The sequence below is a fragment of the Alistipes sp. CHKCI003 genome, from assembly GCF_900021155.1.
GTDB classification, from domain to species: Bacteria; Bacteroidota; Bacteroidia; order Bacteroidales; family Rikenellaceae; genus Alistipes; species Alistipes excrementavium.
In genome coordinates, this window is sequence record NZ_FCNT01000052.1 from 57,672 (window position 1) to 114,233 (window position 56,562).

Consider the following 56,562-nt stretch of genomic DNA (forward strand, 5'->3'; position numbering starts at 1 on the left):
GCACCAGATTGTCGAATTTCGTGAGGTCGGGAAAGAAGCCCTGCGACATGTCCATGTGGTTCTGTCCGCCGGTCGAGAGGTAGATGATGCCGAGCAGGATCAGAAGCGCCGCGGGGATGATCGTGCCGATCATGCCGCCCCATTTGCTGATCTTGCCGACCCATCCCAGACCTTTGAGGGCGATGAACGTGGCGATCCAGTAGATGGCCAGCACGACGACGAGCGTGAAGACCTTGTTCGAGGCGAGCGTCATGTCGTGCGCCTCGTTCATGCCGATGAATGCGATCGACACCGCGCCGAAGGTCAGCACCGTCGGATACCAGATCGTCGATTCGATCCATTGCAGCCAGATGGCAAGGAATCCCGTGCGGGCGCCGTAGGCTTCGCCCACCCAGCGGAAGACGCCGCCCTGCTTGTCGGAGAACATCGCCGCCAGCTCCGCGGCCACCATGGCCGTCGGAATGAGGAAGACGATCGCGGCGAACAGGTAGTAGAATGCCGACGAAAGCCCGTAGACGGCCTCGGCGGGCAGCCCTCGCAGACTCACTACGGCGGTAATGTTCATAATCGCCAGCGTCATGACGCTCAATTTGAACCCCGTGCTTGTAGTAACTTTCTTTACATCCATAATAAATGTGTTTGAATTTGGTTTTTTAACGGGACGATGCGTTGCAAGGACCGTGCAAATCCCGCCTCGGGTCCTGATTCTGTGGAGCGGCGCGGTGTTTGCGGACGAAAATGAGTATATTTGCTGCACATAATGCTTTTGCCTATGAAATGTCCTCCGGCGCTGCCGCCGCTCGTGCGGCGGGTGCGGCGGATCGCCTCTCGGGCGGTCCGGCCGGCTGTCGTGGCGCTCGTGCTATGCTGCGTCGTGTCGTGCGGCGGGCGCCGTACCCGGGCGGATGCGCTGTCCGCCGCCGCGCCCGAGCCCGCCGTTTTCCGGTCGGTGCGCCCGCCTGCGGGATGTTCCGGCGAAGAGCGGGCCGCCTACATGCGCACGCATTATTGGGACCGGTTCGACTTCGCCGACACGCTCTTTCTTTCGCGCGCCGATACGCTGGAGATGCTCCGTGCTTTCGCCGCCTATGTGGCGCAGTATGTGCGGCCGGACGATCCCGCGCCGATCGACATGCTGATGCGCCGCGCTTCGGCGTCGCGGCCGATGTTCGAATACTTCTGGATGCTCGCCGAGCGGGTGCTCCGCGACCCCAATTCGCCGCTGCGGAGCGACGAGCTCTACATCCCGGTGCTGCGGGCGGCGCTGGCGAGTCCGTGGCTCGACCGGTGGGAGCGCATCCGGCCCGAGCACGAGCTGCGGCTCGCGCTCCGCAACAGGGTGGGGCAGCCGGCGAGCGACTTCCGCTATAGGCTCGCGTCCGGAGCCGAAGGTACGCTCTACGGCATTCGGGCCGAATATACGCTGCTCTACTTCGCCAATCCCGACTGTCCGATGTGCCGGCGCCTCAGCGGGGAGCTGCTGGCTTCGCCCCTGCTCAACGAGCTTACGGAGCGCGGGACGCTCTGCGTGCTGGCAGTCTATCCCGACGCCGACCTCTCGGCGTGGCGCGCCCGCCGGGACGGGATGCCCGCGGCATGGATCGACGCCTGCGATCCCCGCGGCGTCATCCTCGGCGGCGAGCTGTACGATCTGCGGGCGATTCCGTCGCTCTATCTGCTCGACCGCGAAAAATGCGTGCTGGTGAAGGATTCGGCGAGCGTCCCCGAAATCGAGCGGGCGATCGACCGGCGGTCGTGATGCGGCCGTATAGGTTTTGCTTATCGAAATATAAAAAAATACGATCGTTTTTTTAAGGCCGCTCCGTCGGAAAACGTTATCTTTGTCGCCGGAACAGCATATGACACACACAAACTAAAACAGAAAATTATGGCAACAAAGAAATGGCGTTGTACCGTCTGCGGGTACATCCACGAAGGTCCCGAGGCACCCGAGCAGTGCCCGATGTGCAAAGTGGGCAAGGATAAGTTCGTCGAGGTCGTGGAGCAGAGCGAAGGGCTCGAATTCGTTACGGAGCACGTGATCGGCGACGGCAAGGGCGCCAGCAAGGAGCTGTGGGAAGGCTTGCAGAATCACTTCATGGGCGAGTGCACCGAGGTGGGCATGTATCTGGCTATGAGCCGTCAGGCCGACCGCGAGGGCTATCCCGAGATCGCCGAGGCTTACAAGCGCTATGCGTGGGAGGAAGCCGAGCACGCTTCGAAATTCGCCGAACTGATCGGCGAGGTGGTCTGGGACACCAAGACCAACCTCTACAAGCGCATGAATGCCGAGAGCGGCGCCTGCGAAGACAAGATGCGTCTGGCGCGCATGGCCAAGCAGGAGAACCTCGACGCCGTGCACGATACGGTGCACGAGATGGCCAAGGACGAGGCCCGTCATGGCAAGGGCTTCGAGGGACTCTACAAACGTTATTTCGGCAAATAGGCCGCTGACCGGCACAAGGAGACAGGCCGGATCCTCATGCGAGGATCCGGCCTGTCTCGTCGGTGGGCATGCCCCTTGCGTGCGGACGCTCCGTCTCTTTCAGCGGGAGCGGGCGCCGCCTGTTCGGGGCTGCGGCTTCCCGGCTTTTCGCGGCGGGCGGGCACTCCGTCTCTTTCAGCGGGAGCGGGGTGTTCCGCGAGGGTCCGTCCGCTACTTTTTCAGTACGTCGTAGGCTTGTCTGACGCCGAGCAGCGCTCCAAGCAGCCGGAATTTACCGGCCAGCCAGTCATAGCCCGTGCGTGCGGCGTGCGCCACCTCATAGACGGTTTCGATCCGGTCGCGGATGCAGACGATGGTCCGGCGCAGCCAGATGAGGTAGATGGCCGCGGCCGCCACGATGCAGGCTCCGCTGACGATGAGCATCGCCCGGAGCAGCGATCCCATGACCGTCGCGAGCCAGACGACCGAGGAGGTGATGAGCAGCATGCCTCCCGCCGCCGCGATCAGAACGAAGAAGATCAGCGGAAAGACGAAACTGCTGCGCGAATCGTTGTCGCGGTCCATGTGCGGCGGCGTCTTACTTTTCGATCGCTTCGATCTTTTTCTCGAACCGGTCGCGCATCTCTTCTGCCCGGTTCTTCATCTTGTCCGCTCTGTCCTTGACGGCCGTTTTGATCTGACTGCGCATTTCCCGACCCGTTTTCGGGGTGAAGAGAAGCGCCACTACCGAGCCGATGAGCATGCCGCCGATCAGCGAAGAGATACAAGTACCTGTGTTTTTCATAGTCGTTGAATTTTTTTTTAGTGATTGTTACGATACGATCACTTGCAAACTCTGCGCCAAATGGATTATCTTTGCTCCATGTTTTCCGACCGGACCCGAACCGTCTCTTTCACGGGGCATCGCACCTATTGCGGCGAGGCCGATGCGGCGCTCGCCGAGACGCTCCGGCAGCTTTATGCCGAAGGTTACCGCGTGTTTATCAGCGGCATGGCCGTGGGGTTCGACCTTGCGGCAGCCGAGGCCGTGCTGGCGCTGCGCGAGGCGTATCCGGAGGTGCGGCTGGTCTGTGCCGTCCCGTTCGAAGGGCAGGAGCGCCGCTTCCCGGCCGCCGAGAAGGTGCGGTACGGCCGCGTGAGGGAACGCGCGGACGCGAGCGTCGTCGTGTGCGGCGGATACCGCCCCGACTGCTATGCGCGGCGCAACGACTATCTTGCCGACCGCGCCTCGGTGCTCGTGGCGTGGTACGACGGTTCGGCGGGCGGAACACGCTACACCGTGCGCCGCGCACTGCGCACCGGCCGCGAGGTGCGCAATCTCCATCCGTCGGCTTGCGAGGCGGCGCATCCCGGGCAGGGGACGCTGTTCTGAAGGAGGCGTGAAAAGACGGCCTGACGGGGCGGACCTGTCGTTGCGCTGCCGCCGCTCGGTTTCGGCGCTCCTTCCGCCATGAGTTTCGGCGGGAGACTGCCGGGAGGGAGGTCCTCGGCGGACGCCGCACGGGCCTTGCCGCAGCGGATGCTTCGCTTGTCCGCTTTTACGAATCGGAAGGGGGAGGGCTGTCGTTCCGAGAGTTGCCTGCCCGGCAAAGATCGTGAATAACAGTACGAATAGGAAAGAGGCTGTCCGACAAATCAGGACAGCCTCTTTTAAGATGTGCAGGAACGGGGTGGAAGACAAAGCTTCGAAGTCCGCGGCGAAAGGTGTGTTTCGACGCCGTGAGGTCCGGACCGCGGAGCCGATGACGACGGAGCAGCTTGCCCGTTGCGACACACCGCCGCCAGTCGTCGTTCCGGCCGGGCCTACGCCCAGTTGAGGATCTTGTGGAAGTCGTAGGTCTCGGGGTCGGGCACGTAGGCTTTCGCCGCCTCGTAGTCGGCCGGAGTGATGGCGTTGAGGATGTTCTCGACCACCGAGTCGAACTTGTCCGAGTGGATGTCCACCAGACGGGGCGGGATCTTGCCCGTCTCGGGATCCTGCAGGTCCTTCAGGTAGAGCGGCGAGACGTTGCCCTCGCTGTCCACGTAGACCATGCAGCCCGTTTTGCCTTCGGTGAAGAGTTTGTAGACGCCGATGCCCAGCTCCGAGCAGTAGGTCAGGTCGTAGGCGATCGGAGTCTGGCAGCGGATTTCGTAGCCGATCTCCACCGGGCGGCTCTTGACCTTGAGGTGCAGCTCCTTGAGCTTCTTTTCGATCATTTCGTTGAATATGTGCGCTTTCGATACCTTGCCCAACTCGGGATGGCCGTGTTCGTCGTAGGTGAAGTGCACGCCGCTTTTGCGGATCTCTTCGGCGCTCAGAGCGTGGAACACGCCTTCCGAAATGACGGCCGCACCGTAGTCCATGTGCATGATCTTGCGCTTGAGAATCGACGAGATGACCAGATTCACGATCTTCTCCACGGTGATCTCCGTCTTGTCGAACATCTCGGGGATGACAATCATCGGGTAGTGGCACGCCTCGCCGATGCCGAATGCGAGGTGGCCGGCACTGCGGCCCATGGCTGCCAGCACGAACCAGTTGCCGCTCGTGCGGGCGTCGACATAGACGGCGCGGGCGATGACGGCGCCCTTGTCCTTGGCCGATTCGTAGCCGAACGTCGGCGTGCCTTTCGGCAGCGGCAGGTCGTTGTCGATCGTCTTCGGCACGTGGATGTTGGCGATGGGGTATTTCTTGGCTTCGAGGAACTTGGCGATGCGGTTGGCGGTCGAGGCGGTATCGTCGCCGCCTACCGTTACGAGCAGTTTCACGTTGTTGTCGGTGAAGAACTTGAGGTTGAACCGCTCTTCGAAATCGGCGTCCGTGGGCTTGAAACGGCTCATTTGCAGAAACGATCCTCCCTGATTGAAGATGCCGTCGGCCATCGGATAGCTGATGTCCACCATGCGGGGATCGGGGTTGAACAGCCCCGTGTAGCCTTCGTGGAGGCCGATGACGCGGTAGCCTTTGCGGAGAAACGTTTTGGCGACGCTGCCGACCACGGTGTTCATGCCCGGGGCCGGACCGCCGCCCGTAAGAATAGCAATTGCTTCTTTCATAGCGATCGGAATTGTGTTTGAATTAGCCTAATTAACCTTCTTGTCGGATTCGACCCCCAAAAGTACGACATTTTTCCGAGATGTACAAAAAAATGCGGGAACCGCCCGTGGCAGTCCCCGCTTCGTTCGAAGCTGGTAATTATGGTTTACTCAACTACGGTAACGTTTACGGCCTGTTCGCCTTTCGAGCCGTTGCCGATCTCGAATTCGACCTTCTGATGTTCGTTGAGCGATTTGAAACCCTCGGTCGCAATGCCGGAGAAATGTACGAAAATTTCCTTTCCGCTCTCCTCGGTAATGAATCCGTAGCCTTTTTTGCTATCGAACCATTTTACAGTACCTTTCATAAAAAATGAATTAAATGTGTTAATGTTTTACAAAGTAAAGCAAAAATAGTTGGCTTTCAAAACTTTTTGGCATATATTTTTCATTATCGGAATAAATGTTTATATTTGTCCTGACCTTTTTTCAAGGAAAGACGAAGATTATGGATAAGAAAGTGAAACTCGCGCTGCTGGCGCTGCTCGGTTTTTCGACCGCCTGTTCGACCGTCAGGAGCGGCTCGAAGAGCCGGGAACGGGAGCCTGCGGAGGTTGAGCGACCCACGACGATCGTCATGTACGGCGTGCGTCCGCCCGTTCAGGAAGACAAGGCGGGCGAACTTCGGGAGAAGCCGCTGACGGCCGCTCCGGTTCCGGATTCGGATGCAGCCGCTCCGGTGCTCGACGAGGTGCGTCCCGAGAACGGGAAATAGGCCATGGCTCGCCGCAGTCCGGGCCTGAGAAAGCGGATCGGGCTCGATCTATTTTCGAAGCTCTATGCCGCGGAGGTGGCCGAACATGAGTTGCGTACGCTCTTCTGGGAGTGTACGCTTCGTTGCAATCTCGCCTGCCGCCATTGCGGCAGCGATTGTCGCGTGGACCCGGGCGTCGCGGACATGCCGCTGGAGGATTTCCTGCGCGTGCTCGACGAGGAGGTAACGCCTCATGTCGATCCGCGGCGGGTACTCGTCATCTTCTCGGGCGGCGAAGTGCTCGTGCGCGACGATCTGGAGCGTGCGGGCGCCGAGGTCGCACGCCGCGGCTATCCGTGGGGGATGGTTACCAACGGACTGGCGCTCACGCCCGAACGGTTCCGTGCGCTGCGGGATGCGGGGCTGCGCTCGGTGTCGGTGAGTTTCGACGGATTTCCCGAGGTGCACAATTACATCCGCCGCAATCCGCACAGCTACGACCGGGCGCTCGACGCGATCCGCCTCATCGTGCGTGAGGAGGGGCTGGCCTACGACGTCATCACCTGCGTTACGGGGGCGATGGTGCCGCGTCTCGAAGCGTTCCGCGAGTTGCTGCTCGCCGAGGGGGTGAAACACTGGCGCCTGTTCTCGATCTTCCCCGTAGGGCGCGCCAAGAACGACGGGACGCTCCGCATGAGCGACGCACAGTTCCGCGACATGCTCGAATTCATTCGCCGCAGCCGCCGGCTGGGCGGCATCGAGGTCAGCTATGCCTGCGAAGGTTTTCTGGGGCGTTACGAGACGGAAGTGCGCGATCACTTCTACCAATGCGCCGCGGGTGTCTCCGTGGCTTCGATCCGTGTGGACGGGGCGATCTCCGGCTGCACGTCGATCCGCGCCAATTTCCATCAGGGCAACATCTATCGCGACCGGTTCTGGGAGGTGTGGCAAAACCGTTTCGGACCCTTCCGCGACCGCGAGTGGGCCCGCAAGGGGGAGTGCGCCGACTGCGAAATGTTCCGCTACTGTCTGGGCGGCGGCATGCATCTGCACGACGACGAAGGCAATCTGCTCTACTGTCATTACCATCGGTTGTAGCGGTCGGCGGAGGCGGAGCGTCCGTATCTGCGCTCGTTTACGTATATCTTGCAAAGCCGCGAGGGAGCAGGGGGGAGGATACGGGCGTTTGCGGTATTTTTTCACTCTTCTCCGGGCCGTACTGCATACGTTTTCCGAGGTTTTGTCGGCGAATGTTCCGTCACCGGAGGGGCCGACCGCAATGGGCCGATTTTCTGCGGACATCGTTCTGCCCGCATGCTCTTGCCGGCCGGGCGGGAACGGCTGGCTTTCTGTCCGTTTTCGGCGGTAGTGCGGACAGGTGAGGCGGAGGGCGGTGGATGGAGGGACGTGGCACCCTGTAACGTGGTGCATAGACCGGTTCTCGGAAAGGGGCGCAGATGAGGCGGAGCTGCGGAATCCGTCCGCGAACGAAATCGCCTTTGACGTCGGACGGGGAGGTGTCGGAAGACGTTTTCACCTGCGGTTCTCTTGAACTCGTGCAGGCTGCCTCCCAAGCCGCGTCCCTGCTTTTTCGCCGACGACGGATGATCCTGCACCTGTTTTTGACGCTGCGAATGAAACGGCCCGTCGCTCATGCCGTCGCCCTTCTCGTGCTTTCAGAGGATATGCGGCGAATCGCCGAGGGTGCTTTGCTGCGAGAGGATGGAATGAATCCGTGATCGGACGATCGCATTGCTTATCTTTCGCATATTCCCGATGACCGGTGGCCGGGAAATGACGGTATTGCGGTCGTAACTCCGAATATTTTCATTTATGAAGAAGTCATGGAGCGCATATCGACCGGATCCACGAAAAAGGTACGAAATCATGATCGCTCTGAGGAGTGATATGCGCGGTATCGCCGACGTAGCCCGCCGCATGCAGAAATACCTGACCCAAGGAGATGGCATGAAAACTTACGGCGTGCAGCTGCGCATCGACGGCGGTTATGGTCGTGCGCAGGATAGCTGGGGCGGGGAATATGCGGACAGAGAATCGCAACCGCACGTAAAGATCCGAGCTATGATACAGATTATGAGTGGATACCGCCCCCCCCCTCGCCGGGTAGACGATGCCGTCGTTGGGATCGGTCTGTGCAGTCAGGTTATGTTTGCGGCCGATGAAGAAACGGTACGACCTGTTGAATGTCCGCGAAGATGATCCGCAGGCATCGCTCGATAGCGGTCCGTCGGTTCATGGCGTCGTCAGAAAAGGCGTTATTACCCATACGGAGGCAGGCGATTCGTTTTTCGAAAAGCGCTCCTGAAGCGCAGGGACCGGATCTTCGGAGCTCCGGACTATCGCATGACGGGTCGAGCCGACACCGGATCGCAGCGTCTCATGTCTGTAGGTTGCGGACGGCGCCTTGCGGGCAGAGGACTATGCCGCAGACGATGTGCGGAATTTCGTTCGGGAAGCGGAAAGATTTCAGCACTCGTGCGATATCGAGTGTGCCTGTAATGAGGCGGAGCAGGGGATTTGCCCGATACGTCCCCCCCCCTCCGTGTTGCGCCTTCCGAGAATTGCCTGTTCGGAAAAGAGCTCGTAAAACGAGCGGTATGAATATGAAAAAAGGAGCTATAATTTTTTATAGCCCCCTCTCTCTGTCGGGGAGACTGGATTCGAACCAGCGACCTCCAACTCCCGAAGCTGGCGCGCTAACCGGACTGCGCTACACCCCGAACGATATTTTTCCGACGAGTCGGGGTAGCGGGATTCGAACCCACGACCCCCTGCTCCCAAAGCAGGTGCGCTAACCGGACTGCGCTACACCCCGTCGTTCTCCGCTTTCGGATTCCGGGCCGCACCCTTGGGGCGGAGGCGGCCCTCCGGACGGCGGAGGAAATTCCGATGATTTCGGGATGCAAAGTTAGCGTCTTTTTTATGGATTGCAAATTTTTAGGACAAAAAATAATGAGGTATATCGTTTTTTTGTTCGTCCGCATCCGTCGCGGTCCGCGCCGTTTCGCAGCGCACAGCTCGTCGGATGCCGGGCGGAGGTGCTGCCGAAAGGCATTCGTGCGACACGCGCGAACGGGTCTTTGCGCCGGAGCCCGTTTGATCGCCCTTGGCGTTACGGTTTGCTGTTGCGGCTTTTCCGTCTTTATACCGCCGGCGCCGGGCGGCATGTGCGGGGACCGCCGGACCGTGCCGGACTGCGGCGAAGTGCCGTCCGCTGCATTGCGACGGACCGCGGAGGGTTGCCGGCGCCGGGCGGTGCCGCGTCGGTATCCCCCGACAAGAAATCGACCGTTCGGAATCGTGCCGGACGATGACGGGATCCGCCGCAGGTCCGGGGCGCGAAGCTGTCCGGAGAAATCCCGCCGTCCGCTTTCGCTCCCCCCCCCGGCAATTCGTTTGCGGCTCAGCATGCGCCGAAGAACCGTGGGGCGCAGGCATGAGCGACCGCATTTGCCGCAGTCGTTCCGTTGTCGCTCCGGAGGTCGTCCGCCCTGTCCCTCGGTCGTCGCTCGGCTGCGCGTCAGCCGGGCAGGAGGTCGTCGAACAGATGGCGGAAGTCTTCGCGCGGCGCAGGCATGTAGACGTCGAAGCCCAGATCGCGGGCTGCGTTCACGTTTTTCCGTCCGTCGTCGATGAAAAGCGTCTCGTGCGGAACGAGGCCGCTGTCGGCGATCATCGCCCGGAAGATCTCGGGCGAGGGCTTGAGCAGGTGCATTTCGTAGGAGACGTAGAGTTTGTCGAAATAATCGTTCACGGTGCGTCCGTCGGCCGTGAAGCAGCAGTCGACGATGTAGGGCATCACCAACGGATTGTTGTTCGTGAGCATGTAGAGTTTCAGCCCCCGTTCGCGCAGGCGGGCCAGCATCCGCAGTTTGTAGACGGGTATGCCGACGATGAACGAGCGGTAGGCGTCGGCGATCTGCCGGTCGGTTGCTTCGCTGCGGCCCGAAATGCGCCGTATTTCGTCGCAGGCTTCGTGGGACGTGAGGTCGCCGCGCTCCAGCTTTTCGAAGACTTCGGCCGGGTAGTAGGGGTCGATCAGATCGGCGATCCGGGGCATGCCCAGAGCGCGGAACGAGGCTCGGCAGCGTTCGATGTCGAGGTCGGCCAGTACGCCGCCGAGGTCGAATACGATATTTTGAATGGTAGCGTTCATGTCGTCATTTTTGAAATTTCATGGTATGGCGCCGCAGCGGCCGCAGAGCTCCCGTCGGGAGCAGTTTGCAGAGGGGTATCCAAATCCTGTTCCACCAGTCGGGCACGATGCACCTCCGTCCCCGGAACAGAGCCCGCAGCCCCCGGCGGGCGCAGCTCTCGGCCGAGATCAGCACTCCGAGCCGGAGCCCGATCCGCTGCCAGCGGGGCGGCAGCCCGTAGAGGTCGGTCGCCACCCCGGCGGGGCAGACGGCCGTAACGCGGATGCCGTGTTCGCGCACCTCTCGGGCGAAAGCCACCGAGAAACTGCGCAGATAGGCTTTGCTGGCGCTGTAGAGCGAGAGCCCCGGGAAAGGCATCCACAGCGAGAAGGAGGACATGTTGAGGATGTACCCTCCGCGGCCGCGCCGCACCATGTCGGCTGCAAAGTGCCGGCAGTTGAGCGTGGCGGTGAGGTCGTGCAGCAGGATGATGCGGGCGATCCGCCGGTCGGGCGTTGCGAGCAGGTCGCAGAAGGAGAAGATTCCCGCGTTGTTGATGAGTACGTCGACGCCGATTCCCTGCGACCGCACCCATGCGAAGAGCTCGTCGGATGCCTCCTCGCGTGCGAGGTCGATCGCCAGCGTGCGGATGTCGAGCGAAGGGTGGGAGACGCGCAGTTCATCTGCGGCCCGGACGATGTGCTCCGGCGCGAGCCCCGCGAGGACGAGATTGTAGCCCCGGTCGGCCAATTGTTCGGCATATCGGCGGCCGATACCGGTGCCGGCGCCCGTAATGAGGGCCCATGGCGTGTCCTGCGGCACTTCGCCGCCTCCGGGGTTCGGGCGCTTCGGACGCTTCGGACGGTCGGCCGCATCCCCGCATGCGGCCGGCGTGCGGTTCGCCGTTTCCTGAGCGGAAGTATCCGTCTGTGCTCCGGTCCCTGCCTCCGGCGTGTCGGGGCGGGCGGTCGGTTGCGCGTCCGTCGGTCGGTCTGCCGGTGCGTGCGTCGTGTCGCCGGGCCGTTCGCCGGTCGGCTTGTCGGCATGCGGCGTCATGCTGCCGGGCTGCTTGTCTGCCGGCGTGTGCGTCGTGTCGCCGGGCCGTTCGCCGGTCGGCTTGTCGGCATGCGGCGTCATGCTGCCGGGTTGCTTGTCTGCCGGCGTGTGCGTCGTGTCGCCGGGCCGTTCGCCGGTCGGTCTCGTACCCTTTTCAGACTGCTCCGGCTTGCGGGTGCCGGCGACGCTTCGTTTCGTTTCGGTCGTCTCCATCTCAGGGCAGTTCGGCGAGTTCTTTGCGGATTTTGGCCGGCAGGTCGGGGCAGTGCTTGCAGCACTTCATGTCCACGGAGTACATGCGGGCGATGCAGTAGTTGCGGTGGTCGCACTCGCTGCGCGTCTCGGCGTCGCCTTCGCGGAGTTTGCGCACGAAGGCGGGGTCGTTCACGAGTGCACGGGCCATTTGCACCAGTTCGAATCCGGCGTCCAGCGCACGGTCGATCCCCTTGCGGCTGACCAGTCCGCCCACGTAGACCAGCGGACATTTCAGCTCGGCGCGGAATTTCGCGGCGTCCTCCAGAAAATAGCACTCCTCGAACGGGAACTGCCGGATCATGTAGGGGCCGCACCAGCGGATGAAGCAGCGGAGCCAGAGCGGCGAGTAGTAGCTCATGGTGTAGATCGGGATCAGCCCCCGCATGACCGCCATCGGCGCTTTCGAGACGAAGCCGCCCGAGAGGACGATCCCGTCGACGCCGAAGCGTTCGATCTCCCGGGCGATTTCGAGACTTTCGGGGATCTCGATGCCGCCCCGGAACCCGTCGTACATGTTGTGTTTCACGAGTACGGCCGTGCGCGTCTGCGCTGCGGCCTCCATCACCTCCGTGAGGCACATCCGAAGGAAGCGCATCCGGTTTTCGAGCGATCCGCCGTATTCGTCGCGGCGGCGGTTGGTGTAGGGCGAGAGGAACTGCGAGATCAGATAGCCGTGGCCGGCGTGGACCTCCACGCTGTCGAATCCGGCGTCGTGGGCCGTGCGCACGGCGCGTCCGAAGTCTTTGGCCACGTCGGCGATCTCGCTGCGCCGCATGCCCCGCACGGGGGTGTAGGCATAAAGGTTGAAACCCGTCGAGGCGCCGATCGGGATCTGTCCGGCGGTGGAGTAGTGGGTCATGTTGCCGCAGTGGCCGATCTGGATGCCGGCGGCCGCGCCCTCGGCATGCACGGCGTCGGTGATGTCGCGCAGCGCCGGCACGATCCGGGGCCGGAGCCAGAGTTGTTTGCGGAACGACAGTCCGCTGCGGCTGACGGCGGCATAGGCCAGCGTCGTCATGCCGACGCCGCCGCGCGCCACGCTCACGTGGTAATCCTTGAGCTGCTGCGTGGGGCCGAAATCCTTGCCCATGGATTCGAAAGCCGCCGAACGGATCGTCCGGTTGCGCAGCAGGACGGGGCCGAGCTGATAGGGGGTGAAGAGATTCGACATGGATCAGTATATGAACGGTATGATTCTTTTGCGTTTGAGGACCGTGAATTCCTCGCCGAATTCGGCCGTATAGCGTTTGTAGAGCGAGGCGGAGCGGGGCGCGAGGTTGGCGAAGGTCCACCACACGAACACCGCGCCGGCCCACGACCACGAGGCGACGGCGAAACCCGTCCACTCGGTCAGCTCGCCGAAGTAGTTGGCCGAGCTGACGTAGCGGAACATGCCGCCGCGCGGGATGTAGTGGCGCGTGTCGCCCTCCTTGCGCAGGCCGCGTATGATGGCGTCCGAGCGGCGGTTGACGTACATGCCCGCGAAGAAGATCGCAGCACCGATGTAGATATAAGGCCGGGCGAACCACCCTTCGTAGTAGTCGGCCGGCGAGACGAAGAAGATCCAGCCTCCCTGCATCAGAGCGTTGAGCGTGTTGAAGAGCATGCCCATCGCGACGATTCCGAAGGGCATTTTCGAGCGGCCCCGCAGCCGGAGCGGAAAGATGAAGGCGCGGTAGAGGTAGTGGCTCTGGAACATCAGGAAGAGTACGAGCGGTGCGGCCTGCCACGTGCGGTCCGAGAGGAGCCAGAGGATCGTCATGGCGACGAAGACGGGCGCCTCCATCAGCATCCAGCCGAGCTTGTTGGAGACGGGGAAGCCGTAGCGGCGGTCAAACAGGTAGCCGTAGCCCGCTTCGAAGAAGTGGAGGGCGACGTATACGACCAGTGCGAGCGCCGCCATCGCGATGAGGAAAATATCGAAGGTCTCTGTCATGTTGCGATTGGTGTTCGGTAAAACACACAAAGGTATGAAAAATCGGACGCAAAACGAAATTTATTCGGTTTTGCCGGGACGGAGCATCCGAGTCGGAGCCGAAGATGCGAATGAACCGGGTGCGAAACGCGACCGAATGCGTTTCGCGGGGCGGGTGTTTCCGAAGCGGAAGATCGGCGGATCCTGCAAAACATTGAGGAACGGACGGCGGATGGTTTGCGGCAGGCGTTCGGAAGGTGCGGACCGCTCCGTCCGGAGCGGTCCGTGTCTGTTCCACATTTATCTTTTCTTACCGGATTCAGCCGGTCCTGTTCTGCTTCGTCCGGTCCGGTCCCGTCCGGTGCGGTTGGGGCCGTTCGAGGACCGGCGGTCCGCCGGTTCGTCGCGGGAGGGGAGGCGTCGTCGCGGGAAGACTTTCCGCTTTCCGTGCGGGATGCGGTTTGTCCGGCATCCGCGAAAAGGGGGTGTCCGGCGCGTTTATTCAACTTTACGGGTATGCCTGTTCGGAGAAAAAGATGATGACGGTACGCATAAAAGAGGCTGTCTGCGATTCGCCAGACAGCCTCTTTTCGCTATGGTCCGAAGAACGGTTCAATGGGTGAAGACCCGTCCCAGCTGCTTCTCCTGCTTTTCGTAGGCGATGCGCGACGTGGTGGGGTATTCCAGCTTTTCGAATTCGGCGACGGCGTTGCGGATGTCGCCCAACAGCATGTCGGCCATGTCGCGCGACATGCCCTGACGCACCACGATACGCATGACCACCAGATCCTCGATGTTCTTGGGCATCGTGTAGGCCGGGACCATCCAGCCGCTCTGTTGCAGTTTGGCCTGCAGGTCGTAGAGGGTCCACTTCGCCTTCTTGTCGTAATCGGGCTTCATGTACCAGATGAAGAGCGGGTTGACCAGCTTGTCGGCGTAGTTCTCGAAACAGGGCATCTTGCCGATTTCGTCGTGGCAGTACTGCGCCACGTCCATCGAGTTCTGCTGCACCTCCTTGTAGCCTTCGAATCCCAGCCGGATGAAGTTGTAGTACTGTCCGAGGATCTGCGCGGCGGGACGCGAGAAGTTGAGCCCTACCTGCGTGATGTTGGCGCCGAGGTAGTTGACGCTGAACGACATTTCGTCGGGCAGGTATTTCTTGTCCTTCCATACGACCCATCCCAGACCCGGGTATACGAGACCGTACTTGTGGCCCGACGTGGAGATCGAGAGCACCCATTTGAGGCGGAAGTCCCATTTGACCTCGGGGTTGAGGAACGGGAGGATGAAACCGCCCGATGCGGCGTCCACGTGGATCGGAATTTCATAGCCCGTCTGGGCGTTGTAGGCGTCGAGTTCCTTGTCCAGCGCTTCGATGTCGTCGTTGAGCCCCGTCCACGTAACGCCTGCGATCGGCACGATGCAGATCGTGTTTTCGTCGCACATGTCGAGCGCCTGTTTCGGATCGAGCGTGATTCGGTCGAGCGTCAGAGGCACGGTGCGCAATTCGATCTGCCAGAGCTGGCAGAACTTCTCCCAAACCACCTGAAAACCGGCGCTCATCACCAGATTGGGTTTGTCGATGGGTTTGCCGGCGGCCTGCCGGCGGTGGCGCCAGCGAAGCCATGCGGCCACGCCGCCCAGCATGCAGGCTTCGGACGAGCCGATGCCCAGCGCGCCGGTTTTCCACTCGGCTTTTTCGGGCGTGTTCCACAGGTTGGCCATGATGTTGATGCAGCGGCCGCACATCACGGCGACGCGCGGGTATTCCGTTTCGTCGATGTAGTTGACGTCGATGGCTTCGTTCATCAGGCGCGTGGCATAGTCGTCCATGTAGGTCGTTACGAACGTGGCGAGATTCAGCCGCGGCTGGGTCTGGGCATAGGTTTCGTCCTTGACCAGCTGGTAGGCGATCTCGGGTGCGGTCTTGTTTTTCGGGATGAACTCCGTCGGTGCGGGAGTGAGCATCTTTTTCGAGCCGAAGATAGCGGTCGTAACGTTCTCTCTGGTGTCGTTTTTTTGATCCATAACGAAAAAATAATTAAAGTTTACATCCTCTGTCGAATCCATAAACTGTGCCAGCGGACGGCATGCGGCGGAGAGCCCGGTCCGTGGAAAAATCGGAACGGAGCGTGGGAAAGTCCGAAAAAATTTTCTATATTTGTAATATCATTGTGATATTACTTAAAAAACTGAACGACATGGAAAACAGGAATTTCGTTTACGACGGATGGAAAACCGGCGGATTCGTCGCCCTGCCGCTGATCCTCGCGGGGCTCGCCGCCGGCATCGTGCTGATCGCATCGGGGGCGGGCGTCTTGTCCGAACTCTCCGGCGGGCTGGGGACGCTCGCGGTCGTCGCGGGGGTGCTGTGGTTCGTTGCGATGATCGTCTGCCTCAAGGGATTCATGCTGCTCGAACCGAACGAGGCCCGTGTGATGGTCTTTTTCGGCAAGTACCGGGGAACATTTTACGACACGGGCTTCTGGTGGGTCAATCCGCTGATGTCGGCCAAGAATATTTCGGTCCGCGCCCGCAACCTCAATGTCGAGCCCATCAAGGTGAACGACAAGACGGGGAATCCGATTCTCATCGGTTTGGTGCTGGTGTGGAAGATCAAGCGCGACGACATTTACAAGGCTGTTTTCGAGATCGACGCTCCGACCGGTGCGGGACAGGCGGCCGTCTCGGCCAGCGCACGCATGAACATACTCGAAAATTTCGTCGGCGTGCAGAGCGACGCCGCCCTCAGGCAGGTAGCCGGATGCTATGCCTACGACAACAGCGGTGTGGCGGACGACGAGCTGACGCTCCGCTCGAACAGTGCGGAGATCAACGAGCAGCTCGAAAGCAAGCTCGACGAACGTCTGGCGATGGCCGGCATCGAGGTGGTCGAAGCCCGGATCAACTATCTGGCCTACGCTCCGGAGATCGCGGCCGTGATGCTGCGCCGCCAGCAGGCCGACGCGATCATCGCGGCGCGTGAAAAGATCGTCGAAGGGGCGGTTACGATGGTGCGGATGGCACTCGACAGGCTGTCCGACGAACGGATCGTGGAGCTCGACGAGGAACGCAAGGCCGCGATGGTGAGCAATCTGCTGGTCGTGTTGTGTGCCGACGAGGCCGCGCAGCCCGTCGTCAATGCGGGAACGTTGCATCATTGACGGTCATGGCGAAACGGGACCGGACGAAGAGTTTCGTGCTCCGTGTGGATGCCGCGACGATGGAGGCGCTCGAAGCGTGGGCCGCCGACGAGTTCCGCAGCATCAACGGTCAGCTGCAATGGCTCATAGCCGACGCCCTGCGCCGCAGCGGAAGAATGAAGAAAGTAACGGAAAATACGAATGAAACCGCAAGACAAAACTCCGGGCCGGAAGATCCGGCTGGGGAAATATGATATGGGAGTGCTGCGCGGTGCGGGCTGGATGGCCCTGTTCACTGCGCGGTTCTGGCGCGAGCTCGTTTTCAACCGGCTGTGGCTCGGTCTGGTGCCGGTCGGGGCGGCGGCGTTCGTCGTGATGTTCCTGCTGAACCGGTATGCGGCCGGTTTTTCGGTGCCGACGGCGATGGGCAAGGCGTTCGTCTACTGTCTCTGGAGTGCTTTTTGTTATGCGATCGGAATCTGGAGCGTGGTTTGCCGCAGGCTCGGTATCGGCGAGGACGGCGAAGAGGACGGCGAAGAGGGTGAAGACAGCGACGGCGGCGGACGCTTTGCCGGACGATGGGCCGCCTGTCTGCTCCTCGGCGCGCTGGCTCTTCTGTTCGTCGGCTGGGTCTGCTGGCCGGCGATCGGTTACTGGCTGTGGGGGCGGGGCGACTGGATCGCAGCCGTTACGGGGCCTGTGTTCAAGATCGTACTCGTGGCGTCGTTCTTCTGCCCCGTGATTTGGAATCACTCTCTTGAGAAATAGTCGGGATATGAAAAGAATCGTAGTTTTCACCGGGGCGGGCATGAGCGCCGACAGCGGTCTGGCCACGTTCCGCGATGCGGACGGCCTGTGGGCCAACTACCGGATCGAGGAGGTCTGCACGCCCGAAGCGTTGGCGCGCGACCGCCGCAAGGTGGTGGAATTTTACAACATGCGCCGCCGCGAAATGCTCGAAAAGGAGCCGAATGCGGGCCACCGCGCCATCGCCGGGCTCGAAAAACGGTTCGACGTGGAGGTGCTGACGCAGAATGTGGACGATCTGCACGAACGGGCCGGATCGTCCCGCGTTACGCATCTGCACGGAGAACTCGCGAAACTCCGCTCGTCGCGCGATCCGGAGCTCGTCGTGCCGATCGAAGGGTGGGAGCAGCGGCTCGACGCCACGGCTCCCGACGGCGCGCTGCTGCGGCCGCATATCGTCTTTTTCGGCGAGGCGGTACCGATGTTCGATGCGGCGGCGCGGATCGCCTCGACGGCCGACGTGCTCGTCGTGGTGGGCACTTCGCTGGCGGTCTATCCGGCGGCGGCGCTCGTGCGCTGCGTGCGTCCCGAGGTGCCGGTTTACCTCGTGGATCCCGGGTCGCCCGATACGACGATGATCCGCAATCCGCTGACCCACATTCGTGCACGGGCCGCAGTCGGAATGCCGGAGCTGGCTGCGCGGCTCGTCGCGGAGTACGGCGAACGTTGATCTCCGGTCTCTTTTCCGCGATGTCGCGTCGTGCGAAATCTTCGGCAGCCGCTCTGCGCCGGGGCGGGGCGTTTCCCGCGTTTCGGAGCGATTGCGGAGCGGTCTCGGCATCGTTCGGTGCGATTCCGGAAGGTTCGGGTTCCGTTCCTCCGCAGCAGGTCCGGCCGAGGCCGGCAGTCGGTCGCAAAGAGAGGCGTGGCGGGCCGCCCCTCCCCCGGGACAACGGCCTGTCCTGCGGCCGGGGCCCGATCGCGAATCCTCTCGAATCCGGCTCGCTTTGGTTTTACCGGGTGTTTTAGGAGACACGGATCCTCCGTTCGGTCCGGTGCCGCCGGCGGATCTACGCCCTCTGTCCGGCGGGGATGTGGGGCGCGAACGGGCTGACAGCTCCGTTCTGACGATCCGAGGGTGTCCGACAAGTCGCAGACACCCTCTTTCGAAGCATTCCTGTCCGGACCCGATTCCGGAATATGCGGTTCTCGGAGAAGCGGAAAAACTTGCCCGACATTCCCATTCCCGGATTCGGGGCACGCCGGACAACCGCCGTCTCCGCCTTGTGCGGACAAGCGCTCTGCGCGAGCGGAGGAGGTTTTGCGCCCGGCGGCCGCTATTTGTAGGAGATCGTGTAGGTGTTGATCGTCGCTCCGGTGTCGTCTTTCTCGGTGATGCGGGTGATGCGGTCCGCGTCGTCCGTCTCGTAGGTGTAGCGGTATTCGACTTCCTGTGCGGAATCCTCCGTCCTGCGCATCTTCGGCAGATCGGAGTCCCGTTTGCCGCCCCAGCCGTAGAGCATCGGGAAGGTATTGTCGCCGTGCGACTCCTGCGCGATCAGATAGGAGAGGTTGAGGTTGGCGTCGTTAGCGAGGTCGCCGTACTCGAAAATCGTCGTCGAAAGCAGTTTCGGAACGACGGAGCTTTGGCCCGGTCCGTATTTTTTTATCATGGCCAGATTGCAGCGGTCGCCGGCGAGCAGGTATTGGTAATCGCTCCACCGGCCTTCGGTCTGCTCCGGTTCGTAGTAGTAGCCGTTGGCGTTGTAATGATAGGAGGCCAGTGTCCGGTCGCCGGAGACGAGTTCCCGCGCATAGCCCTCTTCGTCGAGCAGGAGCGTGAGCGGTTCGCCGTTGTCCGTGCCGATGTCGATCCGTCCGTTGCCGTAGACGAATTCCCGGACGGAACTGCTCACCTGCGTATCCGTGTCGACGAGGGTCGTGATCTGCTGTTTCACACGTTGCTGTTCGTCGTAGAAAAAGGTCGTGATGGCGACATCGCCCGAGCGTTGCTCCGTTCGGATCTGGCTGATCAGCTCGGACACGGGTTCCGGCTGGCTGATGGTGCTCTCCTTGACGGAGCATCCTGTGAGTACGGCGCATGCCAGCGCCGCGATGGGAAGATAGAAAGTGCTTTTCATGGGTCGGGTGTTCTATCGTTTAGCGGATTTATCTTCGAAATAGAGGTCCAGCAGCTCTTTGGCCGCGATGAACGAACTGAGACGGGCGTCGAGCACGCGCTGTTCGTAATCGCCGATCCGTTTCTCGACTTGGGGATCGTGGTAGAAACTGTTGCGCAGCGCTTCGTTGATGCTCTCGTACATCCAATATTTGTTCTGCCGGTTGCGGTTGTGCTGGAAATAGCCGTTGGATTCGGTGTGCGCGAGAAACTCCTCGACGCCTTTCCAGACCTCTTCCAGACCGGTCCGGGCGACCGCCGAGCAGGTGTAGACCTTGGGCCGCCATCCCGATTCGGGCATGGGAAAGAGCCGCAAGGCTCCTTGGAACTGGGTCTTGGCCAGTTCGGCCTTGTGGATGTTCTCGCCGTCGGCCTTGGTGATGACCATGATGTCGGCCATCTCCATGATGCCGCGTTTGATGCCTTGCAGTTCGTCGCCCGCGCCGGAGATTTGCAGCAGCATGAACATGTCCACCATCGAGTGCACGGCCGTCTCGGACTGTCCGACGCCCACGGTCTCGATGAAGATCACGTCGAATCCGGCCGCTTCGCACAGCACGATTGTTTCGCGCGTCTTGCGGGCGACGCCGCCCAGCGAGCCCGCCGAAGGCGAGGGGCGGATGAAGACATCGGGATTGGACGAGATGCTCTCCATGCGGGTCTTGTCGCCGAGGATCGAGCCGCCGCTCCGCTCCGACGAGGGGTCGATGGCCAGCACGGCGAGCTTGTGCCGCAGCGACGTAACCATGTTGCCGACGGCTTCGATGAAGGTCGATTTGCCCGCGCCCGGGACGCCCGTGATGCCGATGCGGACCGATCGGCCCGCATGGGGCAGACAGCGTTCGATGATCTCCTGCGCCTGTTGATAGTGGTCGGGATTGCTGCTCTCGACGAGCGTGATGGCCTGCGAGAGAACGGTGATGTCGCCCCGGAGGATGCCGGCGACATACTCCTCGGTGGAGAGACGGCGTCTTTTCGGTCTGCGGAAGTGAGGATTGACGATGGGTTGGTCGGCGACGCCTTCGGTTACGTTGAGCGCGCTGTCGTGATGGGCGTCGATATACTCTTTTTCGTAGTGGTCGATTTTGGTGAAAGACATGGTTATTCAGCGATTTTTTCGATAAAAGCAGGGGTCAGTTGCAGGGAGTTTCCCATCCATAAGGCACGGTTTTTGGCATCGGTCAGCACGCCGAACGGCAGGTAGGCGACACCGAAGTTCGCGAAGCTTCTGCCCGAAGCGTCGAATCCCACTCCGATCCGCTGCGAAACGTAGGGGCGCAGGATGGCTGCGACCTTCTCTTCGCTCTCTTGTGCGACGACCACGATCCGCAGTCGTCCGCCGAGTTCGTCGGCTGCGGCTTTCAGCCGGTCGAGCGAACGGATGCCCTCCTTGTTCGACGAGTGGTAGAATTCGATGTAGGTCAGCGGTGCCGCTTCGGGCTGGCGGCCTTCGAGCCAGCCCGAGATTTTCAGCTCGGGTACGCGCTCGCCCAGCGCGATGCGCTGCGCCTGTGCGCCGCACGCTCCCGAGAGCACGAAGAGAAAGATAAGGAGTACGTTTTTCATGGTACGACTTATTTTCAGCGAAGATACGAAATATTTGCCACAATGACGAACAACTTCTGCTTTTTGTTATGAAAATAGGCTTCGATTCCGTTCCGGAGGCCCTCCCCGGAACCTACTGCGGACGACTCGTCGAAATTCTCTCCGAATATGCTCCGGAACATGAATATGTCGTTGGAGGAGAGCCGGACGACGAGGCGGATGTCTACCACAGCTCCGCCTCTCCGCTCGCACAGGGAGTGCGTCTGCGGGGCGCGCGCCGGGTGGTTACGGTCCGCGACCTCAATTTCCTGCGCTACCCGCGGATGTACACGTTCTTCGACCGGATGGTCCGCCTCAGGCTTTACAGACGTTCGTGCCGTTCGGCGGCGTGCGTGATCGCCCTGAGCCGCGGGGCCAAGGAGGAACTCGCCGAGAGGCTCGGCATCGACCCGCGGAAGATCGAGGTGCTGCTGCCGCTGGGAGTGCATCCGCCGGCGGCGCCGGCCGGCGAGGCCGAGTGCGAGGCCGTGCGCCGCAAGTACGGGCTGCCCGGACGCTACGTGCTCGCCGTCGGCGTGCCCGAGGTGAGGCTCCGTCTCGTCGAAATCTTCGATGCGGTGCGCGACTCGGACGCCGGCTGCGCGCTGGTCGTGTGCGGCCGGCGGACGGGTTATTCCGATTTCCTGTCGGAATATGCCCGCGCCACGGGCGGCGCCGGGCGGATCGAGTTCGTCTACGAATCCGCGCCGGCCGATCTGCCGGCCCTGATGCGGATGGCCGAGGCTTATGTCTCGATGTCCGATCCCGAGGTCGGGACTTCGCTGCGGCCGCTCGTCGAGGCGATGCGTTCGGGCGTGCCTGCGGTGTTGAGCGATACGCCGCTCCACCGCGAGACGGCGGCCGATGCGGCCGTGTATGCGGCCTCCGGCGACGAAGCCGCGCTCTGCGGCGCTCTGCGGAGCGTGCTGTGCGACAAGGAGTTCCGCGCGTGTCTCGCCGGGCGCGGACGGGTCCGCTCCGAAATCTTCTCCGAGCGGGCCGTGGCCCGGCGTCTGTCCGAGATTTACGGCTCGTTGCAGGCTTGTCCGGAACGGCCGGAATAGGTCTGAAAACGGTTGAAAAAATATGTGTGAAATCTGTTTTTATTTCCGAAATAGATTTCTATCTTTGTGTGCGCAAAAGAAAACGTACGAAACGAATACATACTAATCTTAATTTTTTCAACCATGAAAGTATCTCACATCGAGCATCTTGGCATTGCAGTGAAGAGCCTTGATGAGGCAATCCCCTATTGGGAAAACGTGATCGGTCTGAAATGTTATGCGATCGAGGAAGTGCCCGACCAGAAGGTCCGCACGGCGTTCTTCATGCTGGGCCAGACCAAAATCGAACTGCTCGAACCCACTTCGGAGGAGTCGACCATCGCCAAGTTCATCGAAAACCGCGGCATCGGCATCCACCACATGGCTCTGGCCTGCGAGAACATCGAGGAGCAGCTCGCCGACGCCGAGGCGCACGGCATCCGTCTGATCGACAAGACCCCGCGCAAGGGCGCCGAGGGCATGACGATCGCTTTCCTGCACCCCAAGTCGACGCAGGGCATCCTCACCGAGCTGTGCGAGAACAAGAACAAATAATCCAAACGAGACAGTTATGAGCGAAATTCAAAGCAAGATCAACAAGCTGATCGAGAACCGCGAGACCGCGCGCATGGGCGGCGGTCAGAAGGCGATCGACAAGCAGCACGAGAAAGGCAAATACACGGCTCGCGAGCGCATTCAGATGCTCCTCGACGAGGGCAGTTTCGAAGAGTTCGACATGTTCGTAACCCATCGCTGCTACGATTTCGGCATGGAGAAGAAACACACCTTCGGCGACGGCGTGGTAACCGGTTACGGTACGGTCGGGGGCCGTCTGGTCTATGTCTTCGCGCAGGACTTCACCGTAACGGCGGGTTCGCTGTCGCTCTCGATGTCCGACAAGATCTGCAAGGTGATGGACATGGCCATGCGCAACGGCGCGCCCTGCATCGGCATAAACGACTCGGGCGGCGCCCGTATTCAGGAGGGCGTGAACGCGCTGGCGGGCTATGCCAACATCTTCCAGCGCAACGTGATGGCCTCGGGCGTCATTCCGCAGATCTCGGCCATCTTCGGTCCCTGCGCCGGCGGCGCCGTCTACTCTCCGGCGCTGACGGACTTCATCATCATGAAGAAGGAGACCTCCAATATGTTCCTCACGGGGCCGAAAGTCGTGAAGACCGTTACGGGCGAGGACGTTACGCAGGAGCAGCTCGGCGGGGCGATGATGCACACCACCAAGTCGGGCGTGGCGCAGTTCGCCGTCGATACGGAGGACGAGGGCATCGAGTTGATCCGCAAGCTCCTCTCCTACATGCCGCAGAACAATATGGAGGATGCTCCGCTCGCGGTCTGCACCGACTCGATCACCCGTCTGGAGGATTCGCTCAACGAGATCATTCCCGACAACGCCAACAAACCCTACGACATGGCCGAGGTCATCCGTGCCATCGTGGACAACGGCGAGTATCTGGAGTCGGCCGCAGGTTACGCCAAGAACATCATCACGTGCTTCGCCCGTTTCAACGGCCAGTCGGTCGGCATCATCGCCAACCAGCCCAAGTTCATGGCCGGCGTGCTGGATATCAATGCGAGCCGCAAGGCGGCGCGCTTCGTGCGTTTCTGCGATGCGTTCAACATTCCGCTCGTAACGCTCGTCGACGTGCCGGGCTTCCTTCCGGGGACGACGCAGGAGTACGGCGGCGTGATCACCCACGGCGCTAAGCTGCTCTTCGCCTACTGCGAGGCGACGGTGCCGAAAGTAACCGTTACGCTGCGCAAAGCCTACGGCGGCGCCTACATCGTGATGTCCTCGAAGCACATCCGCGGCGACATCAACTACGCATGGCCGACGGCCGAGATCGCCGTGATGGGCGCCAGCGGCGCCGTCGAAGTGTTGCAGGCCAAGGAGCTCGCCGCTTTCACCGATCCCGAGGCGAAGGCCAAGTTCGTGGCCGAGAAGGAGCAGGAGTACAACGACAAGTTCTCCAATCCCTACAATGCGGCCCGCTACGGTTATATCGACGATGTGATCGAGCCGCGCAACACGCGCTTCCGCATCATCCGCGCGTTGCAGTCATTGGCGACCAAGCGCTTGCAGAATCCGCCCAAGAAACACTCCAATATTCCTTTGTAATAAGTTCGTACGACGATGAACATGTTAATCGCAAAAGGAATGGACTGGGGCTGGTCCGAGATGCTGTGGACGGCGCTCATCAGCATTTGCCTCGTCTTCTTCATGTTGGTGCTGCTGGTGCTGATCATGCAGGGATTCGGCTACGTCGTCTCCCGCCGCAACGCCGTTGCTCCCCCCTCGGCGGCCACGAAGGCTCAGACGCAGCTCCACGAGGAGGAGATCGCCGCCATCGCCACGGCGCTCAAGATGTATCGCGGCGATCTGCACGACAGAGAGTCGGAAGTGCTGACGATCATGAGCATCAAACGCGCTTACTCGCCGTGGAACTCGAAGATTCACGGTTTAACCCAGATGCCTGACAGAAAATAGATTTTAAGAACATGAAAGATTACTCACTGAAAATCAACGGACATAACTACGATGTGCAGATCGACGACGTGAACGAGAATTCGGCTCTGGCGCGCGTGATCGTCAACGGCACACCCTATGAAGTAGAGATCGAGGGGGCGAAGACCGCCGTCTCGAAGCCGCAGGTGGCTCCTGCGCCCAAAACGGCGAACAGCGCCATGATTACCCCTTCGGGCGCCGCTCCTTCGCCGCGCATCGCGGCTGCGGCCCCCTCGTCGGGCTATGCGGTCAAGTGCCCGCTGCCGGGTACGGTGCTTTCGATCAAGGTCGCCGTCGGCGACCGGGTGTCGACCGGCCAGACGCTCGTGGTGCTCGAAGCTATGAAGATGGAGAACAACATCGACGCGGACCGCGCCGGCGTGGTGAAACAGATCTTCGTGCAGCAGGGCGCGACGGTCATGGAGGGCGATAACTTAATCGTGATCGAGTAGCGCTATGTGGACACTGCTGAATTCCGGTTCCGGTTTCGTCTGGGACAGCCTGCGGGATTTCGCCGGCTCGACGGGCATCGCCGGTCTCTTCGCCTCGATGGGGTGGGGCAATGTGGCGATGATCTGCGTGGCGTTCCTGCTGCTCTATCTGGCCATCAAGCATAAGTTCGAGCCGCTGCTGCTGCTGACCATCGCGTTCGGTATGCTGCTCACGAACCTGCCCGATGCGAACCTCTACCACACGTCGCTCTTCGAGGGCGGACATGTGCATTGGGACATCTTCGTAGCGAATGCCGGCCTGCTCGACTACCTCTATCTGGGCGTCAAGCTCGGCATCTATCCCTGTCTGATCTTCGTGGGCGTCGGCGCCATGACCGACTTCGGTCCGCTGATCGCCAACCCCAAGAGTTTCCTGCTGGGGGCCGCCGCTCAGATCGGTATCTTCGTTACGTTCCTCGGTGCCTTCGCGCTGGGTTTTACTCCCAATGAGGCCGGCAGTATCGGCATCATCGGCGGTGCGGACGGCCCTACGGCCATCTATCTCACGTCGATGCTCGCTCCCGAGCTGCTGGGTCCGATCGCCGTGGCCGCCTACTCCTACATGGCCCTCGTGCCGGTGATCCAGCCGCCGATCATGCGTGCGCTCACCTCCAAGAAGGAGCGTGCCATCCGCATGCGCACGCTGCGCCCGGTGTCGAAGCTCGAACGCATCCTCTTTCCGATTATGATTACTGTAATCATCGCTCTGCTGCTGCCGAGCGCAACTCCGCTCGTGGGCTGCCTCATGCTGGGCAACCTGATGAAGGAGTGCGGCGTGGTCGACCGTCTGAGCAAGACGGTGCAGAACGAGCTGATGAACATCGTGGTGATCTTCCTCGGACTGACGGTCGGCGCTACGGCGACGGCCGAGGCGTTCCTGAATTTCCGCACGCTGGGTATTCTGTTGTTGGGTGTGATCGCGTTCGCCATGGGTACGGCCGGCGGCGTGCTGCTCGCCAAGCTGATGAATCTCTTCTCCAAGGAGGGCAGCAAGATCAATCCGCTGATCGGCTCGGCCGGCGTCTCCGCCGTGCCGATGGCAGCCCGTGTGTCGCAGATCGAAGGCCAGAAGGAAGATCCGGGCAACTATCTGCTCATGCATGCGATGGGGCCCAACGTAGCCGGTGTCGTCGGTTCGGCCGTTGCTGCGGGTATTCTGCTTTCGTTCCTCGGATAATCCGGGCGGACGATCGTAGCGTGAGGCTGTCCGGCGATAAGAGTTATCCGGGCTCCTTTTTTAAGTCGAATTATTTTCGCGCAGCGCATTTGTAGTCGGCGTTCTGTAATAAGGCCGGGAAAAATCCTTTGCGGCTTGCGCACTCTGTGGAACTGTCTAACAAATCTGATTCCAACGATTTCACCCCTGTCGGAATGAATTCCGACAGGGGTGATTTCCGATTCTCGGGACTTGTTAGACAGCTCTTTTTTTTCATGGGGCTTGTCCGGCGCGGTGCGAACCGAGGGTCGGACGGCCCGCTCATGCCGCGGAAACGGTGCCGCCGGGCACGACTTCCGTCGTTCGGAGAAATACGATCCCGAAAGACGGGACGACGGAACGGGCGCCCGCCCGTGCGCGCGCCGACGGACCGGACGGAACGGAGTGTGAAGGTCGCGGCGGACGGCGATGGAGCGGCTCCGCCCCTCGGTCCGAATGCCGTAGACGGTCCCTGCTCTGCGGGATTGTCTGCCTTGGCCGTTTGCCGCGAAGCTGCCGGGTCGGCCCGTGTGTTGCGGAACCGTCAGTTTTGTCCGTTCATCGCAGCATAGCCGGACCTGACTGTTCGTTGTAGAGCTGCCGGGTCGGCCCGTTCGCTGCGGAACTGTCGAAGTTCGGACTGGCGGACCGCACGGCGTTCGCCGCTTCGGCGGAACGATGCGGATGATGCACGGCCGGAGGCGATCGTCCCGAGGGCTTTTCTCGTGCCGGTGCTGCGTTTTATCCGCCGATGGCGTAAAATGCGAGGCGATTTGGCCGTTGTGCAGGGAAACGTTATCTTTGATAAATTCCAAGCGCCTATGAAAATTCGCCTCACACTGATTGGGGCGCTGCTTTCGGCTGCCGTTTTGTATCCGGCGCCGAATGTCCGGACGAAAAAACGGTCCGGGCGCAAAGCGCAGTCTGCGCACGGACCGTAAATTCCGATGAAATTGTGCCGCCCTTTCGGGGCGGCGATGCCGGACGCTTCCGCGAATGGCCGATGAAGCATTTGGAGTATCCGTCCGAGATCGCCTGTGCGACCGGGTCCGAAACAGTGATCGTCGGATTCGTCGTCGAATGCGACGGTTCGGTTACGGCGTCCGAAATGAAGGGCGGCAAGCATCCCGCATTGAAGCGGGCGCTTTGGCGAACGATCTTGAAATGCACCCGTTGGACACCCGGCATAAGGCGCGATTCGGCGAGGGGCGTCATGCGGACGGTGTCCGTGCGTTTCAGCATGCCGGTGATATTCCATGCGCCGCGGATCCGCCTTGTCCTGTTGCGGAACCGGTAGCGGCAGCTCGGAGGACCGTCCGTTTCCTGCCGCAGATGATTCGGACCGGGCCGTTTCGGCCGGTTGTACGATGCGGGGGAGCCGTGCTACCGGAATGGTTTTCCGAGCCGGCCGGTCCGGCATGGACGGACCCGGCCGCGGCGTTCGTGCGGGGGGGGCGTTATGCGCCGGATCGGGGGGGCGCGGCCGGCCCGGCGGTGTTGCTCCCGAACGCGGCGAACGCGATGATAAAGTGATATTTTTAAATCCTTTCCGTTTATTTTTTCGGGAGTTGCATTGCGTTCTGAGAAATAATTCGTACCTTTGCGCACCCGTAAAGTGCGGGGATTGGATTACAAACAAGTTAAACTAAACGTAAACAAAGTGGATTCATTAAGCTACAAGACTATCTCGGCCAACGCCGCGACCACAACCAAAGAGTGGGTGGTGATCGACGCGACGAACGAGGTATTGGGACGTCTTGCATCGCAGGTCGCGAAGATCCTCCGAGGCAAGCACAAGCCCTGCTACACGCCCCACGTCGATTGCGGTGATTATGTCATCGTCGTCAACGCGGACAAGGTGAAGCTCACGGGCAACAAGATGACCGACAAGGTCTACACGCGCCACACCGGTTTCCCGGGAGGCCAGCGTTTCGCTACGCCCGCCGACTATCTGGCGAAGAAACCGGCGTTCGTGATCGAAAAAGCGGTTAAAGGTATGCTTCCCAAGACCCGTCTGGGCGAAGCTATCTTCAAGAATCTGAAGGTCTATGCCGGTGCGGAGCATCCGCATGCCGCGCAGAACCCCAAGACAATTAAGTTGAACGAGATTAAGTAAGAGTTATGGAAGTTGTAAACACCGTAGGTCGTCGTAAGGCCGCTGTGGCTCGCGTATTCGTGAAGCCGGGCAAGGGTCAGATTACAATCAACCGCAAGGATCTCGCCGTTTATTTCCCCCTCGATATTCTTCAGTATCAGGTGAAGCAACCGCTGCTGGCCACCGACACGCTGGAGAACTACGACATCGCCATCAACCTCGACGGCGGCGGTATCAAGGGGCAGGCCGAGGCCGCTCGTCTGGGTATCGCACGCGCTCTGTGCGAGATCGACGCCGAGTTCCGCCCCGTGCTCAAGAAGAACGGATTCCTGACGCGCGATCCCCGCGAGGTTGAGCGTAAGAAGCCCGGTCAGCCCGGAGCACGCCGCAAGTTCCAGTTCAGCAAGCGTTAATCGCACGACCGGATTTTCGGCAAGCACGGCGAGGGTTCGCAAATCGGGAAGACTGCCTATATATTCATATATCGTATTACCTGCCGGTTGCCCCGCCGCGGAAAATCGTCCGGACCGCTCCCTGTCGGAGCGCTACCTTGGACGGTTGATGAAAAGAGAATTAAAATTAAACAGAACGAATTGAAATGTCACGTACAGATTTTAATACATTGTTGGAGGCCGGCGCCCATTTCGGGCACCTGAAGCGTAAGTGGAACCCCAAAATGGCTCCCTACATCTTCATGGAGAAGAACGGCATCCATATCATCGACCTGCACAAAACGGTGCTCAAGATCGATGAGGCCGCAGCAGCCCTCAAGCAGATCGCCAAGAGCGGTCGCCGCGTGCTGTTCGTAGCCACCAAGAAACAAGCGAAAGACGTAGTTGCCGAAAAGGTGGCTGCCGTCGGAATGCCCTATGTAACGGAGCGCTGGGCCGGCGGCATGCTGACGAACTTCCCCACCATACGCAAAGCCGTCAAGAAAATGGCCACCATCGACAAGATGACCAACGACGGCACATTCGATAATTTCTCCAAGCGCGAGAAGCTCCAGATCGAGCGTCAGCGCGCCAAGCTCGAAAAGAACCTCGGCTCCATCGCCGACCTTACGCGCCTGCCGGCCGCTCTGTTCGTCGTCGACGTGCAGAAGGAGGCCAATGCCGTGAAGGAGGCCAAGCGCCTGAGCATTCCCGTCTTTGCAATGGTCGATACTTGTTGTGATCCAACCGACATTGATTACGTGATTCCTGCAAACGACGATGCCACGAATTCGATCGCCGTGGTCGTGAATGCGATGTGTGCCGCTATCGCCGAGGGCTCCGAAGAGCGCCGTCTCGAAAAGGAGAAGGAGGCTCAGGAGGCCGCAACCGCCGAGGGCGCGGCTCCCCGCAGGGAGGGCAAACCCCGCATCAAGAAAGCCGTGAAGGCTTCCATCGACGCCGAGGAGGCTGCTTTGGCCGAGGTCGTAGCCGCTACGGAGGCTGCGCCTGCCGCCGAGGCGGTCGTTGCCGAGACTGTCGTCGAGGAGGCACCCGCTGCCGAGCAGAAGGCCGAGTAGTTCGGGCGGATCCTATTTACAGTCCGTTTTCCGTCGGAATAACGGCAGACGCCGGCGATCCGGCGTCTGCCCCTTCCCGTTCCGGGGAAAACTTTTTGAAGTCGAATAATAAATTGAGAGAATACTATGGAAATCAAAGCTGCTGATGTGATGAAGCTCCGCAAAATGACCGGTGCCGGTATGATGGACTGCAAGAATGCCCTCACCGAAGCCGAAGGTGATTTTGCACGTGCTCAGGACATTATCCGCGAGAAAGGCAAGCTCGTGGTGGCCAAGCGTGCGGACCGCACCGCCACCGAGGGTGTCGTGATGACGAAGATCGTCGGACAGAAAGCCTATCTGCTTTGCCTTGCGTGCGAGACCGACTTCGTGGCTCAGAATGCGGAATACGCCGCATCGGTGCAGGCCATGATGGAGATCGCCGTACAGAACGACGCCGCCGACCGCGATGCGCTGCTGGCTGCGAAAAATGCCGAAGGCCGCACCGTCGAGGAGATGGTAACCGAGAAGTCGGGCCAGACGGGCGAGAAGATCGAGCTGGCATACTATGCCCGTATCGAAGCTCCGTTCTGCGCCGCTTACGTACATTTCAACAAGAAATTGGGTACGATCCTCGGTTTCAACAAGCCCGTGCCCGAAGAGGTGGCTCATACGATCGCCATGCAGGCTACGGCGATGGCGCCCGTGTCGATCTCGGAGGCCGATTGTCCGGCCGAGGTGATCGAGCACGAACGCAAAATCGCCGTCGAGGCCATGAAGCAGGATCCTAAGAACGCCAACAAACCGGAGGCTATTCTGGAGAAGATCGCCGAGGGTAAGATGCGCAAATTCTTCGAGGAGAACACGCTGCTCAACCAGACGCTCGTGGGCGAGAAGGAGACGATCGCCGAGTACATCCGCAAGGCCGATAACGAGGCTACGGTGATCGCCTACAAGCGTTTCGCACTGGGCGACTGATACGGTGCGGCGGTGGGGGAGGACGGCTGTGCTGCCTTTCCGCCGTATCCCGTTCGATAATGAAAGAATTCCGTCCCTGCCGCAAGATTTTACGGCAGGGGCGGAATTCTTTATAGCGGAGCGACGGCCGCAACTATATTCCGAGAGCGGTTACCGCAATGCGGGAAGGCGTTTCACGATACATGCCCGGCGGAGAGTACGATCGTGAGGGGCTCGATGCGGTAGTGCCATTGTCCCGTCCCGGAATGCGGCCCCGTCGATCCCGGGCGAAGCGAGGCTCGTAGCGGTTGCCGGAAGGAACAGAACCGATAACGCCGCCGGAACTTTGCTTTTTCCGCCCGTTCCTTTTTGTACGATTCCGAGATACGGGTTACGATGCTTCGCCACGTGGAGTGCGGCGGCTGCGAGAAACGCAAGATTCGTCAGAATATGGAATGCGGCCCGTCGTGTCATGTGCTGCGGTCGTTGCCGTGTTCGGCGAGGTGCAATTCTGTCGCCGGACATGCGGATAAGAGGAGTGCTGCGGCCGGGTTTCGATGGAGGATAAAATTTCTTTATCATTCGTTTTTGTTCGTGCGGTGCGAATATCGTCGTTTCGGCGAAAAGAAACGATAACGAATATGATGAATCGGGATACCGGTGAGGAAAAGCCGGACGATGGGGCCGTCGGCAGCAGGGGTACGGACGAGAGCGGCGTCTGTCTCTGATTCGGGATAATGAGACGACCGGGAATGCCGGGGTAGGATGTGGGGGTGCGGAACTCCCCGTGTGAGGCCGGGATACTCTTCCGACTGCTCTTCGTAGCATCGTCGGGGGCCGATGCGGGACAGAAACCGGCCGTCGATGATCGCGGAACCGCTCTATGGTTTTTCTTCGCATGCTTTCCGCTGCGATGGCGACCGTTCGACGGGGTGTAAGATTCGTCTTTTTTATAGCCGCACCTTCGCCGGATCGACGTTTTCGAATAAAAATGCTCGGCTGCCGTTCGTACGGGCTCTCGAACGAGGCGGCGAAGATCTCCCTCGGAGAAGAATCCGGAAAGTCATCTTCCTTCTTTGCAGGCAAAGGGACGCAAGCACCCTTTGCGAACGAGGGAGAACTTGCCGGCGCGATCCGGCCTTTTTGCAGTAGAAGCGTTTTTGAGGAAGGATGAACAGCTGTCCTGCGGCCGTGCGGGCCGCCAGTCGGTCGTTTAAGCGGCCGGTTTCGGTCATAGGACGGTGAGTGGGTATTCGGATGATTCCATATGAAGATGCTTCCGCACAGCGGCGCATGCGGTGCGAAACCCTGCGGGGCTGCGCCGCCGCGAACCATCTCTGAATCCATGTTCCGCCGCAGTTCCGTGCTTGTCGCGGGGTTTCCTTTCTCTCTGTAGCTGCGAGGACAGAACCGCTCCCTAACCGATGCGCCGCAGTTCCGTGTCTGTCGCGGGGCGTAGGCCGTGCGGCGTCGGCTTTTCCGTTTGCAGACGGGAACTCCTGCGCTGTCGCATTTTTCCCGTACGGCGTTCCTCTTTCGTCGTTGTGTAGGCGCAACCCGTCGTGTCGTACGTCCTGTGGCGCGTCTCTTCGCGGCATCCTTCCCGCGTTGCGATTGAAGATGCTCCGGGGTCGTGTCGTCAGTTCCATCCGAGCCGGAAGAGCAGTCCCAGCGCATAGCGCCGCACGAGCGGCGGCCACAGGAGCCACAGGCGGGACAGAAGCCGCCATTCGAGCGAACGGCAACCTATTTCGCGTCCGTTGCTGCGTATGATGCGGCATGCGACGGCCGCGACATCGCCGGTCGTGCAATGTTCCGTCTGGCGGTAGTTGCCGTCGCCCGCGAGGGTCAACCGTTCGCCGTCGATCCGCACGATGCGATGGAGGATATGCCGCCCGCGGTAGCGGAACAGCACGATCTCCCCGCACCGGAGCGGCTGACCGGGCCGGCGGGGTGCGAGCACCACGACATCGCGTTCGTTGCGCAGCAGAGGCCGCATGCTGGAGCCTTTGACGCGGAGCTGCACTTCGCTGCCCGAGGCGAGCACCTCCTCGACCTGCGCGAAAAAGAGCCGGTTGGAGAGTTGCATGGTTACATCCCCCCCCCTTCGAATACGGTCCGATACGAGAGCCGTGCCGCCGCCTCGTCGGGCAGACATTCGAGGTGGTAGACCGGCACGCGGGCGATCACCGCGGAGAGCGTCGCACAGATGCGGTCTTGCAACGCCGCGTCGTAGGCGAAGGCCGGCGGGCACGACGGCAGCAATGCCCCGATGGCACCCAGCGTCGGCAGCCGGTAGATCCGGTTGTGCGGAGCCTGACTGAGCCGCACGATCGCACGAATGGGGTAGCTCTCGTTCTTGTAGCAGGGAGTCTTGCCGCTCCACGGCGATCCGTAGACGGTCGGCAGACCCTCCTCGATGCCGACGATCGGGCTGTCGTCGTTGAGCAGTTCGGCACCGGCGATGTGTTCGCGCCACAGGCGGGTATGGGTGCTTTTGCCGGTGCCCGACTCGCCGAGGAACAGTACGGCGCCGGCACCGCAGCGGATCACCGACGAGTGGATGGCGATCCGTTGCAGAGGCGTTACGGCCAGACCGTACATCATCCACAGCCCGAAGCGGTACATGGAGACGTCGTGTCCGACGTTGCTCCGCACGACCGATCGTCCGTCGGGAAACTCGTAAAGGGTCGGCGCGCCGCCTGCGCGCGGCGTCATGTAGAAGAGGTAGCCGCCGTCGTAGCGTCCGAAGTGGCAGTCGGCATCGGCATCGTCGAATGCGAATGCGTCGAGTTCGCGGTAATCGTACTCCTGCAAATCGAGCGGACAGCCCGTCAGCAGCGTGAGCACGGGCACTCCGGTCTCGTTTTCCGACACGCGGAAAGGGCGTAGCGCCTTTGCGAAGGCGTTGCCGGAGCCTTCTCCCGTGAGGCGTATTCTGTGGCCTGCGATGATGTAATCCATAGGTGTGCGTAAGTCGTTATGTTCCTATCGTGATGACGCGGTCGCAGTAGTCCAGCGAACTGTCGCGGTGCGCGATCACGATGATGGTCAGTTCCTTGTTTTCGTCCGACAGTTCGGCGATCGAGCGGTTCACCTCCTCCTCGGTGCGGCTGTCGAGCGACGAGGTGGCTTCGTCGAAGAAGAGCACGTCGGCCTGCTTGTAGAGCGCCCGTGCGATGCCTATGCGCTGGCGCTGACCGCCCGAGAGGCGGCAGCCGCATTCGCCGATCGGCGTGTCCATGCCGCGGGGCAGCCCGTCGACGAACTCCTTGAGGCGGGCGGCTTCGAGCGCCCGTGCGGCCCGCTCGCGGTCGATCTCCGCTTCGGGACATCCCAGCGCTACGTTGGCCAGAAACGTGCTGTCGGCGATGAAGACGCTCTGCGAGACATAGCCGACGGTGTTCTGCCAGCGGCGGCGGTTGGCGGCCGTGAGGGGCTCGCCGTCGACGGCGATCTGGCCCGATGTGGGGGCGTAGAATCCCAGCAGCAGGTTGAAAAGGGTCGTTTTGCCGGCGCCCGATGCGCCGCGGATCCCGATGCGTTCGCCCTTGCGGATCGTGAGCGAGAAGTCGTGCAGGGTCTCTTCCGCCGCGTCTTCGAAGCGGAACGAGAGGCGGCGCACGGCGATTTCGCGGCGCAGCGGCATCCGCGCCGTGTCGGCGTCGACCGTCGGGTCGGCGTGTTCGAGGTCGGCCTCGCGCAGGATGTCGATCGTGTAGCGGTTGTATTTGAGCGATGTCCACGCCGACATCACGTTGCGCACGGAGGGCATCAGTCGGAGGGCGGCCACGGCGAAGACGCCGAACAGCAGCCGCATCTGTCCGCCCTCGGACCCGAGGCTCGCCACGACGAGCACCGCCATGCCCGCGCACAGCCCCACCTCGGTGAACATCTGGGGCAGTAGCCCGATGGTCGCCTGCTTCGACCGGGTGCGCACCACGTCGTCCATCGCGCGGTCGAAGCTGCGGAGCATCTGCGGAAAGGCGTTGTTGATCTCGATGTCGGGATAGCCGCGAAAGGTCTCGATCACCGTGCGGGCTTTCTCGCGGTGGGCGCGGTTCTCGATCTCGCCGTAGCGGTCGAGCCGGTTGCGGACGAGCGCATAGTAGCTCCATGCTGCGGGCAGGAAGATCACGAGGATCAGCCCCGCGGCCGCGGCGTTGTAGAGGGCCAGCCCGCTGAAGAGCAGCAGGAAGAGCGTCGCCTCGCTGGCGATCGTGGCCAGCGGCATGAGAATGCCCGTTACGAAGGTGAGGCAGACGACGTTGACGTTGCGGGCCAGTACGGCCGAGTTGGAGCCCTTGATGAACGTGAGGCCGCGGTTGCGGTACTCCACGTAGAGACGGTGCGACATGTAGGCGTAGAGGTCGTAGATGTAGTTGCGTTCGGCTTTGTAGAGAGCCAGTCCGAGCAGCGACTTGAGGACCACGACGGCCACCACCGTGCCGCACACGGCCAGCGCGAACGACCGCTGGTCCGCGAAGCCGCCCCACTCGTAGGCTGCGGCCAGATAGCGGTTGGTGCGGATGCTTTCCGTGTCGAGGATCAGCACCAGCACGGGCAGCAGCAGTGCGAGCCCGAGGAAGTTGAGCAGCGCCCGCGCGAAGATCGTGAGCGAGACCCGGCAGGTGCGCCGCCGGAACGGACGCGGGATGATGTCGAGCAGCGAATGATCCATCGTTCTTCTATACCACTTTTTCGATCGTACCCAGTTTGACATACCACAAGTAGCCTTCCGTCCGGTCGTACCCCATGCCTCGCAGCAGGTCGGCGTATTCGCGCAGCTGGCGGCGGTAGCGCTCGGGGTCGCGCCGGCCGAACTTGTAGTCCACGACCACGGCCCGTCGTCCGCGCGTCATCACGCGGTCGGGGCGCCGCAGACGGCTGTCGCGGGGCACGACGATCTCCCGCTCGTTGTGTACGGCGTCCCATCCGCCGCCGAACCACTCGCGGACCCGCTCGTCTTCGAGCGCCCGGCCTACGGCGTCGCGCAGCGCCGCGGCCTCCGCCTGCGAGAGCTGGGCGTTGGCCTGCATCTCTCCGATCGCGCCGAGTATCTCCGCCTCGGTCGCGGCGTTCTCGAAGGCTTTGTGCAGCAGGATGCCGAGGTTGCGCGGCGCGAGCAGAGACGTCTCCTCCTCTTCGAAGTAGCGCTGCGAGGGAAGCCGCAGCCGCAGTGCGGGCTGCGCCGTGGCATAATCCTCCAGCACGAGGTGTCCGGTCTTCGGCGCTTCGGTGCGTTGCGGCGCCGGCCCCTCGGCCCGGCCGAATTCGTAGACGACGCCCGCCTCGGCGGGGGTGCAGCGTCCCCGCATGCCGTCCAGCTCGCATGCGCCGCCGTCCGCCGCGATGCAGCCCGCGACGAGGCTGCCCACGTGGTTGCGGTTGCGGGCTTCGTTGGGGATGTAGATGTGAAGCTCCTCCTCGGCACGTGTGAGCGCCACGTACAGGAGGTTGATGTTGTCCACGTTCGTGTAGACCAGTTCGCGGTAGTATTCGGCCGAGAAGTGCGAGTCGGCCATGCCGCGTTTGTATTTGACCGGAAAGCGCCCCAGCCCCTCCGCGGCCTCGGTCCGGGCCTCGCCCCAGACGACGGGCTGCTTCGACGGGTCGGGGTCGAGCGGCCACGAGCAGTAGGGGAGGATCACCGCTTTGTTCTGCAAGCCTTTGGCCTTGTGTACGGTCATGATCCCCACGGTCGTCTCGCTCTGTTCGACGCTCAGCGACTGCCCGCTGCCCGTCTCGTCCCACCAGCGCAGGAAGAGCGGGATGTCGGCTGTCTTGCGGGCGCTGAAGCGTATGATCGCCTCGTGGATGGCTTGGAGATAGGCGTTCTCGGACCGGCGTTCGTGCAGCCGGTGCCGCATCACGATCCGTTCGAACGCCTCCTCGGGCGCCAGCAGGCGGATCTCGCGGCAGAAAGAGAGCTCCTCCTCCGGCAGCGGCGTGTCGTAGGGGCGCCCCAGATAGCCGTTGTAGACCGCTTCCGACATCGGGTCGGCGGGCTTGACGGCCAGCCGCAAGGCCGCCGCCACGAAGGCGCACACCGGAGCGCGCCCCACGAGAAGCGCCTCCTGCGTCATCACGTCGAAGCGGTAGCGGGGATCGTCGTTCGTGCGCTTGAACGCCAGCAGCGTCTCGGCCACCCGGGCCCCTTCGCTGTTCGAGCGCACGAGGATCAAAATGTCTTTGGGGCGGAAACCGCGGTCCAGCAGTTCCCGGATGCACTCCACCACGGGCGGCGCTCCGTCGAACGGGGCGATGCGCACGTAGCCCGGGCGGTCGCTCCGGCGCGCGGCGGTCTGCGTATGGCCGTCGTAGGCATCGGCCAGCGTGTCCGTCAGCGCCGCCTTGTCCGCCGCGGACAGACGGCCCGATTCGGCCGCAGCGAGCAGTTCGGCGTTCAGCCTCGCGTTGTCCGCGGCGACGACGCCCCCGACGATCCGGTTGTTGAACTCCACCACAGCGGGCAGACTGCGGTAATTCTCTTTGAGTCGCACCACCTCCGTCTCTCCGGCGCCGAGCGCTTCGCGGGCCGCCGTGTGCAGGATGCGCCAGTCGCCGCCCCGCCAGCGGTAGATCGACTGCTTGATGTCGCCCACCAGCAGCACGGAGGTCTCCTCCGACTGCGCCATGGCGTTCAGCAGCAGCGGCAGGAAGTTCTCCCACTCGCGTGCCGAGGTGTCTTGGAACTCGTCGATCATGAAGCGATCGAACCGCGTGCCGGCCTTTTCGTAGATGAAGGGTGCGTCGTTGCGGCCGATGAACTCCGAGAGGATGTATTTGGTTTCGGAGAGGAGCATCATGTTCTCCTCGTTGCAGAGTGTCTGCACTTTGGCATAGAGGTCGGCCAGCAGGGCGAAACTGCGGTAGTTTTCGCGCAGCAGGGCCGTCGTGTTCCAGAAGCGGACGTTGCGGTCGTAGAGGGCGCACAAAGCCTGCAATGCGGGTTGCAGCTCGGCACGGAGGGCCTGTACGGGCGATCCGGCCTTGCCCCATGCGCTCTCCTTCGTGCAGGCGTCCCGAACACGGGCGCCGTAGGGCTCGAATACCTCCCGCGCCGTCTTGTAGAAGTAGGCCGCGAAGCCCGAACTCTTGTAGGGAAAGTCCGCGAGCCCGAGCCCCGCCCGGTCGATCCGCCCGACGGCTTCGGCGGCGATCCGCCGCATCTCGGCCTGCGACTGCCGCGTCCGGGCCGTCGCACGGGCCACGATGCGGTCCAGCTCCGCCTTGGAGCAGCCTGCGCCGAGCGCCGGACGGTTCCGTTCCTTGAACAGCTCGCCGCTCAGCGCCAGCACCCCTTCGCGGATGTCCCAGCGGCGCCCCTCCTCGATGCGCTCCTGCACGAAGGCCATCAGCCACCGGCGCAGCTCGGCGTCGACGGCGATCTCGTCCACCAGCAGATCGGCGCTGCGCCCCACGACGGCGTCGGTTTCGATCTCGGTGTTGTAGTCGGGGGCGATGCCCAGCTCGCGGATGAAGGCGCGGAGGATGCGCTGGAAGAATTTGTCGATCGTCAGGACCGTGAAGTGGGAGTAGTCGTGCAGGATGGCCGACCGCACGGCCTGCGCCCGCGAGCGGACCGTGCCGGCGTCGAGCGACAGTTCGCGGCACAGCGCTTCGAGATAGGGGCTCGCAGCCCCCGAGGCGAGCTCGTGGATGCGTTCGAGGATGCGCGTCTTCATCTCCTCCGTGGCCTTGTTCGTGAAGGTTACGGCGAGGATATGACGATAGCGCCCGGGCTCTCCGATCACGTCGCGCACGTATTTGTACGCCAGCTGATAGGTCTTGCCCGAGCCTGCACCCGCATTGAGGATTCTGGCTCTCACTTCTGTCCGGTTCGGTTTGCGACCGTTCCGGGCCGGGGCCCGTGCGGCGGCATTCGCGCCGCTCTTCCGCTGTTTCCGGGCTCCCGCCGCCGGAAAACGTCGTCTAAAAGCGACTAAAGATAGTCATAAATGGCGAATAAATGTGCGGCCGGCGGATTTTTTCGTATCTTAGCCCTGCGAATTCAAACGGATATTTTATATGAAAAAACTGATTCTGAGCTTCGTGCTGCTTCTGGCGGGCCTTTCGGTCTCGGCGCAGGACGGCGGCACGAGCGAGTGGCTGACGGAATTCTCGGAGGTCAGCCTCAGCGGCCCCTTCGCCGTTACGTTCGTGCAGGTGCCCGAGACGGAGGCTCCCCGTATCGTCTACGACACCAAAGGCTCCTACACTTCGAAATTCAAGGCCGAGGTGCGGAACGGCGTGCTGACCGTTACGGAGAAGACCGAAGCCCGCCGCACGACCACGACCGAAGTGAAAGTCTGCTTCCATGCGATCCGCCGGATCCGCGTCTCGGGCGCCACGGTCTCCTTCCCGGGGCCTTTCAAAGCCGCGATGCTCGACGTCGGCGTGAACGGCGGGGCGACGTTCGACGGGATGTTCGACGTTACGGACCTCGCCGTGGAGCTTTCGGGCCGCAGCCGGGCGATCCTCTCGGGCGAGGTCCGCTACCTGACGCTGACGGCCGCCACGGGTAAGGTGGATGCCGCACGGCTGAGGGCCATGTCCGTGCGGGCCGAAGCCTCGAACAGTGCCGAAGTCTCGGTTTGCGCCACGGAGCGTCTCGAAGCGAAAACCTCGACCGACGCCCGCATCTCCTACACGGGCGACCCCGCCGTGCTGCGCGGCGGCGCGGGCTTTACGGGCGGCGAGGTCGTCGAACTCGACTGAGGCATCCATGCGGGGCTTTCTGGAGGAGGTGGCGGCCGATCTCTACGGCCGCTTCGGTCGGGGAGTATCCGAACTGACGGTGCTCTTTCCGTCGCGGCGGGCACGCCTCTTTTTCACCGATGCGCTCTCCCGCATCGCTGCGGAGCCGCTCTGGCAGCCCCGCTGGCAGACGGTCGACGAGCTGACGACCGAAATTTCGGGCCTGCGCTCCGGCGACCGCATCCGCCTCATCACCGAGCTCTACCGGATCTATTCCGAGTTCCACACCGAGCCCTTCGACCGTTTCTATGCGTGGGGCGATCTGCTGCTCAACGACTTCGATACGATCGACAAATACATGATCGACGCCGGCCGGCTGTTCCGCAACATCTCCGACCTCAAGGAACTGGAGGCCGACGTCTCCTACCTTACCCCCGCCCAGCTCGGCATTCTGCGTTCGTTTTGGGCGAGTCTGGCGGGCGAGGGCGATCTTTCGGAGGAGAAGCGCCGTTTTCTGGCGGTTTGGCGGACGCTCGCGGAGGTCTACCGCCGCTACAAGGCCCGGCTCGCCGAACTCGGCATCGCCTATACGGGCATGATCCAGCGCGAGGCGGCCGAGCGGATCGCAGCGGGCCGCGCCGCACTCCCCGGGGGCGGCGGCCGCTATGTCGTGGCGGGATTCAACGCCCTCTCCGAGTGCGAAAAGCGGTTGTTCGGATTTCTTGCGACGCGGGCCGAGACCGATTTCTATTGGGATTACGACGACTACTACGTCTCCGACCTGCGGCAGGAGGCGGGCCTTTTCGTGCGTGAGAATCTGCGGCGTTTTCCGCCCCGCAGCGATCTGTCGCACGACTGCATGCGCCGCCCGAAGCGGATCGAGGCCGTGGCCGCTTCGTCCGACGCCGTGCAGTGCAAATACGCGGCCCGCATCCTCCGCGAGCTGGCCGCGCAGAACGGCGGCCGCCCGCTGGGCAAGGAGACGGCCGTCGTGCTCACCGACGAAAACCTGCTGATGCCGCTGCTCTATGCGCTTCCGCCCGAGGCGGGCGAGGCGAACGTAACGATGGGCTACCCCCTGCGGCAGACGTTGGCCTCGACTTTCGTCGAGCGGTTGCTCGACTTGCAGCGCCACCGCCGGACGAAAGGAGGCCGGACGCACTTCTACCATGCGGATGTTACGGGCCTGCTGTCTCACCCCTACGTCGCCGCCTCCGCTCCGGATGCGGTCGCTGCGCTGCAGGCGGAGATCGTCGAGCACCGCCGGCTCACCGTGGAGGCCGGGAGCCTCGGCCGCGGCGAACTGCTGCGGCTCGTCTTCTCGGCCGCCGACGGGTGGCGCGGAATGTCGCGCTATCTGTCCGGGGTGTTGTCGGCCGCCGCACGCCTGCGCTACGAGGGCGACGACGCCCGCCGCCGCGTGGAGTTCCTCGCGGTCATCGCCGAGCACGTCGCCAAGATCGGCAACTCGCTCGAAGCGTGCGGGATGGATATCCCCGACGAGGTCTATGTCTCGCTCGTGCGCCGCACGCTCCGCCAGCTCCGCATCCCCTTCGAGGGCGAGCCGCTCGAAGGGTTGCAGGTGATGGGTATTCTGGAGACCCGCAACCTCGATTTCGAACACGTCATCATCCTCTCGATGAACGACGACAACTTCCCGGGCAACCTGCTGACGCAATCCTCGTTCATCCCCTACAACCTGCGCATGGCCTACGGACTGCCTACGCCCGAACACCACGAGGGGGTCTATGCCTACTATTTCTACCGTCTGCTCCAGCGGGCCGGCGACGTGCGGATGATCTACTGCTCGCGTGCCGACGACAAGTCGACGGGCGAGCCGAGCCGCTATATCTGTCAGCTCGATTACGAGAGCGGTTTCCCGCTCCGCAAGCTGGAGGTCGGGGTCGATGTGAACCTCGCGCCCGCCGAGCCGATCGAGATCCCGAAGGATGCCGCCGTGATGCGGCATCTCGAACGATTTCTGGTCGGGCGGGCGGGGATGCGCTCGGAGGATGGCGCGCCGGTCGCATCGGCGGGTGCTGCTATTGACGGACCCGACGCTTCGCCGGAGCCGGCCGCGGAGGAGGGCGCCGTGCGTGATTCTCGGCCCGGCAGCTTCTCGGGAGGTGCTTCCGTGCAGCGGGAGGCGGGGGCCGGAACTTCTGCCGGATACGTGCCGGCGCTCTCGCCGACCGCCTTTTCGCGTTACGTAACCTGTCCGCTGAAGTTTTATTTCTACTCCGTGGCGCGCATCAAACCCGAGGAGGAGCTGACCGAAGAGGTGGATAATCCGCTTTTCGGCACGATCCTGCACGATGCGGCCCAGCAGCTCTACGAGCGGGTGCGGGGCGAACAGCATCCCGCCGGGACGCTGCGGGCGATGGTCGGGGCGGGCGAGGTGGAGCGTGCCGTGTGCAGTTCGATCGATCGCAACTGCCTGCACGACGCCGAGGCGACCGAGGCGGACTATACGGGCAATCTGCTGATCGTGAAGGATATTATTGCGAAATACCTGCGCGGAGGCGTTGTCCGTTACGATGCGGCGCACGATGCGTTCGCCGTGCGCGGACTGGAGGAGGAGGTCGCCTACGAGTTTCCGTTCGAAGCGGCGGGCGGGACGCTGATCCTGCGTTTCGCAGGCCGTGCCGACCGCATCGACTCGCTCGACGACGGGGCGCTGCGCGTGGTGGACTACAAGACCGGAACGCCTCATCTCGACTTCGACGGCGTGGAGGCCCTGTTTCGCGGCAAGGGCCGGCAGCGTCTTCCGAATATTCTGCAAACGATGCTCTATGCGATGATGCTCCGCCGCACGGAGGGGCGCGACGTGGAGCCGGCGCTCTACTATGTGCGCGAGATGCACCGCGAGGAGTACGATCCCCGGCCCGTGGACCGCACGGGAGGCGTCGGGGCTCGCTATGCGTCGTTCGGCGCCGCATTCGAGGAGGAGGTGCGGCGCACGCTGGCCGAACTCTACGATCCGACGGTTCCGTTCCGCCAGTGTGAGGATGCGGACTCCTGCCGCTACTGCGATTTCCGGGAGATATGCCGACGGTAATGGGCGTGCGGGATGCGGTCCCGTTTGCGGTTCGGAGCGTCGTCGCAACCGGATAGCCGGTGCGTACTCCCGGTTTTTCCCGCGATTTTCCATGCTTTGGGATGGAGGGGGCCGAAGTCAGGCAGAGGGTTGGGATAGAAGGATCGCTTGTTTGTCAGTAAGCTGCGGCATGGTTCCCCTGATTCGGGGAATTGCGGACGATAGGCGATTCCGTTCGAACGTGATTCGGGCATGAGACCCTGCCCGAACGGGGAGGCTCGGACCGAAAATGCGACAACGGTCGAAAGAGGCTTTGAAGGAGTTTCGGAAATAGCCTGCAATCCGTCTGGGAATCCCGAATCTTCAGCACGACGGAAATCCGTCATACTCCGTTCGAACCGCGTCCGGTGCGGGGGTGTCCGCCGAGCTTCCGCCGCTGCTCGGGAGCCGTTCGAATCCCTCTGGGGCAGCCGCGATTCCGGCCGGACGATCGGGAGCGTCGGAGCCTTTCGGATTTTAGACGTGCATTGAGCCGGCTGTTTCCGAATAGCCGTAAAACGGAGCGTTCGTACATCGAGGGCCGTTTTAGGCCGTTTGCAGCGGGATTCGCAAAGTGGATGCGCAGGAGGCGCAAGGAAGGGAGCCGCAGGGGGGGGATCGGAGGCTCGGACCGAAAATCGACGGATGCGCAGGGCGGGGCACTGCCGCGGCGGGACATCCAATATCATTATTTTCTCGGTAATTTCCTCCTTTCCCGGGTACGTGCAGTCGGGGACGCCGTGTTTGCATGAACGGTCGAACGGCGGCGGTATCCGTGAGCGTCATCCCCGTTTTTCGCTTTGTCTTTTGTCGCTTTGCGCTTCCCGTCTCGTCTTTATGCTTTGTCCTTTCTTGCTCTGTTCCCTCGGCCGGGTGCTCTCTGCCTTGTTTTTCCGCTTGGTCCCTCCTCGCTCTTTGCCGCCCGTTTCGTGCTCCCGGCCTCGGCCCGGTCGTTCCTTTTGCCGATCCGGGGCCTGCGGTCGGGCGGAAACAGGCCGGGGTATGACCGGGTGCTTCGTGTATAACGGTTGCGATCCGGGAGTTGCGGTTTTTCGGGAAGAGCCGTCTGTTTGCGGCAGCGGTTCGCGGAACGGGCGGTCCGTTGCGTCGGTTCGGCTGAAAACGGCGCAGTTTCGAGGCGCGGAGCGCAGCTCCGTACATATCCGGCCGCGGTTCGGCTGCGAGCCCTGCGTGCTTTGTCCGCCGTGCTGCACGCTGTTCGGGTGAAGGGCTCTTGTGCCCGTATTCCGACACGGCCTTTTCCCGATCTTCGCATGAATGCACGCTGACGAATGCCTGCGTCTTGTCGCGCTTGTGCGGGGACGGGCGGCTTATCGTATTGATTGCCGTGCATGGCGCTTGTCGAAACGGGACGAAGGGATGCGGACCGGGGAGGCGGGACGTTGCGGTGCGTGCGCAGAATGCCTGACCGCACGGGACGCTGCGTCCGGCCGTCGTTTCCGGAGCGAATCTCTTCCGCTTGCGTCGCCGGTGTTCGGCTGCCGTGCATGCGGTTGGCGGGTCGGAACGAGAGCCCGGAGAGCCGCTGCCCGGACGGGACGTTTCGGACGTAGACGCCGTATTTTCGGGAGGGGACAGGCGGCCTGAGGGCCTCAGAATTTCACGGCGATGCAGGGCGCACCGCTTCTGCGGGCGGCTTCGAGCCCCACGGCCGAGTCTTCGAAAATCAGCGTCTCGTGCGGTGCGGCCCCTTCGGCGGCCATAGCCCGCAGAAAGGAGTCGGGCGCGGGTTTGCTGCGGGCGACGTCTTCGCCCGTGAGCATGCCGTCGATGCCGCCGGCGATTCCCAGATGACGCATGGCATTCCGGATGTTGTCGCGGCTGCCCGTCGAGACGATCCACACTCGTCCGCCTGCGGCGCGGAACGCCTGCGCGAACGCCCACAGCGGACGGTTGAGCCGCAGCGTGTCGAAACAGGAGGGGTAAAGCGCGATTTTGCGCAGCCGCAGCCGTTCGCGCACAGCGGGATCGCCGAACCCGATCCGTTCCAGAAATTCGCGGCTCCGCATCCCGAAGTAGGTGCTCAGATAGGCTTCGCGCGTCAGTTCGATGCCCGCCTCGGCCAGCGTGCGGGCATAGGCGCGGTAGTTGGCCTCGCGCGTGTCGGCCAGCGTACCGTCGAAGTCGAGCAGCACGAGGCGCAGCCGTTGCATGTCTGCCCGGTCGAGCGGAATCGCGTGCGAGACGCTGCCGTCGGGAAGTATGAAAAGCGGCCCCTCCTCCGCCGGGCGGCGGATCGCACCGACCGACGGGGCCGATGCCGCCGCCGGAACCGCCGCATCCGGAGCAGCGCCGGCCCTCGTTGTCCGAAGCCCGTTTTCGCCCGGGGGGCCGGACGCATCGTCCGGACCCGTTGCGCGTAACGGGCCTTTCGCCGCATCCGAAAGAGCCGGGGCGTGTCCCGTACTTCCGGCCGGCGCTTGCGTGTCGCCGGAAGCGGCGGTCGGGGAGGTGCCGGCAGCCGTGTTTTCCGCATGCGGTGCGCAGATCCGGCCGGTCGTCTTCGCATGACGGGCAGCGGACGCATCGCTTCGGTTCGCACCGCCGCCCGCTTCGTCTGCCGCGAAGGCTCTGTTTCGGTCTTTGCGCATGGTCGGATCAGTCGAACGACTGCATCCCCGACTGCGCGATGCGGATCATGCGCTGGTAGTCGGCGGGCGACAGTTCCATGAAGAAGTAGTGGATCGGATCGACCCGCATCCCGTTGTGGCGCACCTCGTAGTGGAGGTGCGGCGCGAGCGAGAGACCCGTGTTGCCCGAGAGGGCGATGATGTCGCCCCGCCGCACGCGCTGTCCGCGCACGACATTGACTTTGCTCAGGTGGGCGTAGGTCGTCTCGTAGCCGTTGCCGTGGTCGATCACCACGGTGCGGCCCGACGTCGAGTTGCGCTGCGCCACGTCCTTCACCACGCCGTCGGCCGTGGCGAAGACGCGCGACCCTTCGGGCAGGGTGTAGTCCACCCCCTGATGCGGCTGGAGGGTCTTGTAGAAGGGGTGGATGCGCATGCCGTAGGAGGCCGTGAGCAGCGTCAGCTGTTTGTTGATGACGGGCTGGATCGAGGGGATGTTGTTGCGGGCGTCGCCCGCCGAGTCGACGGCCGCCTGCAGCGTGAGGTAGGTGCCGTTCAGTGCGGCCAGACGCCCTTCGGCCGCCGAAAGCCGGTCGCGGAACTCGCTGCGGAGCTTCCGGAAGGGTTTGCCGAGCATCTCTTCGTAGCGCTCCGAGCGTTTGCGCTCGTACTCCGAGTCGAAATCGTAGGGGTCGGATTCGAAGAGGGTGCGGAAGACGCTGCGGTCGCGTTCCACGACATTGGCGAGCACCGTTTGCAGGGAGTCGTAACGCGCCGTGAGCGTTTCGTATTCGCTGCGCAGACGGTCGGTCGAGTGGCGGAGCTTGTACTCCACGGGCGTGTCGAAGAAGAGCGAGAAGGCGATGTAGTAGAGCACCGCGGCGCCCGTCCAGACGAAGGCGCCCACCGTCGTGCGGACGACGATCTGCTTGCGCCGGCGTTTGCGGCGGAGCCGCTCCAAGTCCTTTTTTCCTGCCATCGTGCGGTTACATTTCGAAGTTCGTGTCGCGCATCTCCTCCATCAGGCGGTCGTACTCTTCGGCCGTCATGTTGCGGTTGAAGTAGTTGACCGGGTTGACGGGCGTACCCTTGTGGATCACCTCGTAATGGAGGTGCGGAGCCGTCGAACGTCCCGTGCTGCCCGCTTCGCCGATCTTCTGGCCGCGCACCACGCGGTCGCCGACTTTGACCAGCACCTTGTTCAGGTGGGCGTAGCGGGTCTTGTAGCCGAATTCGTGGTCGAGCAGGATTTGACGGCCGAAGCCGCCGTTCTCGCCCGTGGCGGCGGCGATCTCCACCACGGCGTCGCCCGTAGCATAGACGGGCGTTCCGCGGTCGCAGCCGAAATCCACGCCGTTGTGGGGCGCGATGCGGTGCAGGATGGGGTGCAGGCGCCGCGGGTTGAAAGCGCCGATGTGGTTGTTGTGGAGCTTCGAGCGGTCGATGGGCCAGATGGCCGGAATGGCCGCCGACATCCGCTCCTTGTTGAAGGCCAGCGCTTGCAATTCGTCGAACGAGACCGACTCGCGGTAGATGCCGCGGGCCAGCGCGTCGAGCTGTTTCCACGTTCCGATCATCAGCGGCGCATAGGTGTCGTCGGCCAGCGCGGCGTATTTCGAATCGGGATAGGAGTCGAAGCCTGCGCCGCCCGGCGGGTCGGCCGAGAAGAGCGAGCGGTAGACGTTCTCGTCGCGGTGGGCGATCTCCTCCACCTTGCTCTGCGCCGCACGGACGCGGTCCTGTAAAATACGGTATTTGAGGACCATGTCGCGGTTCGAACGGATGATGCGGTACATCTTGGGCGTATAGAAGAAATAGGAGAAGAGCACGTTGGCGACCGATACGAAGATGAAGCCCAGCAGGATCTTGCGCAGCAGGCGGTAGGTCTTCAGCCGGAACGAGACCTTCGCCACCTCCGTTACGACCTCCTGCGTCAGCGTTTGCGCTTCGTGCGTGAGCGCGTCGAATGTTCCCTCTTTTTGCGTCATTCCCTGAAATTTCTCCGGCTATGGATGCAAAATTAGCTTAAATTATGTAATTTTGCAACCCGTATCGGATAACGTTGGGAATAGATAAAACAGTATACATGGAATCGAACAAAATCCGTCAGGCTTTCCTCGACTTTTTCGAGAGCCGGCAGCACACGATCGTGCCTTCGGCCCCGATGGTGGTGAAGAACGACCCCACCTTGATGTTCACCAATGCGGGCATGAATCAATTCAAGGATATTTTCCTCGGCAACGCTCCGCGCAAATACCCCCGTGCGGCCGACACGCAGAAGTGTCTGCGCGTCTCGGGCAAGCACAACGACCTCGAAGAGGTGGGCCACGACACGTATCACCACACCATGTTCGAAATGCTCGGCAACTGGTCCTACGGCGATTACTTCAAGAAGGAGGCGATCCAGTGGGCGTGGGAGCTGCTGCACGGTGTCTACGGACTGCCCGCCGAACGGATGTATGCCACGGTGTACGAAGGCTCCGGGGAGGACGGCGTGCCGTTCGACGAGGAGGCTTACGGCTATTGGCGGCAATACCTGCCCGAAGACCACGTACTTCGCGGCAACAAACACGACAACTTCTGGGAGATGGGCGAGACGGGCCCCTGCGGTCCCTGTTCGGAGATCCATTTCGACCTGCGCGACGAGGCGGAGATCGCCGCGAAGCCGGGCCGCGAGCTGGTCAATGCCGGCCATCCGCACGTGATCGAGATCTGGAATCTGGTCTTCATGCAGTTCAACCGCAAGGCCAACGGCTCGCTCGAACCGCTGCCTGCGCGCAACGTCGACACGGGCATGGGCTTCGAACGTCTTTGCATGATCCTGCAAGGCAAGAAGTCCAATTACGACACCGACGTCTTTCAGCCCACGATCGGGCGCATCGCCGCCATGTCGGGCAAGCGCTACGGCGAGGACGGGAAGGCCGACGTGGCCATGCGCGTGGTCGCCGATCACCTGCGGGCCATCGCCTTTTCGATCGCCGACGGCCAGTTGCCGTCGAACGTCAAGGCGGGCTACGTGATCCGCCGCATCCTGCGCCGTGCCGTGCGCTACGGCTACACCTACCTCGGTTTCAACGAGCCCTTCATCTGCAAACTCGTCCCGGGGCTCGTGGAGCAGATGGGCGGACAGTTCCCCGAACTCAGGGCGCAGCAGACGCTCATCGAACGTGTGATCGAGGAGGAGGAGGCGTCGTTTCTGCGGACGCTGGCCACGGGCATCAACCTGCTCGACGGCGTCGTCGAGCGCACGCGCCGCGAGGGCGGCCGGCTCATCTCGGGCAGGGATGCCTTCGAGCTGTACGATACGTTCGGATTTCCGATCGATCTCACGGAGCTCATCGCCCGCGAGCAGGGCGTCGAGGTGGACCTCGCGGCGTTCGAGAAGGAGTTGCAGGCGCAGAAGGAGCGCTCGCGCCACGCCGCCGCGGTCGATACCGACGACTGGGCGGAGCTCGTTCCGATCCGCGAAAGCCTTTTCACGGGGTACGATACGCTGACCGAGCGGGTGCGCATCGCGCGCTACCGCCGCGTTACTTCGAAAAACAAGACGACGTACCAGCTGGTCTTCGACCGCACGCCGTTCTACGGCAATTCGGGCGGTCAGATCGGCGACATCGGCTATATAGAGAACGCCGACGAGCGGATTTCCATCGTGGCGACCGAGAAGGAGAACGGACTGATCGTCCATATCGCCGAGCGTCTGCCCGAGAATCCCGGGGCGGAGTTCACGGCGGTGGTCGATCCCGAGAAACGGCAGGCTGCGGCCAACAACCACACGGCGACCCACCTGATGCACGAGGCGCTGCGCAAGGTGCTCGGCAAGCACGTCGAACAGAAAGGTTCGCTCGTAACGCCCGAGGCGCTGCGCTTCGACTTCTCGCATTTCCGGAAAGTTACGCCCGAGGAGTTGCGCGAAGTGGAGATGCTCGTGAACCGCGCCGTGCGGGCCGACTATCCGCTCGTCGAGAACCGCGAGGCGACGAAGGAGGAGGCCGAGCGGTGCGGCGCGATGATGCTCTTCGGCGAGAAGTACGGCGACAGGGTGCGCATGGTGCGCTTCGGCACGTCGGTCGAACTGTGCGGCGGTACGCACACGAGCGCCACGGGCACCATCGGATTTTTCAAGATTCTGAACGAAAGCGCCGTTTCGGCGGGCGTGCGCCGTATCGAAGCCGTTACGGGCGCTCAGGCCGAACGGGTCGTCTATGCCGCCGAAGATACGTTGCGCAACGTGGGCGAATACCTCAATAATCCGCAGGTCGTGCAGGCCGTGAAGAAGATGATCGAGAGCAACGAGGCTCTTTCGAAGGAGGTGGAGGCCATGCGCAGGGAACAGGTCGCGGAGTGGGCCGAGAAGATCATCGCTTCGACGCCCGAGCGTAATGGCGTGCAGCTGCTCGCCGCGCAGACCGACCGCAGGCCCGATTTCATTCGGGACCTCGCCTATAACCTGCGCGCGCGTGCGCCGAAGCTCGTCTTCGTGCAGGGGTCGAACCACGGAGGCAAACCTTCGCTCACGATCATGCTGGGCGACGAGATCGTGGCGCGCGGCGCCGATGCCGGCGCCGTGGTCCGCGAGGCGGCGAAGCTCATGCAGGGCGGCGGCGGCGGACAGGCATTCTTCGCCACGGCAGGCGGCAAGAACGCCGACGGTTTGCAGGCCGCGATCGACAGGGCGGTGGACCTGATTATGGAGAAGTTGAAATAAAACATGCGGTTTTCGGCCGGCAGGGGGCGATCGGGGGAGGCCGCCCGGAGACCGCCGCGGTGCGAAGGGTTCGAATCGGAATTATGTTCCTGTCCTTCGGCCGGCAGCGCCGGTTTTGCTGCGAAGCGGCGCTAAGCTCCCGTCGGGAGCGGAACGTGTCGGATTTCTTTCGGCCGTTTTCCGGCTGGGCGGAGCCCGGCTGCGTCGGGCTCCGCATCGGACTTTGCGAAGATGCCGTCGCAGCAGTTGCGACCCGGCGTAGACCGACCCCTGTGCCGTCGACTGCCGGCGGAGAGCGGGGAGGAGCCGCCAACCGGAGCCGCAGGCGGCGCGCATGACGGCCGGCCGGACTGTGCGACGACGGTGCAGAATGATATAAAGCTGAAAAATAGTTAAGGTTATGAGTGCAAACAAAGTATTGCTGATGATTCTCGACGGCTGGGGAGACGGCCGCCACGATCGTTCGGATGCGATCTATACGACGCATCCCGCCTATATCGAGGCCATGACGGCCCGCTACCCCCATGCCGAACTGCGCACCGACGGCGAGAACGTCGGCCTGCCCGAGGGCCAGATGGGCAACTCGGAGGTGGGGCACCTCAATATCGGCGCGGGCCGCGTGGTCTATCAGGACCTCGTGAAGATCAACCGCGCGGCGAAGGACGGTTCGATCCGTCGGAACCCCGAGATCGTCGGCGCGTTCGAGTATGCGAAGCAGCGGGGCGTGAACGTGCATTTCATGGGGCTCGTGTCGGACGGTGGCGTGCATTCGTCGCTCGACCACCTCTTCACGCTGTGCGACATCGCAGCCGGATACGGGATCGAAAACACCTTCGTCCACTGCTTCATGGACGGCCGCGACACCGACCCCCGCAGCGGCAAGGGGTTCATCGAGCGGCTGGAGAAGCATCTGGCGGCGACGACCGGCCGGATCGCCACGGTCGTGGGCCGCTACTACGCCATGGACCGCGACAAGCGCTGGGAGCGCGTGAAGATCGCCTACGACGCACTGGTCGGCGGCATCGGCGAGCATTCGTCGGACATGGCCGAAGCGGTCCAGAAATCCTACGACGAAGGGGTAACGGACGAGTTCATCAAACCCTATGTGCGCATCGACGAGAACGGACGGCCCGTCGGGCAGATCCGTCCGAACGACGTGGTGATCTTTTTCAACTACCGCAACGACCGTGCGAAGGAGCTGACGATCGCGCTCACGCAGAAGGACATGCCTGCCGAGGGGATGCACACGCTGCCGCTCTACTACTGCTGCATGACCCCCTACGATGCGACGTTCACGGGGCTGCACATCCTCTTCGACAAGGAGAACGTGCCCGATACCATCGGCGAGTGGGTCTCGAAACAGGGGCTTTCGCAGCTCCGCATCGCCGAGACCGAGAAATATGCCCACGTAACGTTCTTCCTCAACGGCGGGCGCGAGGAGAAATTCGCGGGCGAGGAGCGTATCCTCGTGCCGTCGCCCAAGGTGGCTACCTACGACTTGCAGCCCGAGATGAGCGCCTATGAGGTGAAGGACAAGCTCGTCGAAGCGCTCGGCGGTCGGAAGTTCGATTTCATCTGTCTGAACTTCGCCAACGGCGACATGGTGGGCCATACGGGCGTGTACGAAGCGATCCGGCAGGCCGTGAAGGCCGTGGACGCATGCGTGGCCGAGGTGGTCGAGGCGGCGAAACGCAACGGCTACGAGGTGGTGATGATCGCCGACCACGGCAATGCCGACAATGCGCTCAATCCGGACGGTACGCCCAATACGGCGCATTCGCTCAATCCGGTGCCCATCGTCGTGGTCTCGGATCGCGTGCGGAGCGTCCGCAACGGCATTCTGGCCGATGTGGCGCCCACGGTGCTGAAACTGATGGGGCTTCCGCAGCCTTCGGAGATGACGGGCCGGCCGCTCGTGGAGATGAAGTAGCCGAATCGTTCGGGAGAGACGGCAGGAGGGATTGTCCGAACGGACTGTTCCGTCCGGCGGCGGAGCTGCCCGACCCGAAAGCCGTGCGAATCGGAAGAGGTCGTCCGACAAGTCTCCAATAATGAAAATCACCCCTGTCAGAGATTGTTCTGACGGGGGTGAATCGTAAGAATCGGACTTGTCGGACAACCTCTTGTTTTGAGTTTGCCCGTCTTTCACGCTCCCCTCCCCGGTATCCGAGGTTTATCGACAACGACGGGCATCTTGCGCCGTCAGGTCTCCCGAACCCCCGGATGCCGGGCCGCACGCCGTATTGCGTTTCGGTCCTAATACCTCCGTCCGGTATGCCTTGCCGCCGTTCGTTCGCCCGCGTCCCGTGCACCGTCTCACGTATCGTGCTGAATGCCTCCGGTCGGTATGCCTTCCGCTGTCGGTTCTCCCGAGGCCCCGGGCGTCGGGCCGCACGCCGTATTGCGTTTCGGTCCGAATACCTCCGTCCGGTATGCCTTGCCGCCGTTCGTTCGCCCGCGTCCCGTGCACCGTTTCACGTATCGTGCTGAATGCCTCCGGCCGGTATGCCTTCCGGTGTCGGTTCTCCCGAGGCCCCGGGCGTCGGGCCGCACGCCGTATTGCGTTTCGGTCCGAATTCCTCCGTCCGGTATGCCTTGCCGCAGTTCGTTCGCCCGTGTCCCGTGCACCGTCTCACATATCGTGCTGAATGCCTTCGGCCGGTATGCCTTCCGGTGTCGGTTCTCCCGAGGCCCCGGATGCCGGGCCGCACGCCGTATTGCGTTTCGGTCCGAATTCCTCCGTTCGGTATGCCTTGCCGCCGTTCGTTCGCCCGCGTCCCGTGCACCGTCTCACGTATCGTGCTGAATTCCTCCGTCCGGTATGCCTTCCGGTGTCGGTTCTCCCGAGGCCCCGGGCGTCGGGCCGTATGCCGCTCTCTATGCCGAAGATACGCTCCGCCGTTGGCGCGGGCTTCGCAGTATCCGGCAAGTGCGAAAGAGGCTGTCCGACAAGTCGCAGACAGCCTCTTTTCCATTCGAACTTTTTACGAATATGCGATCCGCCGGAAGTCGAAAATCTTGACGGACAGCCTCTCCGCCCCGGGAGCTTCGCGTTTGCGAATATGCCCGCACGGACGCATCCGCCCTTCGTTTCCGCGGAATCCGCGGGCCGTGTCCAGCCGTTTTTTGCGCGCGCGGCGACGGCGGAGCGGTATTCCCGGGCCGAAACGCGATACGGTCGGACCGGTCCCGGGATGCGGCCGTCGTGCGCGGTCAGTCGAGCCGGGCCGTGAATTCGTCGATCCAGCCCGGAAGGAGTCGGAGCGCATGGCGCATCTGGAAGAGCGTGTTCGCGCTATTGTCGGAAATGAACTCCATGGAGACGGTGAAGATGTTCTGTTCGTCGTCCGAGTAGGCCGAGCATTTGCAGAGGTATTTGTTCCGATTGAAGTCGTTCGAGATCGCCAAGAGCTTCGCGAGAGGGGTGTCCGTACTGAAGCTGGCCTTCATTTCGACGTAGGACGAGTTCTCGCTGGAGAGATCCTGCACGATGACGTAATAGCTGATCCCCTGTATCTTGACGGAGATGTCGCCGTCTTGGTCGTAGCTCGGTACGTAGCCTTCGACTCCGAGAAAGGCGAAGATGTCGCTTTTGACGGTCGATTGGGCCGAAAGGGTGCCGATCGCGCCCAGCAGAAAAAGCAGGGTAAAGGTGAGTTTTTTCATAGGTCGGTATATTTTGATAGTTTGAAACAAAGATACGCATTTTTCCGGCTCGTTGTACCTGTTTCCGGGTTCTGTCGTCTGTCTTCCGGTCGTTTCCCGCATTCGGCGGAGGGTGGAGAGAATCGTGCCGCCCGAATCGCTTCATGCGAAACGATTCGGGCGGCGCGTCTGTGGACTTCGCGGCGGAGGAGCCGTCTAATACAGGTCGAGCAGTTCGTAGCTGCACCCTACGGCCGCGAGGTAGCGCATGAACTCTTCGCGCCGGATCACTACCGTCGCACGGTTGTCGTTGGGGTGGAACGAGTAGGCGTCGCAGCGCTCCAGTGTCCGGTCGAGAAAGAGGTGTACGCCGCGGTCCGTGTCGTTGATGAGCCCGAAGGGCGAGACCGATCCGGGCCGCAGGCCGAGCAGCCGCTCCATGCGCTGTTCCGAAGCGAAAGTCAACTTGCCCTGTCCGAGCCGCTGTTCGAGGGCGCGGATAGGGAGGCTCCGCTCGCAGTCGAACGAGACGAGGTAGTGGCGGTCGCCCTTGTGGTTGCGGAAGAAGAGGTTCTTGCAGTGCTTCGATCCGTCGTCGCGCCAGTAGCGGCGGGCGATCTCGATGGTCGGCGCCGCGGGGTGCTCGTAGTGCGTGTAACGGATGCCGTGGCGGTCGAGGAAGTCGTACACCGCTTGCCGGCGGTCGGGGCTCTCCTCGGCGGATGCTGCCGGCGGATCAGTTGCCATGGGCGAGATACTCTGCGATGTTGTCGGCGATCCGCTCCACGAGCACCTTCACCGCCTCTTGGGGCGACCATGCGTTGTGGGGCGAGAGCAGCAGTTTGTAGGGGTCCTTGACGCGCAGCAGGGGATTGTCGGCCCCGATCGGCTCGCGCGAGAAGACGTCGAGCGCCGCGCCGGCCAGAGTGCCGCGGTCGAGGGCTTCGGCCAGTGCCGCTTCGTTGACGATGCCGCCGCGCGCGACGTTGATAAGCAGGGCCGAGGACTTCATGATGGCCAGCTCCGGAGCGTCGACGAGGTTGCGCGTGCGGTCGTTGAGAGGACAGTGTATCGACACCACGTCGGCCCATGCCAGCAGTTCGCACAGGGTCATGGCGGGGTAGGGTTCCTCGCGCACGACGCCCGACGTGGAGGCGTAGCGCACCTCGCAGCCCAGCGCCGTGGCGATCCGGGCCACCTCGCGGCCGATTTCGCCCAGCCCTACGATGCCCCAGTGCGAGCCGTGGAGCTGATGCGTCGGGCGGCCGAAGTGATATTGCAGCGGCGAGTCGGCGTATCGGGTTTTGACGTAATGGTCGTAGTAGAGGATCTGGCGGCGGAGCGCGATGGCGCCGCCGATGGTGGTCTCGGCGACCGAGTGGGTCGAGTAGCCCGCGGCGTTCCGGACGGCGATGCCCAACTCGGCGGCCGCTTCGAGGTCCACGTGGTTCATGCCCGTGGCGGCGATGCAGACGAGCTTGAGATCGGGCAGCGCTCGGAGCGTTTCGCGTTTGAGGGGCACTTTGTTCGTGATTACGATTTCGGCGCCGGCGCAGTGTGCGGCGATCTCGTCGCGTTCGGTCGTGGCGTGGCCCGTGTAGTTGCCCAGCGCGCGGATGGCGCCGAGGTCGGCGCCGCCGAGCGAGTATTCGTCCAGAAAGACGATGTTCGGTAGATTGTTCATAGCTTTATGTGATTTATTTGGGGTTCGTTGCCGGGGCGGGGTCGAGTTCGTGCAGCAGACCGCGTACGACGACCGAGGCGCAGCCGATGCCGAACAGAGCGGGAAGGTACGAGATCGTCCCGACGTTCGATTTCTTGTTGGGCTCGTCGCACGCGATCATCGCCCCTTCGCGGATCGGCTCGGACGAGAATACGGCCCGGAAACCGCTCCGTATGCCCAGCTTGTGCAGCCGTTTGCGGAGCATGTGGGCCAGCGGGCAGTGGTGGGTCTTCGAGATGTCGGCGATTTCGAGCCGCACGGGATCGGTTTTGGCGCCGGCGCCCATCGAGCTGACCAGCGGCATGTTCCGCCCGAGCGCGCCGGCGATCAGGGCCAGCTTGGGCGAAAGGGTGTCGATGGCGTCCACCACGTAGTCGAAACGGGCCGAGTCCAGCAGGCGGTCGGTTTCGTCGTCCCGGATGTATTTGTTCACCACGGTCAGCCCGATGCCGGGCGATATGTCCCGCAGACGTTCCGCGAGCACTTCGGCTTTCGGACGGCCCACGGTCGAGTGCAGCGCCACGAGCTGACGGTTGATGTTCGAGAGGCTCACCGTATCGGCGTCGGCCACGGTCATGCGCCCCACGCCCGCACGGGCGATCATCTCGGCGGCGTAGGCTCCCACGCCGCCCAGCCCCACGACGAGCACGTGCGCCCTGCGCAGGATGCCGAGTTTCTCGGCGCCGAGCAGCAGCTCGGTGCGTTCCAGCCAGCTATCGGTCATGACGTTCGAAGATCAGTCGGTAGTTGTCCCAAAGGGCCTCGGCCAGCGTCTCTGCGTCGATGCCTTTCGCTTCGGCCGTGCGGCGGTAGATCTCGCCGATGGGCGTGTCGCTCTCGTCCGTCTCGCAGAAGATGCGGTCGAGCGGCGTGCGGCGCAGCGCTTCGAGCGTCTTCGGCGAACGGAACGTCCGCTCGCCGAACGAGAGGTAGCAACCCCGTTCCACGGCCCGCCGGGCCTCCTGTGGCGAGCCGATGAAGCCGTGGAAAAGGACGGCTCGCAAGCGGCGGCCGCGCAGCTCAGTCATCAGCGGGTCGAATGCCCGCACGCAGTGCAGCACCACGGGCAGCCCC

General features: G+C 62.5%; 49 protein-coding genes and 2 tRNA genes (2 of these 51 running past the window's edge). 24 read left to right on the forward strand and 27 right to left on the reverse strand.

Going from position 1 to position 56,562, the window contains the following annotated elements; all coding sequences use genetic code 11:
• On the reverse strand, nt 1-628 hold the 5' end (the start) of the coding sequence (gene gadC, locus BN3659_RS06565) for a putative glutamine/gamma-aminobutyrate antiporter GadC (RefSeq protein ID WP_091535487.1). It extends 926 nt beyond the left edge of the window; the window shows 628 of its 1,554 coding nt (coding positions 1-628); its start codon is at nt 626-628; the stop codon falls past the left edge of the window.
• A gap of 144 nt (nt 629-772) precedes the next feature.
• Between gadC and BN3659_RS06570 the strand changes: the two genes are divergently transcribed.
• Together BN3659_RS06570 and BN3659_RS06575 are read left to right on the forward strand one after the other, a co-directional pair.
• Nucleotides 773-1,759, forward strand: coding sequence for a DUF5106 domain-containing protein (locus BN3659_RS06570; protein ID WP_091535488.1), 987 nt, complete (start codon nt 773-775; stop codon nt 1,757-1,759).
• Between the two features lie 129 nt (nt 1,760-1,888).
• Nucleotides 1,889-2,446, forward strand: a complete 558-nt coding sequence (locus tag BN3659_RS06575; RefSeq protein ID WP_091535490.1) for an NADH peroxidase — start codon at nt 1,889-1,891, stop codon at nt 2,444-2,446.
• A 210-nt stretch (nt 2,447-2,656) separates the two neighbouring features.
• Here the strand turns inward: BN3659_RS06575 and BN3659_RS06580 are convergent, their stop codons facing one another.
• Together BN3659_RS06580 and BN3659_RS06585 are read right to left on the reverse strand one after the other, a co-directional pair.
• Nucleotides 2,657-3,010, reverse strand: a complete 354-nt coding sequence (locus BN3659_RS06580) for a hypothetical protein (protein WP_091535491.1) — start codon at nt 3,008-3,010, stop codon at nt 2,657-2,659.
• 13 nt (nt 3,011-3,023) lie between these two features.
• The gene (locus BN3659_RS06585; protein WP_091535493.1) at nt 3,024-3,230 is read right to left on the reverse strand and encodes a YtxH domain-containing protein; all 207 of its coding nucleotides are present in this window, start codon (nt 3,228-3,230) and stop codon (nt 3,024-3,026) included.
• A 60-nt stretch (nt 3,231-3,290) separates the two neighbouring features.
• On the opposite strand from BN3659_RS06585, the gene BN3659_RS06590 reads away from it, so the two are divergent.
• A complete protein-coding gene (locus BN3659_RS06590) occupies nt 3,291-3,818 on the forward strand; it encodes an SLOG family protein (RefSeq protein WP_224757857.1) in 528 nt (175 codons plus the stop codon).
• Nucleotides 3,819-4,249: 431 nt separating this feature from the next.
• Here the strand turns inward: BN3659_RS06590 and BN3659_RS06595 are convergent, their stop codons facing one another.
• The gene (locus BN3659_RS06595; protein WP_091535499.1) at nt 4,250-5,485 is read right to left on the reverse strand and encodes a 6-phosphofructokinase; all 1,236 of its coding nucleotides are present in this window, start codon (nt 5,483-5,485) and stop codon (nt 4,250-4,252) included.
• 146 nt (nt 5,486-5,631) lie between these two features.
• Complete coding sequence (locus BN3659_RS06600; RefSeq protein ID WP_091535504.1) at nt 5,632-5,832, reverse strand: cold-shock protein; 201 nt, start codon at nt 5,830-5,832, stop codon at nt 5,632-5,634.
• A 140-nt stretch (nt 5,833-5,972) separates the two neighbouring features.
• Between BN3659_RS06600 and BN3659_RS06605 the strand changes: the two genes are divergently transcribed.
• The 3 genes from BN3659_RS06605 to BN3659_RS06620 all read left to right on the forward strand — a co-directional run bounded on the left by BN3659_RS06605 (nt 5,973) and on the right by BN3659_RS06620 (nt 8,438).
• Nucleotides 5,973-6,239, forward strand: coding sequence for a hypothetical protein (locus tag BN3659_RS06605; protein ID WP_091535509.1), 267 nt, complete (start codon nt 5,973-5,975; stop codon nt 6,237-6,239).
• 3 nt (nt 6,240-6,242) lie between these two features.
• Nucleotides 6,243-7,316 carry a TIGR04133 family radical SAM/SPASM protein gene (locus BN3659_RS06610; RefSeq protein ID WP_091535510.1) on the forward strand — a complete coding sequence of 358 codons (1,074 nt, stop codon included), beginning with the start codon at nt 6,243-6,245 and terminating at the stop codon, nt 7,314-7,316.
• A 735-nt stretch (nt 7,317-8,051) separates the two neighbouring features.
• Nucleotides 8,052-8,438 carry a hypothetical protein gene (locus BN3659_RS06620; RefSeq protein ID WP_141682523.1) on the forward strand — a complete coding sequence of 129 codons (387 nt, stop codon included), beginning with the start codon at nt 8,052-8,054 and terminating at the stop codon, nt 8,436-8,438.
• Between the two features lie 446 nt (nt 8,439-8,884).
• Here the strand turns inward: BN3659_RS06620 and BN3659_RS06625 are convergent.
• The 7 genes from BN3659_RS06625 to BN3659_RS06660 form a co-directional block, all read right to left on the reverse strand.
• A tRNA-Pro gene (locus BN3659_RS06625) sits at nt 8,885-8,959 on the reverse strand.
• Nucleotides 8,960-8,979: 20 nt separating this feature from the next.
• A tRNA-Pro gene (locus tag BN3659_RS06630) sits at nt 8,980-9,054 on the reverse strand.
• Between the two features lie 705 nt (nt 9,055-9,759).
• Nucleotides 9,760-10,395, reverse strand: coding sequence for an HAD family hydrolase (locus BN3659_RS06635; RefSeq protein ID WP_091535513.1), 636 nt, complete (start codon nt 10,393-10,395; stop codon nt 9,760-9,762).
• A gap of 4 nt (nt 10,396-10,399) precedes the next feature.
• A complete protein-coding gene (locus tag BN3659_RS06640; protein WP_224757856.1) occupies nt 10,400-11,644 on the reverse strand; it encodes an SDR family NAD(P)-dependent oxidoreductase in 1,245 nt (414 codons plus the stop codon).
• A 1-nt stretch (nt 11,645) separates the two neighbouring features.
• Nucleotides 11,646-12,857: an NADH:flavin oxidoreductase gene (locus BN3659_RS06645; protein ID WP_091535516.1), complete on the reverse strand. Its 1,212-nt coding sequence runs from the start codon at nt 12,855-12,857 to the stop codon at nt 11,646-11,648.
• Nucleotides 12,858-12,860: 3 nt separating this feature from the next.
• Entirely contained in the window at nt 12,861-13,622 is a 762-nt protein-coding gene (locus BN3659_RS06650; protein WP_091535517.1) for a DUF1295 domain-containing protein, read from the reverse strand.
• 591 nt (nt 13,623-14,213) lie between these two features.
• Nucleotides 14,214-15,629: a glutamate decarboxylase gene (locus tag BN3659_RS06660; protein ID WP_091535519.1), complete on the reverse strand. Its 1,416-nt coding sequence runs from the start codon at nt 15,627-15,629 to the stop codon at nt 14,214-14,216.
• A gap of 173 nt (nt 15,630-15,802) precedes the next feature.
• On the opposite strand from BN3659_RS06660, the gene BN3659_RS06665 reads away from it, so the two are divergent.
• Genes BN3659_RS06665 through BN3659_RS06680 form a run of 4 tightly spaced genes read left to right on the forward strand, consistent with a single transcriptional unit; the run spans nt 15,803 to nt 18,221 of the window.
• On the forward strand, nt 15,803-16,765 hold the full coding sequence (locus BN3659_RS06665; RefSeq protein ID WP_091535609.1) for an SPFH domain-containing protein: 963 nt from the start codon (nt 15,803-15,805) through the stop codon (nt 16,763-16,765).
• Between the two features lie 5 nt (nt 16,766-16,770).
• Nucleotides 16,771-16,998 (forward strand): type II toxin-antitoxin system antitoxin, encoded by a 228-nt coding sequence (locus BN3659_RS06670; RefSeq protein WP_091535526.1) that lies wholly within the window; start codon nt 16,771-16,773, stop codon nt 16,996-16,998.
• Nucleotides 16,946-17,512 (forward strand): hypothetical protein, encoded by a 567-nt coding sequence (locus BN3659_RS06675; protein WP_141682524.1) that lies wholly within the window; start codon nt 16,946-16,948, stop codon nt 17,510-17,512. The genes BN3659_RS06670 and BN3659_RS06675 overlap by 53 nt, the downstream gene beginning before the upstream one ends.
• Nucleotides 17,513-17,519: 7 nt before the next feature.
• Complete coding sequence (locus BN3659_RS06680; RefSeq protein WP_091535528.1) at nt 17,520-18,221, forward strand: SIR2 family NAD-dependent protein deacylase; 702 nt, start codon at nt 17,520-17,522, stop codon at nt 18,219-18,221.
• Between the two features lie 607 nt (nt 18,222-18,828).
• On the opposite strand, the gene BN3659_RS06685 is transcribed toward BN3659_RS06680, so the two are convergent.
• Genes BN3659_RS06685 through BN3659_RS06695 form a run of 3 tightly spaced genes read right to left on the reverse strand, consistent with a single transcriptional unit; the run spans nt 18,829 to nt 21,236 of the window.
• On the reverse strand, nt 18,829-19,632 hold the full coding sequence (locus BN3659_RS06685; protein ID WP_091535529.1) for a hypothetical protein: 804 nt from the start codon (nt 19,630-19,632) through the stop codon (nt 18,829-18,831).
• Nucleotides 19,633-19,644: 12 nt separating this feature from the next.
• On the reverse strand, nt 19,645-20,769 hold the full coding sequence (meaB, locus tag BN3659_RS06690; protein WP_091535530.1) for a methylmalonyl Co-A mutase-associated GTPase MeaB: 1,125 nt from the start codon (nt 20,767-20,769) through the stop codon (nt 19,645-19,647).
• A 2-nt stretch (nt 20,770-20,771) separates the two neighbouring features.
• Nucleotides 20,772-21,236, reverse strand: a complete 465-nt coding sequence (locus BN3659_RS06695) for a hypothetical protein (RefSeq protein ID WP_091535531.1) — start codon at nt 21,234-21,236, stop codon at nt 20,772-20,774.
• A 68-nt stretch (nt 21,237-21,304) separates the two neighbouring features.
• Between BN3659_RS06695 and BN3659_RS06700 the strand changes: the two genes are divergently transcribed.
• The 10 genes from BN3659_RS06700 (at nt 21,305) to tsf (ending at nt 31,066) form a co-directional block, all read left to right on the forward strand.
• Nucleotides 21,305-22,318 (forward strand): glycosyltransferase family 4 protein, encoded by a 1,014-nt coding sequence (locus BN3659_RS06700; protein WP_091535533.1) that lies wholly within the window; start codon nt 21,305-21,307, stop codon nt 22,316-22,318.
• A 123-nt stretch (nt 22,319-22,441) separates the two neighbouring features.
• A complete protein-coding gene (gene mce, locus BN3659_RS06705; RefSeq protein ID WP_087362394.1) occupies nt 22,442-22,852 on the forward strand; it encodes a methylmalonyl-CoA epimerase in 411 nt (136 codons plus the stop codon).
• Between the two features lie 16 nt (nt 22,853-22,868).
• Nucleotides 22,869-24,431 carry an acyl-CoA carboxylase subunit beta gene (locus BN3659_RS06710; protein ID WP_091535535.1) on the forward strand — a complete coding sequence of 521 codons (1,563 nt, stop codon included), beginning with the start codon at nt 22,869-22,871 and terminating at the stop codon, nt 24,429-24,431.
• A 15-nt stretch (nt 24,432-24,446) separates the two neighbouring features.
• Nucleotides 24,447-24,800 carry an OadG family protein gene (locus BN3659_RS06715; protein ID WP_224757855.1) on the forward strand — a complete coding sequence of 118 codons (354 nt, stop codon included), beginning with the start codon at nt 24,447-24,449 and terminating at the stop codon, nt 24,798-24,800.
• Between the two features lie 11 nt (nt 24,801-24,811).
• Nucleotides 24,812-25,270 (forward strand): biotin/lipoyl-containing protein, encoded by a 459-nt coding sequence (locus BN3659_RS06720; RefSeq protein ID WP_091535537.1) that lies wholly within the window; start codon nt 24,812-24,814, stop codon nt 25,268-25,270.
• 4 nt (nt 25,271-25,274) lie between these two features.
• On the forward strand, nt 25,275-26,486 hold the full coding sequence (locus BN3659_RS06725; protein WP_091535538.1) for a sodium ion-translocating decarboxylase subunit beta: 1,212 nt from the start codon (nt 25,275-25,277) through the stop codon (nt 26,484-26,486).
• A 1,678-nt stretch (nt 26,487-28,164) separates the two neighbouring features.
• Nucleotides 28,165-28,620, forward strand: a complete 456-nt coding sequence (gene rplM, locus BN3659_RS06740) for a 50S ribosomal protein L13 (protein WP_091535550.1) — start codon at nt 28,165-28,167, stop codon at nt 28,618-28,620.
• Between the two features lie 5 nt (nt 28,621-28,625).
• Nucleotides 28,626-29,012 (forward strand): 30S ribosomal protein S9, encoded by a 387-nt coding sequence (rpsI, locus tag BN3659_RS06745; RefSeq protein ID WP_091535551.1) that lies wholly within the window; start codon nt 28,626-28,628, stop codon nt 29,010-29,012.
• 185 nt (nt 29,013-29,197) lie between these two features.
• Complete coding sequence (gene rpsB, locus BN3659_RS06750) at nt 29,198-30,109, forward strand: 30S ribosomal protein S2 (RefSeq protein WP_091535552.1); 912 nt, start codon at nt 29,198-29,200, stop codon at nt 30,107-30,109.
• Between the two features lie 126 nt (nt 30,110-30,235).
• On the forward strand, nt 30,236-31,066 hold the full coding sequence (tsf, locus tag BN3659_RS06755) for a translation elongation factor Ts (protein ID WP_091535553.1): 831 nt from the start codon (nt 30,236-30,238) through the stop codon (nt 31,064-31,066).
• 1,618 nt (nt 31,067-32,684) lie between these two features.
• Here the strand turns inward: tsf and BN3659_RS06760 are convergent.
• Genes BN3659_RS06760 through BN3659_RS06775 form a run of 4 tightly spaced genes read right to left on the reverse strand, consistent with a single transcriptional unit; the run spans nt 32,685 to nt 38,877 of the window.
• Nucleotides 32,685-33,134 carry a S24/S26 family peptidase gene (locus tag BN3659_RS06760; protein ID WP_091535554.1) on the reverse strand — a complete coding sequence of 150 codons (450 nt, stop codon included), beginning with the start codon at nt 33,132-33,134 and terminating at the stop codon, nt 32,685-32,687.
• 2 nt (nt 33,135-33,136) lie between these two features.
• Entirely contained in the window at nt 33,137-34,009 is an 873-nt protein-coding gene (locus BN3659_RS06765) for a hypothetical protein (RefSeq protein WP_091535556.1), read from the reverse strand.
• A 16-nt stretch (nt 34,010-34,025) separates the two neighbouring features.
• Nucleotides 34,026-35,726: an ATP-binding cassette domain-containing protein gene (locus BN3659_RS06770; protein ID WP_091535557.1), complete on the reverse strand. Its 1,701-nt coding sequence runs from the start codon at nt 35,724-35,726 to the stop codon at nt 34,026-34,028.
• Between the two features lie 7 nt (nt 35,727-35,733).
• Nucleotides 35,734-38,877 carry a UvrD-helicase domain-containing protein gene (locus BN3659_RS06775; protein WP_091535559.1) on the reverse strand — a complete coding sequence of 1,048 codons (3,144 nt, stop codon included), beginning with the start codon at nt 38,875-38,877 and terminating at the stop codon, nt 35,734-35,736.
• A 199-nt stretch (nt 38,878-39,076) separates the two neighbouring features.
• Here BN3659_RS06775 and BN3659_RS06780 point away from each other — a divergent pair, with 199 nt between their 5' ends.
• Both BN3659_RS06780 and BN3659_RS13485 read left to right on the forward strand, forming a co-directional pair.
• Nucleotides 39,077-39,766 carry a GIN domain-containing protein gene (locus tag BN3659_RS06780; RefSeq protein WP_091535560.1) on the forward strand — a complete coding sequence of 230 codons (690 nt, stop codon included), beginning with the start codon at nt 39,077-39,079 and terminating at the stop codon, nt 39,764-39,766.
• A gap of 7 nt (nt 39,767-39,773) precedes the next feature.
• Nucleotides 39,774-42,803, forward strand: a complete 3,030-nt coding sequence (locus tag BN3659_RS13485; protein WP_224757854.1) for a PD-(D/E)XK nuclease family protein — start codon at nt 39,774-39,776, stop codon at nt 42,801-42,803.
• 1,631 nt (nt 42,804-44,434) lie between these two features.
• Here the strand turns inward: BN3659_RS13485 and BN3659_RS06790 are convergent.
• The 3 genes from BN3659_RS06790 to BN3659_RS06800 all read right to left on the reverse strand — a co-directional run bounded on the left by BN3659_RS06790 (nt 44,435) and on the right by BN3659_RS06800 (nt 47,400).
• Complete coding sequence (locus BN3659_RS06790) at nt 44,435-44,995, reverse strand: HAD family hydrolase (RefSeq protein ID WP_091535612.1); 561 nt, start codon at nt 44,993-44,995, stop codon at nt 44,435-44,437.
• A 445-nt stretch (nt 44,996-45,440) separates the two neighbouring features.
• The gene (locus BN3659_RS06795; protein WP_091535562.1) at nt 45,441-46,391 is read right to left on the reverse strand and encodes a M23 family metallopeptidase; all 951 of its coding nucleotides are present in this window, start codon (nt 46,389-46,391) and stop codon (nt 45,441-45,443) included.
• 7 nt (nt 46,392-46,398) lie between these two features.
• Nucleotides 46,399-47,400: a M23 family metallopeptidase gene (locus tag BN3659_RS06800; protein WP_091535565.1), complete on the reverse strand. Its 1,002-nt coding sequence runs from the start codon at nt 47,398-47,400 to the stop codon at nt 46,399-46,401.
• Nucleotides 47,401-47,498: 98 nt separating this feature from the next.
• Between BN3659_RS06800 and alaS the strand changes: the two genes are divergently transcribed.
• Both alaS and gpmI read left to right on the forward strand, forming a co-directional pair.
• A complete protein-coding gene (gene alaS / locus BN3659_RS06805) occupies nt 47,499-50,120 on the forward strand; it encodes an alanine--tRNA ligase (RefSeq protein WP_091535566.1) in 2,622 nt (873 codons plus the stop codon).
• 400 nt (nt 50,121-50,520) lie between these two features.
• Nucleotides 50,521-52,050, forward strand: coding sequence for a 2,3-bisphosphoglycerate-independent phosphoglycerate mutase (gene gpmI / locus BN3659_RS06810; protein ID WP_091535567.1), 1,530 nt, complete (start codon nt 50,521-50,523; stop codon nt 52,048-52,050).
• Nucleotides 52,051-53,333: 1,283 nt separating this feature from the next.
• Here gpmI and BN3659_RS06815 read toward each other — a convergent pair.
• From BN3659_RS06815 to BN3659_RS06835, 5 genes are all read right to left on the reverse strand, one after another.
• Complete coding sequence (locus BN3659_RS06815; RefSeq protein ID WP_091535568.1) at nt 53,334-53,786, reverse strand: YbjN domain-containing protein; 453 nt, start codon at nt 53,784-53,786, stop codon at nt 53,334-53,336.
• A 195-nt stretch (nt 53,787-53,981) separates the two neighbouring features.
• On the reverse strand, nt 53,982-54,512 hold the full coding sequence (locus BN3659_RS06820; protein WP_091535569.1) for a prolyl-tRNA synthetase associated domain-containing protein: 531 nt from the start codon (nt 54,510-54,512) through the stop codon (nt 53,982-53,984).
• Nucleotides 54,502-55,449 carry an NAD(P)-dependent oxidoreductase gene (locus BN3659_RS06825; protein ID WP_091535570.1) on the reverse strand — a complete coding sequence of 316 codons (948 nt, stop codon included), beginning with the start codon at nt 55,447-55,449 and terminating at the stop codon, nt 54,502-54,504. The genes BN3659_RS06820 and BN3659_RS06825 overlap by 11 nt, the downstream gene beginning before the upstream one ends.
• A gap of 13 nt (nt 55,450-55,462) precedes the next feature.
• Nucleotides 55,463-56,212 carry a tRNA threonylcarbamoyladenosine dehydratase gene (locus BN3659_RS06830; protein ID WP_091535571.1) on the reverse strand — a complete coding sequence of 250 codons (750 nt, stop codon included), beginning with the start codon at nt 56,210-56,212 and terminating at the stop codon, nt 55,463-55,465.
• A protein-coding gene (locus BN3659_RS06835; RefSeq protein WP_224757853.1) for a TatD family hydrolase crosses the window boundary here: on the reverse strand, nt 56,202-56,562 show its 3' portion. The gene runs 221 nt beyond the window's last position; the window shows 361 of its 582 coding nt (coding positions 222-582); the start codon falls outside the window, past its right edge; the stop codon is at nt 56,202-56,204. Before BN3659_RS06835 ends, BN3659_RS06830 begins: the two co-directional genes overlap by 11 nt.

Bases quoted from the DNA above. Each gene is read 5' to 3' on its own strand.
- BN3659_RS06570 (WP_091535488.1), top strand. From the start codon at position 773: ATGAAATGTCCTCCGGCGCTGCCGCCGCTCGTGCGGCGGGTGCGGCGG.
- BN3659_RS06575 (WP_091535490.1), top strand. From the start codon at position 1,889: ATGGCAACAAAGAAATGGCGTTGTACCGTCTGCGGGTACATCCACGAA.
- BN3659_RS06580 (WP_091535491.1), bottom strand. From the start codon at position 3,010: ATGGACCGCGACAACGATTCGCGCAGCAGTTTCGTCTTTCCGCTGATC.
- BN3659_RS06585 (WP_091535493.1), bottom strand. From the start codon at position 3,230: ATGAAAAACACAGGTACTTGTATCTCTTCGCTGATCGGCGGCATGCTC.
- BN3659_RS06590 (WP_224757857.1), top strand. From the start codon at position 3,291: ATGGATTATCTTTGCTCCATGTTTTCCGACCGGACCCGAACCGTCTCT.
- BN3659_RS06595 (WP_091535499.1), bottom strand. From the start codon at position 5,485: ATGAAAGAAGCAATTGCTATTCTTACGGGCGGCGGTCCGGCCCCGGGC.
- BN3659_RS06600 (WP_091535504.1), bottom strand. From the start codon at position 5,832: ATGAAAGGTACTGTAAAATGGTTCGATAGCAAAAAAGGCTACGGATTC.
- BN3659_RS06605 (WP_091535509.1), top strand. From the start codon at position 5,973: ATGGATAAGAAAGTGAAACTCGCGCTGCTGGCGCTGCTCGGTTTTTCG.
- BN3659_RS06610 (WP_091535510.1), top strand. From the start codon at position 6,243: ATGGCTCGCCGCAGTCCGGGCCTGAGAAAGCGGATCGGGCTCGATCTA.
- BN3659_RS06620 (WP_141682523.1), top strand. From the start codon at position 8,052: ATGAAGAAGTCATGGAGCGCATATCGACCGGATCCACGAAAAAGGTAC.
- BN3659_RS06635 (WP_091535513.1), bottom strand. From the start codon at position 10,395: ATGAACGCTACCATTCAAAATATCGTATTCGACCTCGGCGGCGTACTG.
- BN3659_RS06640 (WP_224757856.1), bottom strand. From the start codon at position 11,644: ATGGAGACGACCGAAACGAAACGAAGCGTCGCCGGCACCCGCAAGCCG.
- BN3659_RS06645 (WP_091535516.1), bottom strand. From the start codon at position 12,857: ATGTCGAATCTCTTCACCCCCTATCAGCTCGGCCCCGTCCTGCTGCGC.
- BN3659_RS06650 (WP_091535517.1), bottom strand. From the start codon at position 13,622: ATGACAGAGACCTTCGATATTTTCCTCATCGCGATGGCGGCGCTCGCA.
- BN3659_RS06660 (WP_091535519.1), bottom strand. From the start codon at position 15,629: ATGGATCAAAAAAACGACACCAGAGAGAACGTTACGACCGCTATCTTC.
- BN3659_RS06665 (WP_091535609.1), top strand. From the start codon at position 15,803: ATGGAAAACAGGAATTTCGTTTACGACGGATGGAAAACCGGCGGATTC.
- BN3659_RS06670 (WP_091535526.1), top strand. From the start codon at position 16,771: ATGGCGAAACGGGACCGGACGAAGAGTTTCGTGCTCCGTGTGGATGCC.
- BN3659_RS06675 (WP_141682524.1), top strand. From the start codon at position 16,946: ATGAAACCGCAAGACAAAACTCCGGGCCGGAAGATCCGGCTGGGGAAA.
- BN3659_RS06680 (WP_091535528.1), top strand. From the start codon at position 17,520: ATGAAAAGAATCGTAGTTTTCACCGGGGCGGGCATGAGCGCCGACAGC.
- BN3659_RS06685 (WP_091535529.1), bottom strand. From the start codon at position 19,632: ATGAAAAGCACTTTCTATCTTCCCATCGCGGCGCTGGCATGCGCCGTA.
- meaB (WP_091535530.1), bottom strand. From the start codon at position 20,769: ATGTCTTTCACCAAAATCGACCACTACGAAAAAGAGTATATCGACGCC.
- BN3659_RS06695 (WP_091535531.1), bottom strand. From the start codon at position 21,236: ATGAAAAACGTACTCCTTATCTTTCTCTTCGTGCTCTCGGGAGCGTGC.
- BN3659_RS06700 (WP_091535533.1), top strand. From the start codon at position 21,305: ATGAAAATAGGCTTCGATTCCGTTCCGGAGGCCCTCCCCGGAACCTAC.
- mce (WP_087362394.1), top strand. From the start codon at position 22,442: ATGAAAGTATCTCACATCGAGCATCTTGGCATTGCAGTGAAGAGCCTT.
- BN3659_RS06710 (WP_091535535.1), top strand. From the start codon at position 22,869: ATGAGCGAAATTCAAAGCAAGATCAACAAGCTGATCGAGAACCGCGAG.
- BN3659_RS06715 (WP_224757855.1), top strand. From the start codon at position 24,447: ATGAACATGTTAATCGCAAAAGGAATGGACTGGGGCTGGTCCGAGATG.
- BN3659_RS06720 (WP_091535537.1), top strand. From the start codon at position 24,812: ATGAAAGATTACTCACTGAAAATCAACGGACATAACTACGATGTGCAG.
- BN3659_RS06725 (WP_091535538.1), top strand. From the start codon at position 25,275: ATGTGGACACTGCTGAATTCCGGTTCCGGTTTCGTCTGGGACAGCCTG.
- rpsI (WP_091535551.1), top strand. From the start codon at position 28,626: ATGGAAGTTGTAAACACCGTAGGTCGTCGTAAGGCCGCTGTGGCTCGC.
- rpsB (WP_091535552.1), top strand. From the start codon at position 29,198: ATGTCACGTACAGATTTTAATACATTGTTGGAGGCCGGCGCCCATTTC.
- tsf (WP_091535553.1), top strand. From the start codon at position 30,236: ATGGAAATCAAAGCTGCTGATGTGATGAAGCTCCGCAAAATGACCGGT.
- BN3659_RS06760 (WP_091535554.1), bottom strand. From the start codon at position 33,134: ATGCAACTCTCCAACCGGCTCTTTTTCGCGCAGGTCGAGGAGGTGCTC.
- BN3659_RS06765 (WP_091535556.1), bottom strand. From the start codon at position 34,009: ATGGATTACATCATCGCAGGCCACAGAATACGCCTCACGGGAGAAGGC.
- BN3659_RS06770 (WP_091535557.1), bottom strand. From the start codon at position 35,726: ATGGATCATTCGCTGCTCGACATCATCCCGCGTCCGTTCCGGCGGCGC.
- BN3659_RS06780 (WP_091535560.1), top strand. From the start codon at position 39,077: ATGAAAAAACTGATTCTGAGCTTCGTGCTGCTTCTGGCGGGCCTTTCG.
- BN3659_RS13485 (WP_224757854.1), top strand. From the start codon at position 39,774: ATGCGGGGCTTTCTGGAGGAGGTGGCGGCCGATCTCTACGGCCGCTTC.
- BN3659_RS06790 (WP_091535612.1), bottom strand. From the start codon at position 44,995: ATGCAACGGCTGCGCCTCGTGCTGCTCGACTTCGACGGTACGCTGGCC.
- BN3659_RS06795 (WP_091535562.1), bottom strand. From the start codon at position 46,391: ATGGCAGGAAAAAAGGACTTGGAGCGGCTCCGCCGCAAACGCCGGCGC.
- BN3659_RS06800 (WP_091535565.1), bottom strand. From the start codon at position 47,400: ATGACGCAAAAAGAGGGAACATTCGACGCGCTCACGCACGAAGCGCAA.
- alaS (WP_091535566.1), top strand. From the start codon at position 47,499: ATGGAATCGAACAAAATCCGTCAGGCTTTCCTCGACTTTTTCGAGAGC.
- gpmI (WP_091535567.1), top strand. From the start codon at position 50,521: ATGAGTGCAAACAAAGTATTGCTGATGATTCTCGACGGCTGGGGAGAC.
- BN3659_RS06815 (WP_091535568.1), bottom strand. From the start codon at position 53,786: ATGAAAAAACTCACCTTTACCCTGCTTTTTCTGCTGGGCGCGATCGGC.
- BN3659_RS06820 (WP_091535569.1), bottom strand. From the start codon at position 54,512: ATGGCAACTGATCCGCCGGCAGCATCCGCCGAGGAGAGCCCCGACCGC.
- BN3659_RS06825 (WP_091535570.1), bottom strand. From the start codon at position 55,449: ATGAACAATCTACCGAACATCGTCTTTCTGGACGAATACTCGCTCGGC.
- BN3659_RS06830 (WP_091535571.1), bottom strand. From the start codon at position 56,212: ATGACCGATAGCTGGCTGGAACGCACCGAGCTGCTGCTCGGCGCCGAG.